The organism is Paraburkholderia sp. UCT31, assembly GCF_014397655.1.
GTDB lineage: Bacteria > Pseudomonadota > Gammaproteobacteria > Burkholderiales > Burkholderiaceae > Paraburkholderia > Paraburkholderia tuberum.
The window spans coordinates 1-56075 of sequence record NZ_VZQP01000050.1 but is presented as its reverse complement, the minus strand read 5'-3'; the positions used below and the strand labels follow the sequence as shown (position 1 = coordinate 56075).

51 protein-coding genes and 4 pseudogenes (1 of these 55 running past the window's edge) are annotated in these 56075 nt (G+C 64.8%); 15 read left to right on the top strand and 40 right to left on the bottom strand.

The features are described from left to right. The 3 genes in view from F6X40_RS31880 to F6X40_RS31870 are tightly spaced (at most 33 nt apart) and all read right to left on the bottom strand, a layout consistent with a single transcriptional unit that may run on beyond the window. Positions 1-294, bottom strand: the 5' portion of a protein-coding gene (locus tag F6X40_RS31880) for an SDR family oxidoreductase (RefSeq protein WP_018424084.1). It extends 450 nt beyond the left edge of the window; only the first 294 of its 744 coding nucleotides appear in the window; the start codon lies at positions 292-294; its stop codon lies off the left edge, out of view. Between the two features lie 33 nt (positions 295-327). Further along, a complete protein-coding gene (locus F6X40_RS31875; protein WP_187630554.1) occupies positions 328-1158 on the bottom strand; it encodes an amidohydrolase family protein in 831 nt (276 codons plus the stop codon). Between the two features lie 7 nt (positions 1159-1165). Then, a complete protein-coding gene (locus tag F6X40_RS31870; RefSeq protein WP_187630553.1) occupies positions 1166-2206 on the bottom strand; it encodes an aldo/keto reductase in 1041 nt (346 codons plus the stop codon). Positions 2207-2466: 260 nt separating this feature from the next. On the opposite strand from F6X40_RS31870, the gene F6X40_RS31865 reads away from it, so the two are divergent. Further along, positions 2467-3252, top strand: a complete 786-nt coding sequence (locus F6X40_RS31865; protein WP_187630552.1) for an IclR family transcriptional regulator — start codon at positions 2467-2469, stop codon at positions 3250-3252. A gap of 114 nt (positions 3253-3366) precedes the next feature. Beyond that, complete coding sequence (locus F6X40_RS31860; protein WP_184004394.1) at positions 3367-3912, top strand: hypothetical protein; 546 nt, start codon at positions 3367-3369, stop codon at positions 3910-3912. A 42-nt stretch (positions 3913-3954) separates the two neighbouring features. Here F6X40_RS31860 and F6X40_RS31855 read toward each other — a convergent pair whose 3' ends face one another. From F6X40_RS31855 to F6X40_RS31825, 7 genes are all read right to left on the bottom strand, one after another. Beyond that, positions 3955-6405, bottom strand: coding sequence for a GNAT family N-acetyltransferase (locus F6X40_RS31855; RefSeq protein ID WP_187630551.1), 2451 nt, complete (start codon positions 6403-6405; stop codon positions 3955-3957). Positions 6406-6576: 171 nt separating this feature from the next. After that, positions 6577-8178: a peptide chain release factor 3 gene (locus F6X40_RS31850; RefSeq protein WP_184037933.1), complete on the bottom strand. Its 1602-nt coding sequence runs from the start codon at positions 8176-8178 to the stop codon at positions 6577-6579. A gap of 752 nt (positions 8179-8930) precedes the next feature. Then, a complete protein-coding gene (locus F6X40_RS31845; protein WP_018424077.1) occupies positions 8931-9230 on the bottom strand; it encodes an H-NS family nucleoid-associated regulatory protein in 300 nt (99 codons plus the stop codon). 124 nt (positions 9231-9354) lie between these two features. Then, a complete protein-coding gene (locus F6X40_RS31840) occupies positions 9355-10554 on the bottom strand; it encodes a serine hydrolase domain-containing protein (protein WP_187630550.1) in 1200 nt (399 codons plus the stop codon). Positions 10555-10698: 144 nt separating this feature from the next. Continuing rightward, positions 10699-10902, bottom strand: a complete 204-nt coding sequence (locus F6X40_RS31835) for a hypothetical protein (protein WP_090808221.1) — start codon at positions 10900-10902, stop codon at positions 10699-10701. A gap of 541 nt (positions 10903-11443) precedes the next feature. Next, entirely contained in the window at positions 11444-11707 is a 264-nt protein-coding gene (locus tag F6X40_RS31830) for a hypothetical protein (RefSeq protein ID WP_184037925.1), read from the bottom strand. 99 nt (positions 11708-11806) lie between these two features. Continuing rightward, entirely contained in the window at positions 11807-13273 is a 1467-nt protein-coding gene (locus F6X40_RS31825; RefSeq protein ID WP_187630549.1) for a sigma-54 interaction domain-containing protein, read from the bottom strand. A gap of 322 nt (positions 13274-13595) precedes the next feature. Here F6X40_RS31825 and F6X40_RS31820 point away from each other — a divergent pair, with 322 nt between their 5' ends. From F6X40_RS31820 to F6X40_RS31805, 4 genes are all read left to right on the top strand, one after another. Continuing rightward, a complete protein-coding gene (locus F6X40_RS31820; RefSeq protein ID WP_187630548.1) occupies positions 13596-14996 on the top strand; it encodes a GntP family permease in 1401 nt (466 codons plus the stop codon). 457 nt (positions 14997-15453) lie between these two features. Then, entirely contained in the window at positions 15454-15705 is a 252-nt protein-coding gene (locus F6X40_RS31815; protein WP_008921056.1) for a hypothetical protein, read from the top strand. A gap of 406 nt (positions 15706-16111) precedes the next feature. Then, positions 16112-17104 (top strand): DedA family protein/thiosulfate sulfurtransferase GlpE, encoded by a 993-nt coding sequence (locus F6X40_RS31810; protein ID WP_184073079.1) that lies wholly within the window; start codon positions 16112-16114, stop codon positions 17102-17104. Positions 17105-17221: 117 nt separating this feature from the next. Continuing rightward, the gene (locus F6X40_RS31805; protein WP_187630547.1) at positions 17222-18952 is read left to right on the top strand and encodes an FAD-dependent oxidoreductase; all 1731 of its coding nucleotides are present in this window, start codon (positions 17222-17224) and stop codon (positions 18950-18952) included. Between the two features lie 95 nt (positions 18953-19047). Here the strand turns inward: F6X40_RS31805 and F6X40_RS31800 are convergent, their stop codons facing one another. The 3 genes from F6X40_RS31800 to F6X40_RS31790 form a co-directional block, all read right to left on the bottom strand. Further along, positions 19048-19305, bottom strand: a complete 258-nt coding sequence (locus F6X40_RS31800) for a hypothetical protein (protein ID WP_018424067.1) — start codon at positions 19303-19305, stop codon at positions 19048-19050. A 94-nt stretch (positions 19306-19399) separates the two neighbouring features. Next, on the bottom strand, positions 19400-21583 hold the full coding sequence (locus F6X40_RS31795) for a hypothetical protein (RefSeq protein ID WP_187630546.1): 2184 nt from the start codon (positions 21581-21583) through the stop codon (positions 19400-19402). Positions 21584-21845: 262 nt separating this feature from the next. Further along, positions 21846-22748, bottom strand: a complete 903-nt coding sequence (locus F6X40_RS31790) for a DMT family transporter (RefSeq protein WP_184037909.1) — start codon at positions 22746-22748, stop codon at positions 21846-21848. Between the two features lie 235 nt (positions 22749-22983). On the opposite strand from F6X40_RS31790, the gene F6X40_RS31785 reads away from it, so the two are divergent. Further along, positions 22984-23859, top strand: a complete 876-nt coding sequence (locus F6X40_RS31785; protein ID WP_090808206.1) for a helix-turn-helix domain-containing protein — start codon at positions 22984-22986, stop codon at positions 23857-23859. Positions 23860-23897: 38 nt separating this feature from the next. On the opposite strand, the gene F6X40_RS31780 is transcribed toward F6X40_RS31785, so the two are convergent. From F6X40_RS31780 to F6X40_RS31765, 4 genes are all read right to left on the bottom strand, one after another. Further along, a complete protein-coding gene (locus F6X40_RS31780; protein WP_187630545.1) occupies positions 23898-26930 on the bottom strand; it encodes an FAD-binding and (Fe-S)-binding domain-containing protein in 3033 nt (1010 codons plus the stop codon). 47 nt (positions 26931-26977) lie between these two features. After that, on the bottom strand, positions 26978-27727 hold the full coding sequence (locus F6X40_RS31775; protein ID WP_187630544.1) for a 2-keto-4-pentenoate hydratase: 750 nt from the start codon (positions 27725-27727) through the stop codon (positions 26978-26980). Positions 27728-27730: 3 nt separating this feature from the next. Continuing rightward, the gene (locus tag F6X40_RS31770) at positions 27731-29017 is read right to left on the bottom strand and encodes an MFS transporter (protein ID WP_187630543.1); all 1287 of its coding nucleotides are present in this window, start codon (positions 29015-29017) and stop codon (positions 27731-27733) included. A gap of 154 nt (positions 29018-29171) precedes the next feature. Then, complete coding sequence (locus F6X40_RS31765; protein ID WP_184073061.1) at positions 29172-30392, bottom strand: pyridoxal-phosphate-dependent aminotransferase family protein; 1221 nt, start codon at positions 30390-30392, stop codon at positions 29172-29174. A 170-nt stretch (positions 30393-30562) separates the two neighbouring features. Here F6X40_RS31765 and F6X40_RS31760 point away from each other — a divergent pair, with 170 nt between their 5' ends. Continuing rightward, positions 30563-31294, top strand: a complete 732-nt coding sequence (locus F6X40_RS31760) for a GntR family transcriptional regulator (protein ID WP_187630542.1) — start codon at positions 30563-30565, stop codon at positions 31292-31294. 393 nt (positions 31295-31687) lie between these two features. Here F6X40_RS31760 and F6X40_RS31755 read toward each other — a convergent pair. Continuing rightward, a pseudogene (locus F6X40_RS31755) lies at positions 31688-32029 on the bottom strand (MFS transporter); the annotation flags it as partial. Here F6X40_RS31755 and F6X40_RS31750 point away from each other — a divergent pair. Continuing rightward, positions 31995-32132 (top strand): annotated as a pseudogene (locus F6X40_RS31750) (AraC family transcriptional regulator); the annotation flags it as partial. The pseudogenes F6X40_RS31755 and F6X40_RS31750 sit on opposite strands and share 35 nt — an antisense overlap. 53 nt (positions 32133-32185) lie before the next feature. Further along, positions 32186-32944: an SDR family oxidoreductase gene (locus tag F6X40_RS31745; RefSeq protein WP_184037889.1), complete on the top strand. Its 759-nt coding sequence runs from the start codon at positions 32186-32188 to the stop codon at positions 32942-32944. Positions 32945-33487: 543 nt separating this feature from the next. Here the strand turns inward: F6X40_RS31745 and F6X40_RS31740 are convergent. After that, entirely contained in the window at positions 33488-33760 is a 273-nt protein-coding gene (locus F6X40_RS31740) for a hypothetical protein (protein WP_262421613.1), read from the bottom strand. Positions 33761-34112: 352 nt separating this feature from the next. Between F6X40_RS31740 and F6X40_RS31735 the strand changes: the two genes are divergently transcribed. From F6X40_RS31735 to F6X40_RS31730, 3 genes are all read left to right on the top strand, one after another. Continuing rightward, complete coding sequence (locus tag F6X40_RS31735; RefSeq protein ID WP_090808180.1) at positions 34113-34493, top strand: BON domain-containing protein; 381 nt, start codon at positions 34113-34115, stop codon at positions 34491-34493. Between the two features lie 705 nt (positions 34494-35198). Beyond that, entirely contained in the window at positions 35199-35333 is a 135-nt protein-coding gene (locus F6X40_RS42775; RefSeq protein WP_018424053.1) for a hypothetical protein, read from the top strand. Positions 35334-35375: 42 nt separating this feature from the next. Then, entirely contained in the window at positions 35376-37022 is a 1647-nt protein-coding gene (locus tag F6X40_RS31730) for an NRAMP family divalent metal transporter (RefSeq protein ID WP_187630541.1), read from the top strand. Positions 37023-37141: 119 nt separating this feature from the next. Here the strand turns inward: F6X40_RS31730 and F6X40_RS43655 are convergent, their stop codons facing one another. The 9 genes and pseudogenes from F6X40_RS43655 to F6X40_RS31685 all read right to left on the bottom strand — a co-directional run bounded on the left by F6X40_RS43655 (position 37142) and on the right by F6X40_RS31685 (position 42667). Next, complete coding sequence (locus F6X40_RS43655; protein WP_262421612.1) at positions 37142-37423, bottom strand: flavin reductase; 282 nt, start codon at positions 37421-37423, stop codon at positions 37142-37144. Continuing rightward, the gene (locus F6X40_RS31720; RefSeq protein ID WP_187630540.1) at positions 37380-38123 is read right to left on the bottom strand and encodes an SDR family NAD(P)-dependent oxidoreductase; all 744 of its coding nucleotides are present in this window, start codon (positions 38121-38123) and stop codon (positions 37380-37382) included. Before F6X40_RS31720 ends, F6X40_RS43655 begins: the two co-directional genes overlap by 44 nt. Before the next feature lie 22 nt (positions 38124-38145). Next, positions 38146-39288: an amidase gene (locus F6X40_RS31715; RefSeq protein ID WP_187630539.1), complete on the bottom strand. Its 1143-nt coding sequence runs from the start codon at positions 39286-39288 to the stop codon at positions 38146-38148. Then, the gene (locus tag F6X40_RS31710) at positions 39285-39815 is read right to left on the bottom strand and encodes a nuclear transport factor 2 family protein (protein WP_187630538.1); all 531 of its coding nucleotides are present in this window, start codon (positions 39813-39815) and stop codon (positions 39285-39287) included. The genes F6X40_RS31715 and F6X40_RS31710 overlap by 4 nt, the downstream gene beginning before the upstream one ends. Then, positions 39808-40185 carry a hypothetical protein gene (locus F6X40_RS31705; RefSeq protein ID WP_184073051.1) on the bottom strand — a complete coding sequence of 126 codons (378 nt, stop codon included), beginning with the start codon at positions 40183-40185 and terminating at the stop codon, positions 39808-39810. Before F6X40_RS31705 ends, F6X40_RS31710 begins: the two co-directional genes overlap by 8 nt. Positions 40186-40220: 35 nt before the next feature. Continuing rightward, positions 40221-40448, bottom strand: a pseudogene (locus F6X40_RS31700) (flavin-dependent monooxygenase); the annotation flags it as partial. Positions 40449-40503: 55 nt separating this feature from the next. Beyond that, positions 40504-40878: a tautomerase family protein gene (locus tag F6X40_RS31695; protein WP_187630537.1), complete on the bottom strand. Its 375-nt coding sequence runs from the start codon at positions 40876-40878 to the stop codon at positions 40504-40506. A gap of 8 nt (positions 40879-40886) precedes the next feature. Then, positions 40887-41387 (bottom strand): aromatic-ring-hydroxylating dioxygenase subunit beta, encoded by a 501-nt coding sequence (locus F6X40_RS31690; protein WP_187630536.1) that lies wholly within the window; start codon positions 41385-41387, stop codon positions 40887-40889. After that, positions 41384-42667, bottom strand: coding sequence for an aromatic ring-hydroxylating oxygenase subunit alpha (locus tag F6X40_RS31685; RefSeq protein ID WP_184037866.1), 1284 nt, complete (start codon positions 42665-42667; stop codon positions 41384-41386). The genes F6X40_RS31690 and F6X40_RS31685 overlap by 4 nt, the downstream gene beginning before the upstream one ends. A 175-nt stretch (positions 42668-42842) precedes the next feature. Between F6X40_RS31685 and F6X40_RS31680 the strand changes: the two genes are divergently transcribed. Next, positions 42843-43763, top strand: coding sequence for a LysR family transcriptional regulator (locus F6X40_RS31680; RefSeq protein ID WP_187630535.1), 921 nt, complete (start codon positions 42843-42845; stop codon positions 43761-43763). 15 nt (positions 43764-43778) lie between these two features. On the opposite strand, the gene F6X40_RS31675 is transcribed toward F6X40_RS31680, so the two are convergent. From F6X40_RS31675 to F6X40_RS31625, 12 genes and pseudogenes are all read right to left on the bottom strand, one after another. Then, positions 43779-44747 carry a PDR/VanB family oxidoreductase gene (locus F6X40_RS31675; RefSeq protein WP_187630534.1) on the bottom strand — a complete coding sequence of 323 codons (969 nt, stop codon included), beginning with the start codon at positions 44745-44747 and terminating at the stop codon, positions 43779-43781. Between the two features lie 74 nt (positions 44748-44821). Then, entirely contained in the window at positions 44822-45001 is a 180-nt protein-coding gene (locus tag F6X40_RS42765; protein WP_262421611.1) for a hypothetical protein, read from the bottom strand. Between the two features lie 125 nt (positions 45002-45126). Further along, positions 45127-45426 (bottom strand): annotated as a pseudogene (locus F6X40_RS42760) (MFS transporter); the annotation flags it as partial. A gap of 8 nt (positions 45427-45434) precedes the next feature. Beyond that, positions 45435-46211: an enoyl-CoA hydratase gene (locus F6X40_RS31665; RefSeq protein ID WP_184004534.1), complete on the bottom strand. Its 777-nt coding sequence runs from the start codon at positions 46209-46211 to the stop codon at positions 45435-45437. Further along, entirely contained in the window at positions 46208-47416 is a 1209-nt protein-coding gene (locus F6X40_RS31660) for a CaiB/BaiF CoA transferase family protein (protein ID WP_184073037.1), read from the bottom strand. Before F6X40_RS31660 ends, F6X40_RS31665 begins: the two co-directional genes overlap by 4 nt. A gap of 206 nt (positions 47417-47622) precedes the next feature. After that, positions 47623-48525 carry a LysR family transcriptional regulator gene (locus F6X40_RS31655; RefSeq protein ID WP_090808166.1) on the bottom strand — a complete coding sequence of 301 codons (903 nt, stop codon included), beginning with the start codon at positions 48523-48525 and terminating at the stop codon, positions 47623-47625. A gap of 137 nt (positions 48526-48662) precedes the next feature. Then, the gene (locus F6X40_RS31650; protein WP_187630533.1) at positions 48663-49970 is read right to left on the bottom strand and encodes an MFS transporter; all 1308 of its coding nucleotides are present in this window, start codon (positions 49968-49970) and stop codon (positions 48663-48665) included. 171 nt (positions 49971-50141) lie between these two features. Next, positions 50142-51062, bottom strand: coding sequence for a LysR family transcriptional regulator (locus F6X40_RS31645; RefSeq protein ID WP_187630532.1), 921 nt, complete (start codon positions 51060-51062; stop codon positions 50142-50144). Positions 51063-51111: 49 nt separating this feature from the next. Then, positions 51112-51816: an EthD family reductase gene (locus F6X40_RS31640; protein ID WP_187630560.1), complete on the bottom strand. Its 705-nt coding sequence runs from the start codon at positions 51814-51816 to the stop codon at positions 51112-51114. Positions 51817-51818: 2 nt separating this feature from the next. Next, positions 51819-52340: a 4-hydroxyphenylacetate 3-monooxygenase, reductase component gene (hpaC, locus tag F6X40_RS31635; RefSeq protein ID WP_187630531.1), complete on the bottom strand. Its 522-nt coding sequence runs from the start codon at positions 52338-52340 to the stop codon at positions 51819-51821. A gap of 20 nt (positions 52341-52360) precedes the next feature. Next, positions 52361-53578 (bottom strand): acyl-CoA dehydrogenase family protein, encoded by a 1218-nt coding sequence (locus tag F6X40_RS31630; RefSeq protein ID WP_187630530.1) that lies wholly within the window; start codon positions 53576-53578, stop codon positions 52361-52363. A 35-nt stretch (positions 53579-53613) separates the two neighbouring features. Next, the gene (locus F6X40_RS31625) at positions 53614-54969 is read right to left on the bottom strand and encodes an MFS transporter (protein ID WP_187630529.1); all 1356 of its coding nucleotides are present in this window, start codon (positions 54967-54969) and stop codon (positions 53614-53616) included. 875 nt (positions 54970-55844) lie between these two features. On the opposite strand from F6X40_RS31625, the gene F6X40_RS31620 reads away from it, so the two are divergent. Continuing rightward, positions 55845-56075 (top strand): NAD(P)-binding protein (locus F6X40_RS31620; RefSeq protein WP_187630559.1); only part of this gene is annotated, 231 nt, incomplete at its 3' end.

Here is a 56075-nt window from a genome sequence, read left to right as displayed (position 1 = left end):
CGCGAAATCCCAGTCCTCCTCGCTGCATTCGAGGATATTGCCCGAGTGTACGAAGCCCGCGCAGTTGAACAGCACGTCGATCGTGCCGACTTCCGCGGCGAGCGCCTTGATCGCCGCGCCATCGAGCACGTCGAGCTTGCGCGCCTCGACCGGCTTGCCGGCGAGTCCGTCGATGCGGATATCGGTGGCGATCACGCGCGCGCCTTCGCGCGCGAACAGTTCGGCGGTGGCGAGACCGATACCTTGTCCCGCCGCGGTGATCAGGGCCGTTTTGCCGGCCAGTCTTTGTGTCATCTACGACTCCAGTTGAATGGGCTGCTAACGAAATCAAAGCCGATAAAACGCGGCGGCGTTCTCGCCGAACACGGCGTCGCGCTCGGCGTCGCTCAACGACGCGACGAGCGTGGTCGCCACCGAATGCCACAGCAGATAGTCGCCGTTCAGTTCGAGCACCGGCCAGTCGCTGCCCCACATCAGCCGCGCGGGACCGAACGTGTTCAGCAGATGCTCGACGTAGGGCCGCAGCGTGTCCTCGGTCCAGCCGGGCGAGGCCTCGGTCGCGAGACCCGACAGCTTGCAATGCACCTGCGGCAGCGCGGCGAGCCGCGTGATCGCGTCGCGCCATACCGGGTAGCCCGCCTGGCCGTAGCGGATCGGCGGCTTCGCGCCATGATCGACCACCATGCGCAGCGCCGGAAAACGCTGCACGAAGACCTCGACGTATTGCACGTGACGCGCGTAGATCAGCGCATCGAACGCGAGATCGTGCGCGATCAGCGCCTCGATCGCCGGCGCGAGATCGGGGTTCGCGATCCAGCCGTCGTCGGGCAGATCCTGAAGCATCGGCCGCACGCCCTTGAACTTCGGCTCGCGCGCGAGCACCTCGATCAGATCGGGCGCGTTCGGCAACAACAGCGGCACCCAGCCGACCACGCCCGCGATCGACGGCTCGTGACGCGCGATGTCGAGCAGGTAGCGGGTTTCGTCGAGCGTCGGCGCGGCCTGCACGACCACGGTCCGCTCGATGCCGGCCTGTTCGCGCAACGGCTTCAGATCATCAGGCCCGAACGGCCGGTAGAGGATTTTCAGCTCCGGCGTCAGCCACTCGTAGTCACCCCGCGCGGGGTCCCAGTAGTGCTGGTGAGCGTCGATCGGCATGGTCGGGTCAGTCCTCGGGCGCGGGCGCACGGGGGTCGAGCAGGCCCGCGTCGCGCAATGCGGACCACAAGGCCGCGGGGATCGGCAGCTCGAACGACGCGACGTTCTCGCGCAATTCGTCGGCGCTACGCGCGCCGGTCAGCACGGTGGCGACCGCCGGGTGTGCATACGGAAACTGCAACGCGGCGGCGGCGAGCGGCACGTCATGCGCGCGGCATACCGCCTCCAGACGCGCGACGCGCTCGATCACCTCGGGCGGCGCGGCGCCGTAATTGAACTTCAGATCGCCTTCGACGCCCCGCGCCAGAATGCCCGAATTGAACGCGCCGCCGAGCAGGATGCTGACGCCGCGCGCCTCGCAGGCGGGCAGCAGGTCGTCGAGGGTGGTCTGCTCGAGCAGCGTATAGCGGCCCGCGAGCAACGCGCAATCGATATTGCACTCGGCCATCGCATCGAGGATCACCGCGCCCTCGTTGACGCCGAGGCCGAGCGCCTTGATTGCGCCCGTCGAGCGCAGGCGCTCGAGCGCACGGAAGCCGCCCCCTTCAGTCAGTTGCCGCCAGTAGTGCGGATGCTGGTCGCCGTGCGTGACGCGACCGATGTCATGCACGAGCAGGACGTCGATATCGATGATGCCGAGGCGCTGCTGGCTGTCCTCGAACGAACGCAGAATGCCGTCGTGCGTGTAGTCGTAGATCGCTTCGAACGGCAGCGGATTCTGCCAGCCTTCGCGGTCGTCGAATGGCGACGTGCGCGGCACGAAGCGGCGGCCGACCTTGGTCGACAGCACATACTCGCCGCGCGGATAGTGGCGCAGCGCGGCGCCGAGCCGATGCTCGGCCTTGGTGTTGCCGTAGTGCGGCGCGGTGTCGAAGTAGCGCACACCCGCGTCCCAGGCGGCGGCGATCGTCGCTTGGGCCTCCTCGTCGGACAAGTCGCGGTACAGGCCGCCGAGCGGCGCCGTGCCGAGCCCCAGTCCGCTCACCTGCAACGAGCCGCGGCCGATACGGCGCCGCTGCCCGATTTTCGATCCGATCGATGCCGACATGAGCGTGTCTCCAGATTTGTGGTCTTTTTACCATGCGGCGGCGAGGGTGCGGCGGTCACACTCCGCGCACCGCTTGGGAAGTGCATTCATTCACCAATGAACGTATTATTCATATTCGAATTTTTCCAAGTCAAGAAAACTACGCGGCGCGGATGCCTGGGTTTTCCCTGGACATAGGCCATCCAGTTCGCGAAATGCTACGCACTCGCCCGCGCACACCAGATAATAAGAACTCCACACCGAATTCTCCGACCCTCACGATGGACGCCGAAGACAAGGACGACGACCGCTATCGCGCCCCCGCGCTGGATAAAGGCCTCGACATTCTCGAGCTACTGTCCGCGCAGAAGGAAGGACTCACGCGCGCCGAAATCACGCGGCAGCTGGGCCGCAACGCGAGCGAGATGTACCGGATGCTCGAACGCCTCGTCGCGCGCCAATACGTGGTGCGCTCGGCGGCTGGCGACCGCTACTCGCTGAGCCTGAAGCTGTTCGCGCTCGCGCACCGTCATCCGCCAATGAACCGGCTGATCGCAGAAGCGCTGCCGCTGATGCAGCGTTTCGCCGATGCGGCCGAGCAGTCTTGCCACCTCGTCGTCTACGACCGCGGCAACCTGCTGGTGATCGCGCAAGTCGACGGACCGGGCACATGGGGCATGTCAGTGCGGCTCGGTTCGCGGGTCGGCCTGATCGACACCGGTTCGGGGCGCGTGATGCTCGCGTTCCAGAGCGTCGAGCAGCGCCAGCAGATGCTGGCGGAGCACACGAAGGTGAAGGGCGAAGTGACGCTCGATCGCGACGCGCTGGAGGAGGCCTGCGAGCGCATCCGCGCGGCGGGCTTCTGGCAGAAGGACAGCCAGCAGACCTTCGGCGTCACCGACGTGACGTTCCCGATACTCGCGCCGTCGGGACAGGCGATCGCGGTGCTGACCTGCCCGTATCTGCGGCGGATCGACGAATACGTCGCGCCGACGCTCGAAGCGGCCACCACGCTGCTGCGCGACACGGTGCAGGCGCTGTCGATGTTCCGCGAGCTGGCGGCGTGATCGGTAAGTTGCGCGGTAAGTTGCGCGGCGGCGCGCACGCGCACATGGTTTAGAATGGCGGCCCTTCCAAAATAACGCCGCATGACGGGCTCATGCGCGCGCATCGATTGAGCAATGGCCAAACTTCTGACCGATTCCGAATTCCAGCGTTTTTCCGAACTCCAGCAGAAGCAGTCGAGCTTCACGATCACCGCCGAAGAAGCCGACGAACTGCGCGACATCGTCGCCCACGCGCAGAAGCGCCGCGACGACCGCGCCGCCGCGATGCAAAGCATCGAGACCTTCATCCAGCAGTTCCACATCACGCCCGACGAGCTGTTTTCGCCCGAGCAGATCGGCGAAGCGGCGCGCACCTACGGCCTGATTCCGGCCGCGCGCAAGGAGCGCGTGCTGCCGCCGTCGCTGACGTTCAACGGCAAGCCGTACCAATGGACCACCCGTGCACTGCCCGACGAAATTCGCGTGCCGCTGTTCGACGCGTTCAAGGGCGGTGAGTCGGTGAAAGCGTTCATTTCGACGCTGAAGGACGCGAACCGCTGCGCCGCGACGATCGCGCGGCTCGAACGCGAAACCGGCGCCGTGTATGCGCAGGCATGGCTCGACGAGCTGTCGGTCACGCGCGCGCAGGTCGATGAGGCGGCTCAGAAGCTGGCGGCGTGAGGCGGTGAAGCCATGCGTTGAGCGGCTCGCGACGTCGGCCGCTCAACGCGCCGGCTGGTTCTGCGCGGCGGACTTCGGGTCCGCCCCCGCCGTTTCGTCGAGCGCCATCCGGAAGCCGACCACACCGGGGTCATCGGTCCGCGTGATCGTGAAGCCGCTGGCCTTCGCGAGCGCGATCATCGCGGTGTTCTCGCGCAACGCTTCACCGATCAGCCAGTGCGTGCCGCGCGCCCGCGCGTACGCGATGATCCGCTGCATCAGCAACTGGCCGAGGCGCCGCCCTTTCTGATCCGAGCGCACGGTCACCGCGAATTCGGCCGTCTCGTTGTCGGGATCGGCCACCGCACGCACCACGCCGAGCGTCTGCGCGACGCCGTCTTCGTGGTCGACCGTCGCGATCAGCGCCATTTCCCGGTCATAGTCGATCTGCGTCATGCGCGCGAGTTGAGAGTGGTCGAACGCGCCGACTGAAGCGAAAAAACGCAGCCGCAAATCTTCCGGCGTCATCGCCTGCACGAACTCGCGATGCGCGTTTTCGTCTTCGGGGCGAATCGGTCGCACCGTTACACGCATCCCACGCCAGTCGATCGTTTCCTCGAAGCGGCGCGGATACGGCACGATCGCGAGACGGCTGCGCTGCGCGCCGAGCCGCAACACGGGATCGACCACCGTCACGCGGTCCCGGTAGACCCTGAGCTTCAACCACAGGCCGACGATCTCGCGCACGTCGCAAACCGCTTGCGACACCGCCGTCAACGCCGCGAGCGTCGGCTCCGGCGCGACCAGCCTCGCGTAGTGCGAACGCGTGACGATATCGCGCGCGAGCATCGGATTGAGCGGCGGCAGGCCGTACACGTGCAACCCACTGGAAACGCCGTCGATCGGCGGTGCGGCGAAGCGGAACACGGGGCCGAAGTTGTCGTCGTCGTGCAGTTCGACGGCGACGTCGACGATGGGTTTTGCGGCGCCGTCGACATCGGCGCCCGACGCATCGGCGCCCGACGCGTGGGCGCCCCCTCCTTGCGCACCCTCCACCCGCAACCCGAACCGCGACAGAAACCGCGCCGCCGCCGCCCCGGCCAGCTCGCTCGCGCCCGCCGCCAACGCTTCGCGAGCCTGCGCCTGGGCGGCGTCGATCGACTCGGGAATCTGCGCAGGCAGGCCTTCCGGCGTTTGCATCAGCAGTTCGCGGCCCAGCCGGTAATCGACCAGACGGGCGAAGGCGCGCGCGAGCCGCTGCGGCGTCGTGTGCACCGGGATGCCCTGCGCATGCAGCGCGTCGCGCCTCGTCGCATCGACACCGCCGAAAAAGCACGCGAGCAGCCCGCGATACGCAAAGCGCTGATGCTCGATCAACGCCTGCGCGACGTCGTCGACGGGCGCGCCATGCGTCGATGCGTGCACCACGACGGCGGTGCCGGTCTCGCGATACTCGCCGAGCAGCTTCAGCGCGGTGCCGAAGTGCTCAGGACGCGCGCCGTCGCCGAGCAGCAGCGGATTGCCGCCGACCGCGAGCGGCAGCGCCTCGCGCAGCGCGTCCGACGCCGCGGCCGGCCACGGCGCCAGCAGGCCGCCGGCGGCGGTGAACGCGTCGCGCGCGAGCGTCGCGAGACCGCGGTCGCTAGTGATCAGCGTGGCGGTGGCGCCCGCCGCCACGCGGCCGACGCCGAGCGTTTCGATTTCGTCGAGCAGATCGTCGAGCGCGTCGACGCGCACGAGGCCCGCGCGCCGGAACGCCGCTGTGTAGAGACCGTCGGCGGGATCGTCGCGACCGGAGCGCAGCGCGAGCACCGGCTTGTTGCGCGCCGCCGCGCGCGCGGCCGACATGAACTTGCGCGCCGCCCGCACGCTGTCGAGTTCGAGCAGGATCGCGCGGGTGCCGGGGTCGCTCGCGAGGTAATCGAGCACGTCGCCGGCATCGACGTCGGCCTCCGCTCCAAGCGCCACCGCGTGCGAAAAACCGAGCCCGCGCGCTCGTGCCCAGCCGAGCACTGCGTTGGTCAGCGCATTCGACTGCGACACCCACGCGACGCCGCCCGCCTTGACCATGCACGACGGCGCGCCCAGATGCGCGCCGAGCGCCGGCGACACCACGCCGAGACTGCCGGGTCCGACGATGCGCAACAGATGCGGCCGCGCCGCCGACAGCGCGTGCCGCAGCTCGAGCCGGTCTTCATCGCTGCGCACCTCGCCGACGATGATTACGGCGCGCGTGCCCATGCCACCGAGCTTATGGATCAGCGAGGGCCACGTCGCGGGCGGCGTGCAGATCACCGCGACGGTGGGCGCCTGCGGCAGATCGCCGACGTCGGGAATCACCGGGTGGACGCCGAGCGTCGCGTGCTTCGGATTGACCGGCCACAGCGGGCCGTCGAAGCCGCCTTCCAGCACACGCGCCCAGACCATCGCGCCGGTGCTGCCCGGCCGCTCGGACGCGCCGATCACGGCGACGGATTTCGGGCGAAACAAGGCGTCGAGGTTGCGAACGGTCACGGGCGCTCCATGCGGTTGGACAGGAATTGGAGCCGGCTTCGCGGCGAGGCGGGTGGTTCCGTCAGCATAGGCGAAGTCGCGCGCTGGCGCGGGACGTTGTTGCGGCGGAAAAGTAAAAAGCCGCGTCGAACGACGCGGCTTTTTTGCTTCGAAACCAGCGGACTCGCGGTTTTACATCGCCTTTCTGAACGGCGCCCCCGAGTGCTCGCGCAACTCGTTGAACACGATCTTCGGCCACGCCTTCTGGGCGACTTCGATCTCCGATACGTGCGAGGCCAGATAGGTCGGCGCATCGGACGCATCGAGCGCGATCCGCGCCGAGTACGAGTCGGTGAAGCGGCGCAGTTCGGCCGCATCGTCGCAGGTCACCCAGCGCGACAGCCGGTAACGCGCCGGCGCCATGCGCACGTCGACCTTGTATTCCGTCGACAGACGGTGCGACACCACTTCGAACTGCAGCTGCCCGACCGCGCCGAGAATCATCAGACCGCCGGCTTCGGGACGGAACACCTGGATCGCGCCTTCCTCGCCGAGCTGCTTCAGCGCTTCGCCGAGCTGCTTCGCGCGCATCGGATCGACCACTTCGACGGTCTGGAAAATTTCCGGCGCGAAGAACGGCAGGCCGACGAACTGCAGCTGCTCGCCTTCGGTCAGCGTATCGCCGAGACTCAGCGTGCCATGGTTCGGAATACCGATGATGTCGCCCGGATACGCCTCGCTCACCGTCTCGCGACGCTGCGACAGGAACGTGACCACGTTGTTTGCGCGGAACGTCTTGTTCGAGCGCGTGACCTTCACCGCCATGCCGCGCTCGAAACGTCCCGAGCACACGCGGATGAACGCGACGCGGTCGCGGTGCGCGAGGTCCATGTTCGCCTGCACCTTGAACACGACGCCGGTGAACTTCGACTCTTCCGGCTGCACCGGACGCTGCACGGTCATGCGCATCGACGGCGGCGGCGCGAGGTCGACCAGCGCGTCGAGAATCTCCTTCACGCCGAAGTTGTTGATCGCCGAACCGAACAGCACCGGCGACTGCTGGCCGGCGAGGAACTGCTCACGGTCGAACTCGGGCGTCGCGCCGGTGATCAGATCGATTTCTTCCTTCGCACGCACCCACGCGTGGCCGAAACGACGCTCGCCTTCCTCGTTGCTCAGCGCCTGCAACGTTTCGACCGCGCCGCCGGCCGTGTCCTGACCGGCGCGGAACACGCGCACCTGATCGCGCTGGACATCGTAGACGCCCTGGAAATCCTTGCCCATGCCGATCGGCCATGTGAAAGGCACCGCCGCCACGCCGAGGTGCTGCTCGATCTCATCGAGAAGTTCGAGCGGCTCGCGCACTTCGCGGTCGAGCTTGTTGATGAACGTGACGATCGGCGTCTTGCGGCTGCGGCAGACTTCCAGCAGCTTCAGCGTCTGCGCTTCGACGCCGTTCGCGCCGTCGATCACCATCACGGCGGCGTCGACCGCGGTCAGCACACGGTAGGTGTCCTCGGAGAAGTCTTCGTGGCCCGGCGTGTCGAGCAGGTTGATCACGCAATCGCCGTACTCGAACTGCATCACCGAGCTCGCGACCGAAATGCCGCGTTGCTTTTCGATTTCCATCCAGTCGGACGTCGCGTAGCGGTTGCTCTTGCGGCCCTTCACGGTACCGGCGATCTGGATCGCGCCCGAGAACAGCAGCAGTTTTTCGGTGAGCGTGGTTTTACCCGCGTCCGGGTGGGAAATGACCGCGAACGTGCGGCGGCGTTTGAGTTCGGAGACTGACATCGGGTCTGGCGGTCACGGAAAGGGGTTCAGGCGATTCCCGGCGGCCGTGGGCGGCCGGTATGCCGCGCGTGGCGCGGCGGCGTCGAGCTGCGAGAATCGGGCGCGGGCCCGGATCGGCCGGCGCTCGCGCCGCGTCCGAAAACGGGTGGCGAACGGGTTACGACCCAGCGTTCGACAATGCGGGAATCGCTGGCGCAAAACGGCGCAAGGTGCGAATGATACACGTCTGGCGCGACGGCCGGGGGAAAGGGCCCCGGCGCCGGACGGGGCGACGGCGCAAGCGCCGGCGCGCCGCGCATGCTTGTGGCAAAGGTGAGCGTTTTCGGGACTTGCGGCGGCGAATATCGATTTGCGGTCAAAGGTGAGGATCGCGAAGCGCATGCACGCACCTGCCAGGTCGCGGGCGCCACCAACCCGATGCGCGGGAAAACGGCGATAAAGCTTCGCACCGCTATGAACGGGTTCCGGCTCGACGCCTGGAAACGCCCGCCAGCAAAGGCTGTCGCGGGTTTGCGGCGAGCGGCGCGGGGCGGTGCGGCACGATGGCGATTCGCACCCGCGGAGGTGCGTCGCGCGACAAAGCCTGGCTCACCGAAGCATCCCGCGAGGTTCGAATGCATCGGTAAATATCGCCGTGTACGTTCGGGCGTCACGCAAAGGTGAGCGTTTTCGGGACCTTTGCAACGGTGCGGAACGGATCAAACCACATATCACTTCAGAGAACACGGACGCGTCGGCGCCCACGACGAAGCTCAACCTTCGATCAGAAACCGCTCGCGATTTTTGCCGACGAGCCAGGCCGGCGAGCGCCCACGGCCGCTCCAGGTTTCGCCGGTCTTCGGATTGCGGTACTTGGCGACCGACGTCGTCGACGACTTGCGGCGCGGCTTCGGCGAGGCGCTCGTCAAGCCGAGTTCTTCGGCGGTCAGGTCGTATTCGGCAATCTTCTGCTTGATATCGGCGATAGCTTGCGAAACTTCTTTTTCGCGCGCGGCTGCGACTTCCTTGTGGAGTTTTTCGAGTTGCGCAGTCAGCTGTTTGTAAGAGGCCATGCCGTTGTTCCCCCTCGGTTGGACGCACTGCGATGAATCGCGATGAATGGTTGGCGGACACTATCAGACGAATAAATCACAGGATAGTGAATCGCGCGGCCGAGCGCATGCGCGGCGGCTGCACTCAATCGTCGATCGCATCGTAGATGCGGCGTTCGAAGTCGATGGCCATCGGGAAGGGGTCGATCGAGCGGCGCTGGATCAGCATCAGGCCGATCATGTTCTCGACCGGATCGGCGAACCAACTCGTGCCGTACGCGCCGGGCCAACCGAACGAGCCGAGCGAGCGGTAGCCGAGCGGCAATTGCTGCGCCGGATCATCGACGATCGACAGGCCGAGGCCGAAGCCTTGCCCCGCCCAGATCACGTGACCGAAGGTAGGCAGGCGGCGCTGGTCGCGGCTCAGGAAATTGCTGCGCATCAGGTCGACCGAGCGATGCGACAGCAGCCGCGTGTCGCCGACGCGGCCGCGCCCGAGCAGCAGTTGCGCGAATCGCAGATAATCCTCGGCGGTCGAGACCAACCCGCCGCCGCCGCTCTGAAAGCGTCGTGGATTGGCCCAGCGGCTCGCCGCCGCATGATCCTCGACCACACGACGCCGCGTGCCGGGATCGATGTTGTACGCGGTGGCGAGGCGCGCAAGCTGTGCGTCGGGCACCCAGAACGCGGTGTCGCGCATGCCGAGAGGCGCGAAAATGCGCGTGCGGAAAAACTCCCCAAGAGTCATGCCGCTCACCCGTTCTATCAGCACGCCGAGCACGTCGGTCGCCACGCCGTAGTGCCAGCGCGAGCCGGGCTGGAACATCAGCGGCAACGCGGCGATGCGCGCGAGCCAGGCGCTGTTGCCGCCGCTCGCCTCGAAGCCGCTGAACGCGGCTGCGTAGGCTTCGCCAAGCGGACCCGTCGCCGTGAAGTGATACGCGAAGCCCGCGCGATGCGTGAGCAGGTCGAGCACCGTAATCGGCGCGCGTACCGGATCGGTCTGGTCGAGCGGGCCGGTCGGGTCACGCAGCACGCGCGGCGCGGCAAGCTCGGGCAGCCACCGCGAGATGGGCGCATCGAGCGCGAGGCGGTCTTCCTCGATCAGCATCATGATCGCGGCGCTCGTCACCGGCTTCGTCATCGACGCGATGCGAAACAGCGTGTCGCGCTCCATCGGCAATTGCGTGGCTTCGTCGCGTAGGCCTGCCGGTTCGAAGTAGCCGATTTCGCCGCGCCGCCATATGAGCGACACCACCCCCGCCACTTCGCCCCGCTCCACGTAGCCCTGCATCGCGTTGGTCAGCGTCGCGAGGCGGGTCGCGGCAAGTCCTGCTATCTGCATGTACATCCTGTGTCGGTCAAAGAAAACGTGCGCGCGCCCAGGTCGCTTTGGGCGATCAAACCGAAAGATAAACCCTGTCCGGCGAAAGCGCACACGACGGCTTTCCTAATTGCCGAACCCGATTGGCGGACACAATGACGACCCTCAGGCTTTCTGCCGTTTTTCCAATGCGCAAAGCGCGGCATCGAGGCGTTTGACGCGGGTTGCCTGCGCCGGCACGAGAACCGCGCCGGAAACGTGCTGAAGGCGGTTACGCCAGTAAGACAAAGGAATACGGTCTTCTGCGGAAATATGGGAAATTATCTGCTCGAGATGCTCGATGTCTTTTTCGAGTTGCTGATGATTCATTGCTTTCCCCGGATTCTATTGAATTAGTGTTGAAGCAAAAAAATCGAAAGCATGAAGCCGCGTTGGCCCGCGCGGCCCAAGGTAATGCCTGCCAGTAGCGGAAAAACCTTCCTGAACTTCTTCTGCGTCGGAAAAAACCGGCAATTTCTGCTCGCCGGGTTAAATCCTAACGGTTTAAAAAAGAATACTGCCGTCAAATTTCACGTTCCGTTGCCTGCCGCACTGACTGCGTTCGACGTCCCGAGGGTAAAGATAAATCATGGTCCGGGCGCAAAGGATAATCGGTGCGCGGTGACTCAACGTTGTAAAAATGCCGCATGCGGCTTACTTATCCAATTCGCATGCAAACCGCTTATCGGACACACATTAGGCGCATGAATTTATGACGGCCATGTGGTAACCGGAATGACACGAGCGTGTCAGCGAGCGTATCGGGAATTGCCAGGGAATAACTGCGAACAGGTGAAAAAAACCGAAGGCCGCCAGCGGATCGGCCAGCCGCGCGCGCCGGCATTGCACCGGCACGGCATCAATCAGGTACTTACTTCGCGGTCGCGCGGCAGGCGTAGATCAGGCTCAACGTACCGCCCTCGCTCGACTGGCGCACGACGTCGAACGCGCCATTGCAACTGGCGGCCGCCTGTTGCGAGCACAAGTCGGAACCGACCGGGCATTGCACGAGCGTGGTCGCACGGCCGTCCGGCAGGAACAGCGGCGCGCTGCTGCTGCAACCGCCAAGCGCGACGATCGCGGCGACGGCCAGTATGCCGCGCGAGCGGCGCGCGAAGAAGGAATGGCATTTCATGGAGACCCCGGTCACGTCTTGTTTTTCGATCTCGCGATTGTGCCACGCTGCTCTCGTGCTGCGTCAGTTGGCGTGGTGCGGCTGGCCGGGCGCGGCGAGTCAAACGTCGATGCCGTGCGCGGCGATCTTCTTGTACAGCGTCGCGCGGCCCATGCCGATCTGTTTCGCAGTGTCAATGACGCGGCCGCCGTTCGCGCGCAACGCGTCGCAGAGAAAGCGCTTTTCGAACGCGGCCATCGCGTCGCTCCACGAGGTGGGTTCGGCGATGGCGGCCACGTCCGCGCTGGCGGCCGCGACAGACGGGGTCCGCGCCGGTGCCACCGCACCGCCCTGCCCCGAGCCGATGAACGGCGCGAGCACACGCGCATCGATGCGCTCGCTGTCGGACAGCATCACGGCGCGCTCCAATGTGTTGCGCAGTTCGCGCACGTTGCCGGGCCAGTCGTACGCGCACAGCAGGCGCAACGCGTCGTCGTGCAATTCGAAGTGGCTGCCGCCGCCTGCCTGCGCGGCCAGTTCCTCGAGCATCGCGTAGGCAAGCGCCTCGATGTCGGACGGACGCTCGCGCAGCGCCGGCGCATGGATCGTCAGCACGTTGAGCCGGTAGAACAGGTCCGCGCGAAAACGCCCGGCCGCGACGAGCGCCGGCAGATCGGCCGATGTCGCCGCGATGATCCGCACATCCGCGCGCACGATCCGATTCGAGCCGAGCGGCTCGAATTCCTTGTCCTGCAGCACGCGCAGCAGCTTGCCCTGCAACGGCAGCGGCATGTCGCCGATCTCGTCGAGAAACAGCGTGCCGCCGTTGGCGAGCTCGAACTTGCCGACCCGCCCCCTGCGATCCGCGCCGGTGTACGCGCCGGGTGCGGCGCCGAAGAACTCGACTTCGAGCAGCGTGTCGGGAATCGCCGCGACGTTGACGCTGACGAGCGGCTTGTGCGCGCGCGCCGAGCCGCCGTGAATCGCATGCGCGAGCAGCTCCTTGCCGGTGCCGGTTTCACCCAGCAGCAGCACCGGCGCTTCGAGTTGCGCCGCGCGCCGCGCCTGGCGCTTCACTTCGAGCGACGCCGCGCTCGTGCCGACGAAGCTGCCGAACGTATAGCGCGCGCGGCGCGCCTGCGCAAGCGACTGACGCGTCGCGATCAGCTCCTGCTGCAACCGCGAGTACTGCGAAAAGAGGGGCGACAGCGCTTTCAGCTCGTCGAACAGCGCGAAGCCGACCGCGCCGATCGTCACGCCGGCATCGTCCTTGAGTGGCAGGCGCGTGACGACGAGCGGCTCGCGATCGGTCTCCATGATGTCGAGCAGGATCGGCTTGCCGGTGTTGACGACCTCGCGCATCAGACTGTTTGGAATCACCGCTTCGCAATCCCGGCCGATCGCCTGCTGCGGGTCAGCAAAGCCGAAGCGCGCCGCATACCGCTTGTTGATCCAGACGACGCGCGCCTGCCCATCGACGATGAAGGTGCCTTCGCTGAAGTTTTCGAACGTGCGAAACAGCGAATCCATCGCCCGACGAAGCACCTCGTCATAGGTGGCGGGCAGGCCCGTCCAGTCGGTCAACATGCTGTCTCCGCTTATCGTTTTTGATTGCATCAATCTCAATCAGTGGACGAATTTATCTCCAAATTGAGACACACGATAGGCCTTATGCATCATGACTTACCCTGGTTTCAGGTGTTCTTCACCGGATGGAAGTCCCGTTTCGGAGACACTTGGGTACAATCCGCCCACGATGCCTCGGCCCGCCGCCGCGCGGCCGCGCCATGCGCCACGGCGGGCCGGCAGCAAAACGGCAGGCATGGCATGGAACCTGCGTTCCGAGCGCGCCGCGCCGTCGCTCGATCGGGACGGCAAACATGTAGAACAACCGGGCTATGGAGACTCAATGACCTTTCTCATCGTTATCGCCGCGCTGGCGTTTCTGATGTTCGCTGCGTATCGCGGCTACAGCGTGATCCTGTTCGCGCCGATCGCGGCGCTCGCCGCCGTCCTGCTCACCGAGCCCGCCGCCGTCGCGCCGGTTTTCACGAGCATCTTCATGGACAAGATGGTCGGCTTCGTGAAGCTGTACTTCCCGGTGTTTCTGCTCGGCGCCGTATTCGGCAAGGTGATCGAGCTGTCGGGCTTCTCGGAGTCCATCGTCGCGGCCGCGATCCGCTATATCGGCCGCTCGCGCGCTAACGCGGTGATCGTCGCGGTGTGCGCGCTGCTCACCTACGGCGGCGTGTCGCTGTTCGTCGTCGTGTTCGCGGTCTATCCGTTCGCGGCCGAGCTGTATCGTCAGAGCAACATTCCGAAGCGGCTGATGCCCGGCGCGATCGCGCTCGGCGCGTTCTCGTTCACGATGGACTCGCTGCCCGGCACGCCGCAGATCCAGAACATCATCCCGACGACGTTCTTCAAGACCACCTCGTGGGCCGCGCCGACGCTCGGCGTGCTCGGCTCGCTGTTCATCATCGTGGTCGGTCTGTCGTATCTGGAATGGCGCCGCCGCGCCGCGATGGCGACCGGCGAGGGTTACGGCACCGACCTCGTCAACGAGCCGGAGCGCGTCGAGTCGAAGCAGCTGCCGCATCCGCTGCTGGCGCTCGCGCCGCTCGTCATGGTCGGCGTCGCGAACTTCCTGCTGACGCGCTGGATTCCGACCTGGTACGGTCCGTCCTTCACGGTCACCCCGGACATCCTGCCGGGGCTGCATGCGCCGGTCGAAACGAGCGTCAAGGCTCTCGTGGGGATTTGGGCCGTGCTGGGCGCGCTGCTGCTCGGCATCGTGATGGTCGTCGTGACGGCGTTCAGTCGCGTCAGCCAGCGCTTCGCGGTGGGCACCAAGGCGGCAGTGGCGGGCGCGCTGCTGGCGTCGCTCAACACCGCGTCGGAATATGGCTTCGGCGGTGTGATCGCGGCGCTGCCGGGCTTTCTCGTCGTCAGCAGCGCGCTGAAAAGCATTCCGAATCCGCTCGTCAACGCCGCGGTGTCGGTCAGCACGCTGGCGGGCATCACGGGTTCGGCATCGGGCGGCATGAGCATTGCGCTCGCCGCGATGTCGGATACGTTCATCAAGGGTGCGGAAGCCGCGCATATTCCGCTCGAAGTACTGCATCGCGTGGTCGCGATGGCGAGCGGTGGCATGGATACGCTACCGCACAACGGCGCGGTGATTACGCTGCTCGCCGTGACGGGTCTCACGCACCGGCAGTCGTATCGCGACATCTTCGCGGTCACCGTGATCAAGACGCTCGCGGTGTTCTTCGTGATCGCGGTGTATTACACGACCGGCCTCGTGTGAACGCCGAACCGGAAAACAGTACTTTGATCTGATAGATCCGCATTACTCCCACCTCGACAGCCGGCCAACGAAGCACGAGGATGGAGCCGTCAGCGCCCAATGTTGCAAGGGCAGGCTGACCCGAGTAACAACGGCGTTTAACGGCCCGTCCCTGTCCGGACGGGCTATTTTTTTGCGCGCGCCCAACGCTTCCTAGCCCGCCCCCGCGTCACCCGCATGACAAAACCCGAACGCACGACGCGCCACCGCGGGGCATGAAAAATGCGTCCGTCGCGACGAGGAGTCGCGTTAAACTGGTTGCTCGCTCCGCAACCGCGAATCCGCTAGCGGCAGCGTCACACTCGACTAAAACCCCGGCGAGACAGAGGCAGACGCGACACGGCACGACGACGCGGCAGACGGCACGCCGTCCGCCCCGTACAATGGTTCCATCACCAACGCAACAAGGACAACTTCGATGCGCATCACCGGGTCCTCCGGGTCAATGGCCCTGCTCACCGAATACGACGACGCAACGGCGCGCGAACTTCGCTCGCTGCGCCTCGAATCGACCGAAGACGGCAAAGGCATCCTGCTGATCGAGGTCGATGAGCGCAAGCCGGGCATCCATCGCGAAGTGCGCTACGAAATCACGCCCGCGGAGCTGATCGCCGCGATCCGCGCGCATGGCGCCGAGTTGCCGGGCGAGCAGCACAATCATCGTCAGTGAAGCAGGCGCGCGGCGGGTGTGACCGTCGCGTGACTCGGCAGCCTCTCGCGCCGGTTGCGTCGCGCTTCGACGCGCCAGTGCGGGATTATTCGCATTGGGCGCGCCTGCGCTCGTCGCCGTGCTTCCGTTTGTTCCGTTCACGCCGCCAATCCCCGCTTTCCTACGGGTTTTTGCAAGCGCCTTCGCGTCTCGTCGAGCGCGCTTACCCGGCCTTCAGCAACTTGTCACAAGCGGTTGCCACGCTTGTGTATCGAGGCATGCGGCGACATAGGGCGACCTGATCGCAGCCAGAAGACGGGCCAATTTCCGGGCCGGTTGCACGTCTCGAAAATACGTCCATAATCCTTGCATTCCCCTTTGCATTCCTTACCGCGCTGCGCCCGCAAGGGCCGCGGATGTTAAACCGATGCTACATGACCTCGTCGCGCAATATGGACCGGCGCTCGTCTTCCTCAATGTGCTGGCCGCCGCGCTCGGGCTGCCGGTGCCGGCCATGCCCTCGCTCGTGCTGTTCGGCGCGATGGCCGCGATGCACCCCGGCTCGGTCGGCACGCAACTGCTGCCGGTCCTCGTGCTGTCGATCTTCGCGACGCTGATCGGCGACAGCGCGTGGTACGTCGCGGGCCGCATCTACGGCGGCAATACGCTGAAGACGATCTGCCGGCTGTCGCTGTCGCGTGACACCTGCGTGAAAAAGACCGAGCGCTTCTTCGGCCGCTGGGGCGTGCGCGTGCTCGCGGTCGCGAAGTTCGTGCCGGGGCTGTCGATCGTGTCGATCCCGATGGCCGGCGCGATGGGCACGCGCTATCGCACCTTCCTCAGCTATGACGGCGTTGGTGCCGCGCTGTGGTCCGGCACCGGGCTGATCATCGGCGCGCTGTTCGCGCGGCAGATCGACATGCTGTTCGCGATTGCCGGGCGGCTCGGGCGCACGGCGGCGCTCGTCGTCGTCGCGTTGCTGGTGCTGTACGCGGTGTACCGGTGGATCCGGCGCCGTCAGTTGATCGCGAAGCTCGCGTCCGCGCGCATCGAGGTCGACGAACTCGCGAAGCTGTTCGCGGCTGACCGGGCGCCGGTCGTGTTCGACATCCGTTCGGAGGAGAAGCGCAAGCTCGATCCGTTCGTGATCCCCGGCGCGCAATTCGCCGATGAACGGCAACTCGACGACATCGTCGCCACCTACGCGCACGATCAGAAGCTCGTGATCTACTGCTCCTGCCCGAACGAGATTTCCGCGGCATGGATGGCCAAGCAGCTCAACGAAGCCGGCTTCTCCGACGTGCTGCCGCTGCGCGGCGGCATGGAAGCCTGGCGCGATTCGGGCAAGCCGGTCGACTCGCTGCCCGCGATGCCGCCGCCGGAAGTCGCGGTCGACGACATCGCGCCCAAAGCCGTTTAGCCGTAATCAGCGGCGGCATCGTCCGCCTGACGCGCGCGGCACGGCTCGTCCGGCGTGCGAACGCGGATCGCGTTGCCTCGCGTTCAATCGTGCAATGAATATCGAAGGAGCGGTTCAATGCTTTCGACTCAGGACGTTTCGACTCAAGAGGTGGAAGGACAGCAGGGGGTCGTCGCCGACGCGCCGTTTTCGTCGCTATCGACGCGCATGCACCAGATGTTTCCGGAGCTCAGTTGCGCCGAGATCGACCGGCTCCGCCGCTTCGGCGAGGTCGGTCACTGGAAGTCCGGCGAGCTGCTGTTCGAGACCGGTCACACCGGCCCCGGCATGTTCGTGCTGCTCGAAGGGCGCGTGAAGGTCTATCAGCGTGACGGCATCGGCCGCGAAGTCTTGATCGGCGAGAAGGGCGCCGGACATTTTCTGGCCGAGGTTGGGCAACTGTCGGGCAAGCCCGCGCTCGTGAACGGCCTCGCGATCGGCCCCGTCGAAGCGCTGCTGATTTCGCCCGAGCGCCTTCGCGCGCTGATCGTCGCCGAAGCGGAACTCGGCGAGCGCATCATGCGCGCGCTGATTCTGCGGCGCGTGTCGCTGATCGAAAAGGGCGCGGGCGGGCCAATCCTGATCGGCAATAGCAGCGACGCACGGCTCGTGACGCTGCAAGGCTTCCTGTCGCGCAACGGCCATCCGCATTCCGTGATCGACGAACGCGACGAAGACGCGCTGCGTCTGATCGAGCAGTTCGCCGCGCAGCGCGAGGACCTGCCGCTCGTGATCTGCCCGGACGGCTCGGTGCTGCGTCATCCGAGCATGCCGGAGCTTGCCACTCGCTTAGGTATGCTGCCCGATCTCGACGACACGTACGTGTACGACGTCGCGATCGTCGGCGCGGGGCCGGCGGGACTTGCCGCCGCGGTGTACGCGGCCTCCGAAGGACTTTCGGTGATCGTGCTCGACAGCCGCGCACCGGGCGGCCAGGCGGGCGCGAGTTCGCGCATCGAAAACTACCTCGGCTTTCCGACCGGCATCTCGGGCCAGGCGCTCGCCGGCCGCGCGTTCGTGCAGGCGCAGAAGTTCGGCGCGCACGTTGCGATCCCAGTCAACGTGAAAGCGCTGCATTGCGGGCAGTCGCCGTATCGGCTCGAGCTGAAATGCGGCGGCCACATCAGCGCGCAGGCGATCGTGATCGCGAGCGGCGCCGTGTACCGGCGCCCGGCGCTCGACGGGCTCGAGCGCTTCGACGGACGCGGCGTCTACTACTGGGCGTCGCCGGTCGAGGCGAAGCTGTGCAAGCGCCAGGAGGTCGTGCTGGTTGGCGGCGGCAATTCGGCCGGCCAGGCGATCGTCTATCTGGCGACGCACGCGGCCAAGGTTCACGTACTGATCCGCCGCAGCGGTTTCGAGGCGACCATGTCGCGCTATCTGATCGACCGCATCCGCTCGCTGCCGAACGTGTTCGTGCATCCGAATTCGGAAGTCGGCCGGCTCGAGGGCGATGAGGACGGGCTCGTGTCGGTCGCGCTGAAGCGGCCGCTGCCCGGCGGCGTCGATCACTTCGACACCCGGCATCTGTTTCTGTTCACCGGCGCGGACCCGAACACCGAATGGCTGCGTACCTGCGGCGTGCAGCTCGACGCGAAAGGCTTCGTGCTGACCGGCATCGGCGCGGATGGCTCGGCCACCGCGTGCGATCTCGGGACCACGGTCGAAGGCGTCTATGCGATCGGCGATGCGCGTGCCGGCTCGACGAAACGCGTGGCCGCGGCGGTCGGCGAAGGCGCGGCCGTGGTCGCGCAGATTCACCAGTTGCTGGCGCAGACGAGCGGTGAAGAGGTGGCGCTCGGGGCGTGAGCCTCAGAGAGCATGAAAAAAGCGCACGGTGAGTTACACAGTGCGCTTTTGTATAACAGACGGCACGACGGTTGCGCCGGAGCGGACCCGCGTGTTCAGCGGTCCAACTTCGCGCGCAACTCGCGCGCGGCCTCCAGCAGTCCTTCGTAACCCGAACGCGCGTGCTCCGGCAGATCGGGATCGCCGACCAGTGCGCCGAGCGTTTCGATCAGACTGTACACAATGCCTTTCGCGGCGCCCGATGCAATGCCGCCAGACGACACCTGCTGATCGACGTGACTGAGCGCCGCGTCGAGCTGCTCGATCTCGGGACGATCGTCGGAGGGCGGCTTGGGAGAAACGTCTTGCGTCATGATCGAACATCGCTCCATTGAGTGCATCGGTAAAGTTGTTATATACCGATCGTGCGCCGCCGTCTATTCGTGTTCGGCGCGACAGCGATCCACGTCAAGGCGTCCAGCGATACATCAGCAGCTTCGCGCGCGCGTCGTCTTCGACCAGCACCACGTACTCGCCGTTATCGCGCTGCACCGCGCTGATGCCGAGATACACGTCGACCCAGCCGCTCGTGCCGCCGACGCTCGCGCCCGGCGTCATGTAACCGACCGCCGCGCCGTTGCGCGCGTCGTAGACGTCGATGCGATCGGTGTAGAGCTCCGCAACGAAGATATAGTTGCCCGCCACCGCGACGCCGACCGTGGTGGTCTGCGGATCGCTTTGCGTGTTCCACGGCAGCGAGACCGTGTATGTCAGCGTCGGGTTGCCGCTGCTCCAGTTGTCGTAGCGGGCCAGCACCGGACCCGCTTCCTTCCAGTGCGTCGGGTCCCACGGAATCGCACTCGTGAAACCGGACAGATACATCGTGTCGGTCGCTGCGACGTAGACGAGTCGCGCGAGCCGCGTGAATGGCGCGGGCATCGCGAACATCTTCGCACTCGCGTACGTGTAGATCGGATTGCCGGCGGAGTCGAGACCTTGCAGCGGCATCTCGCGCACGCCGCTCAAGGGCGTGGCAAGCCACACGTTGCCGGGTTCGTCGACCCACCAGAAGCCGTCGCCGACCGTGCTGCCGGTCGACGGATTGCCGCTGATCTCGCTCGCGTCGACGGCGCCATTGCCATTGCTGTCGCGCCACAGCCATTCGCCGTACGTCGGTTGCGCGGCGGGCCATGCGCCGGGCAGCGGATTCTGCGCGAACATCCCCGACGGTATCGCGATCTCGCCATGCGCGGCATCGAAGCGATAGACGTTCAGATAGTGCGCGCCCGGATCGAGCGTATAGAGAAAGCGCTGGCCATCGAATCTGCGCACCATCGGTTCGCCACGCACGCCGCGCGGCTCGTGAAACGCGGGATCGTCGGGGTAATCGAAGCGATCGAGCGTGAACGCCGCATATGACCATTCGTGGCCGACCGGCTGCCTGTAATCGAGCGTGAAGCGCTTCGAGCCCGTGTAGATGGAAGCGGGCGGGGCCGGGTCGAACGCGCCGCTATCGACGAAGCTCAGACCGTAGAGCCGCCAGTTGAGCACGCGCGTGCCGTACACGTAGCTCTCCAGCACTGCGCCCTGCCCTACGGATGCCGAGCCGAGCGCGCGCGGTCCCTCGCCGTTTTGCGCGACGTACAGATTGCCGGCCGCGTCGACGCCGATGCCGGTGATGCCGTTGAAACGCGTATCGCCGGGCACGCCGCGCACCGGGTGGAAAATGCCGTTGCGCGTGCCGGTCGACGCGCCCGCCTGCATCTGGCCGCCAGCGCCCTTGTTGAACACGAGGATCTGCTGCGAAACGCCGTTGTCGGCGACCAGCAGTTGGCCGGATGGCGTCACTGTGAGGTCGCTCGGCACGGTGCCGGCGGGCAGCGTCAATGGACCGGCGAGCGCGGTGCCGTCGGCGCGGTAGTGCAGGATGCTCAGATTGGCTGTGCCGAAGCCGCTGATGATCCACAACGTCGAGTCGGTGTCGATCGCGATGCGGGCCGGCGACGCGACGCTCCACGAACGCAGCGGCTGCATGGACTGCGCGTCGTACACGGCGATCCGGTTGCCGTACGTGTCGGCCACGTAGAGCTCGCTGTCGGTTGCGGCGAGGCCGCGAATGCTCGCGTCGGTGCCGGTCTTCACCGTATCGACCGCGACGAAACTGTTCTTCGTCGCATTCGCGCTATTGCCGATGCCGCCGGAAAACGGCGCGCCGGTCGCGAGATTCGCAAGCGTGCGTCGCGTGATGCCGTACCAGGTCTGATTGGCCGGCGGATAGTCGGCGCCGACCAGCGCATTGTTCTCGTTGCCGATCGACATCGCCGCATAGAGGTACGTCTGGTTGACGGCCACCGCGTCGCCGCCGGCCGCGCCCCAGCCATGCGTCGAGCCGGCCACCGCGAGCTTGTCGCCCGCGCGATAGGCGGCGATTTCACTGCCGCTTTCGTCCCACGGCGCATTCGTATAAACGGTGCCATTGGCGCCGACGCTAATGGCCTGAATATCCTGCTGCATCCATTTGCCGTCGCCGAATCCGAAACTATTACCGATCCATGAGGTCGTGTAATTCAATTGGGATTGCGCGGAAACATTCGGCGAGATCAGGCTGTGGATTAACACCACGACCAAGCCAAGGCGGGAGAAAGGCTTCACGGCGGTCTGTCCTTGCGAGGCGCGAGACGCGCACATCAGATTTGGCGTTTTATCCTCTCATATAAAAATAGTAAATTTATTGATGAAAAAATTATTATTGAATGCCGATTCATCCAATTCATTCCATTTGCATCGAATCAGGTTTCCGACACAATCTTTCCTTCACGAAACCGGTAAAAACCGGTTCCCGTAAAGCCTCACCGATCAGCGATTCAGTCGCTTTTTCTGCTCCTGTAAATCCTCACCTTGAGCGAGACGCTCATCATGTCCGCGCCGCCCGGCGACGCTCGAAAATCCGCCGCGTCAGATCGAACGCCACCAGATTGCCGGCCACCACGAGCATTAGACCGACCACCGCGAGCGCTGACCACCGATAGCCCTCGAACAGCGTCGAAGCCGCGAGCGCGACGATCGGAAACAGCACCGTGCAATAGGCGGCCCGCTCCGGGCCCATACGGCCGACGAGCATCAAGTACGCCGTAAAGCCGATCACCGAGCCGAACACCACGAGATACGCGAGCGCACCGAGATAGCGCGCCGACGGTTCCACCGCGAACGAATAGCCGGCGAACAGACTACCGAGCGTCAGGACGGCAGCACCGATCAGCATCGCCCAGCTGTTGGTCGCGAACGGATGCAGGCCCATCGACTGCATGCGGCTCGACAGCAGGTTGCCGGCCGAGAAGCACAGCGTGCCGAGAAACGCGACGCCGAGCCCGAGCCATGCGGTGTGATCGCCGAGATGCCCGGCCATCTGCTGCACGAACAGACAGACGATGCCGACGAGCCCGAGCAACGCACCCGCAATCGCGCTCGGCTGCAGAGGCCGGCCCATGAACAGCCGCCCGTTGATCGAGTTCAGCAGCGGCGCGGTCGAGAACACCACCGCGACGAGCCCGCTCGGCACGAGCTGTTCGGCGTAGTAGAAGCACAGGAAATTCAGGCAGAACAGCGCGAGACCCTGCGCGGCGAGGTAGCGCCAGGCGTCGCGCGGCGGCCAGATCGGGCGGCGCATGATGCGCGCCAGTGCGAACATCAGCAGCGCGGCGATCCAGAAACGCCACGCAATCGATACCGGTGGCGGCACCGCGCCGAGTTGCCATTTGATTGCGATCCACGTGGTGCCCCAGATCAGCACGGTGATGGCATAAAGGAGGAGATTCATGGTCGGGCCTCAGACTGCAATGACGGACTGCGATGACGCGCAGCATGGAAGAAAGCCCGACTATGGAACCGCGCCGCCGCCCGCAATTGTCCAAAATTGCGCACTTTTTCGCGCCGATGCGCAGGCTGACGGGACGCGCCGTATACTGGCCGCTCAACCACCACCGTACACCGGAAAACCTCCGCGCGCCGCCGTGAACCCCACCCCGTCCGTCCCCGTGATATCCACCGCCGGCATGCCTTTTGGCCTGCAGTCGGTCTGTCACACGCTCGCCAGTGCGAACGCGCATCTGGACCGCTTCGCGTGGCTCGGCGACGGACTCGCGATCGCGCTATGGACTCGCGACACGAAGGAGGACGAGACCGTCTACGAACGGCCCGGCCATCACACGCTGTCGTGCTATCTGGACGGCGGCTATCGCACCGAGCGCCAGAAAATGCCGGGCCACTACGGCGCGCCGTCGCGGCTGTGCGCACTGCCCGGCGATCACGAATCGCGCTGGTGGGTGCGCGGCCACATGCACTTCATGCATCTGTACTTCCTGCCCGAGCACTTCACGCGACGCGCGGTGCAGGAACTCGACCGCGAACCGCGCGAACTGACGCTCGCCGATCGCACCTATTTCGAGGACCCGCGCATTGCGAGTCTGTGTCAGTCGCTCGTCAACGAGGAGTGGGAAAGTCCCGACGGTCTGCTGCGCACCAACGAGACCGCGCACGAAGTGCTGAGCCTGCTATTGCGCGGCCAAGGCGTACGGCGCGCGAACGTGGCGCTGAAAGGCGGGCTGTCGGCCGCGACGCGGCGCCGCCTGCGCGACTATATCGACATTCATCTTGCGCAGCCGTTGACGCTCGGGGAGCTGTCGGGTGTCGCGGCGCTGTCGGAGTTTCATCTTGCGCGGATGTTTCGCGAGTCGTTCGGGTTGCCGCCCGCCGCCTGGATCGCGCGGCAGCGGCTCGATCGCGCGCGCACGCTGCTGCGCACGACGACGTTGCCGCTCGCGCAGATCGCCGGGCAGTGTGGCTATGCGAACGCGAGTCACTTTAGTCACCGGTTTCGCGAGGCTGTCGGGGTGACGCCGAGTGGGTTCCGGCAGGCTATCGGTGTTTGAGATTCGCGTTTGAGTTTCGCTTTGCAGTTAGCTCCGCGTCATCGCAGCGCCATCGCCAGCACGCGCGCGACGTGGATCGCGTCGACGCCCGCGCCGTCGTGAATCTGATGCCGGCAGCTAGTGCCGTCGGCGACCATCAGCGTGGCCGCGTCCAGCTTGCGCACCGCGGGTAGCAGCGACAGCTCGGCCATCGCCTGCGAGCTCGCGTAGTGCTCCGCTTCATAGCCGAAGCTGCCGGCCATGCCGCAGCACGACGATTCGATCGTCGATACCTTCAACTCGGGAATCCACTTCAGCACGGTCTGCACCGGCGTGAATGCGTCGAACGCCTTCTGATGGCAGTGGCCGTGCACGAGTGCCTGCTGCATCGGCAGCGGCTTCAATTCGAGCTGCAATCGTCCGGCCTTTTCTTCGCGCACGAGGAATTCCTCGAATAGAAACGCGTGCTGCGCGAGGCGCTGCGCCTCTTCGCCGAAGCCGTACTGCAGGAATTCATCGCGCAACGACAGCAGACACGATGGCTCCAACCCCACCACCGGCACGCCACGTTCGACGAACGGCCTGAACAGCTCGAGCATGCGCCGCGCTTCCTCTTTCGCTTCGTCGACGAGACCCGCCGCGAGAAACGTGCGGCCGCAACACACCGGACGCTCTCCCGGGCGTGCATTGAAGTGGACCGTGTAGCCCGCCGCTTCGAGCACCTGTTGCGCGGCGCGCGCGTTATCGGGCTCGAGGTGATTGTTGAAGGTATCGACGAACAGCAGGACTTCTTTCAGCGCGCACGCCTGCGCAGCGTTGCGTGCAGGCTTCGCGGACACCGCATCGGCCAGAAACGCCTTCTTGAACCGCGGCAAACTCCGCTCGGTCGCGAATCCGACCGAGCGCTTGAACCACGCCGACAGCACCGGCACGTTGTCGGCGAGCGCCAGCAGCCTCGGCATGCGGCTCGCCGCGCCCGCATAGCGCGGCATGAACGCGACGAGCCTGTCGCGCAGCCGCACCCCATGCGTCTTGACACGCGCCGCCCGCGCCTCGATCTTGAACTTCGCCATATCGACGCCGGTCGGGCAATCGCGCTTGCAGCCCTTGCACGATACGCACAGGTCGAGCGTTTCCTTCACGTCATCGCTCGCGAGCCCGCTTTCGCCGAGCTGCCCCGAAATCGCGAGCCGCAACGTGTTGGCCCGCCCGCGCGTCAAATGTTGCTCGTCCTTCGTCACGCGATAGCTCGGGCACATCGTGCCCGCGTCGAACTTGCGACAGTGGCCGTTGTTGTTGCACATCTCGACCGCTTTCGCGAGGCCGCCGCTCAGATCGTCGCCGCTGCCGGGCGCGCTTTCTTCTCCCGTCAGCGGGTCGCGCTTCACGTTCCACGTCGACCAGTCGAGCGCCGTTTCGATGCGCTGTTCGCGATAGCCCGGCGCAAAGCGGAAATTGCGCGCGTCGTCCATCTTCGGCGGACGCACGATCCTGTCGGGATTGAAGCGGTTGTCCGGATCGAACAACGCCTTGATCTCGCTGAACGCCTGGTTGAGCCGCGGCCCGTATTGCCATGCGACCCATTCGCCACGGCATAGCCCATCGCCATGCTCGCCGGAATACGCGCCCTTGTACTCGCGCACGAGCGCGGCCGCTTCCTCGGCGATCGCGCGCATTTTTGTCGCGCCGTCGCGGCGCATGTCGAGAATCGGCCGCACGTGCAGCGTACCGACGCTCGCATGCGCGTACCACGTGCCTTCGGTGCCGTGGCGATGAAACACGTCGGTCAGCCGGCTCGTGTAGTCGGCCAGATGTTCGAGCGGCACCGCGCAATCTTCGATGAAAGACACCGGCTTGCCGTCGCCCTTCATGCTCATCATGATGTTGAGACCAGCCTTGCGCACTTCCCACAGCGCTTTTTGCGCATTTGCGTCCGGCATCTCGACGACCGCATCGGGCAGGCCCAACTCGCCCATCAACTCCGTGAGCTGCTTCAGCGACGCGAGCTGCGCGTCGCGATCCTCGCCCGCGAATTCGACGAGCAGAATCGCCTGCGGCTCGCCGACCAGCGCCTTCTCGATCACCGGACGAAACGCGGGATTGCTCAACGCGAGATCGATCATCGTGCGATCGACGAGTTCGACAGCGACCGGCTTCAGCTTGACGATGTGCTGCGTGAGCGCCATCGACTGCCGGAAGGTCGGAAAGTTGACCACGCCAAGCGCCTTGTGCGCGGGCAGCGGCGCGAGCTTCAACGTGATCTGCCGGCTGAATGCGAGCGTGCCTTCCGAGCCGACCAGCAGATGCGCGAGGTTCGCGCTGCCGTCATCGGTATAGGCGCGCGGATTCTGGCAATCGAACAGATCGATGTTGTAGCCCGCGACGCGGCGCAGCACCTTCGGCACGCGCGCGATGATTTCGTCACGCTCGCGCTGCGCGATCCGCGTGACGCCCGCAACGATCTGCTGCAAGCGCTCACCTTGCGGCGGCTCGCGCAGCGACGCGAAGCGCGCTTCGCTGCCGTCGGCGAGAATCGCGTCGATCGCGTCGACGTTGTGCACCATGTTGCCGTACTCGATCGAGCGCGAGCCGCACGAGTTGTTGCCGGCCATGCCGCCGATCGTGCACTGGGCAGCCGTCGATACATCGACCGGGAACCACAGTCCATGCGGCTTCAGCCACGCGTTCAGATGATCGAGCACGACGCCGGGCTCGACCGTCACGGTGCGCGCGTCGGCATCGAACGCGACGATGTTGTTGAGCCACTTGCTCGTATCGACCACCAGCGCTTCGCCGACCGTCTGCCCACACTGGCTCGTGCCCGCGCCGCGCGCGAGCAGCGGTACTTTCTCGCTGCGCGCGATCTCGAGCGCGATGCGCAGATCGTCCTGATCGCGCGGCACCACGACGCCGACCGGCGTGATCTGATAGATCGACGCATCGGTCGCGTAGCGGCCGCGGCTGGCGAGATCGAACAGCACGTCGCCGCGCAGCGCTTTGCGCAGATGCTGCGCGAGCGGACTCGTTGCGCGCGCGGCGGACGGGACCAGATGGATCGGCTTGACGAGCAAGCCCGCAGTGGGATTCGTCATTTCGTCGGCCTGTGAGGAGCGCGCCTGAACCGCGCAGCTCGAATTACCTAGTACAGCGTCAGATGCACCGGCGCGAGTCCTTCGATATGCCCGCTCACGTCGCCCGCCTCGCGCGGAAAGAACATGCCGGTGTACGAACCGGCGGTGATCACCATCTCCGGCGTCACCGCAATGCCGCGCGAACTCGCGTGATTGACGAGCCACGTCAACAGCCGCCGCGGATCGCCGGCCGGATTCGCGGGCGTCGTTTCGACGACATTGCCTCCGTTGAACGCGAAACGCAGCGACGGCGCGACGAACGGAAAATCCTCGCGATACCGTGTGAATTCACCGACGATCAGCGCGCCGTGATTTTGCAGGTCCGCGAGCTGCGCGAGTTTGTCGATGGCGGGCCACGCGGCATGGCGGCTCGCGACGATCTCGATGGTCGCGCCGATCGAGCCGATGCCCGCGAGCACTTCGTCCTCGCGGTACGGTTTCGTGGACGGCTCGAAACGCCGGCCGAAACGGAACGCGACTTCGAGTTCGAGCCCGAGCGGCGCGAAGCCTTCGCGCGACAGACGCGCGCCGTCGGCGTGCAGATCGGTGTCGGGTAATGGCGCGCCTTGAATCGGTCCGCTCGCCGATTTCGCGCCGATCTTCCAGCCGCCGATTCGCGCGCCGCATGCGCTCAAGATTTCGTGCTGGATTGCGTAGGCCGCGTCGGCATCGGAAGGAAGCTGCTCCGGCGGCAACGTATCGAGCACCGTACGACTGCGACGCGCATCGGCAAGCAGCTGACTCAATGATGAAGTCATGTTTTACACGCCCATCCGTGTGGAAACGTGCGCCTTCTCCGACGCGCCAACTTCGAAGCGGCTCTCCGGCTGCATGCGGAACGCGAGCACGACGCCGATGCCCATCAGCAACATGCTGCCCACGAACGGCAGATCCCAGTTGCCAAAGCGGTCGATCAGAAAGCCGCCCATCACCGGCGAGATGATCGCGGCGAGCGCCGAGCCCGTGTTCATCATGCCGCTCGCGGTGCCGGCGAAGTCCGGCGCGATATCCATCGGGATCGCCCACATCGGGCCGATCGTCATCTCGGCGAAGAAGAAGCCCGACGCGAGACAGGCAATCGACAGCGTCAGGTCATGCGTGAACATCAGAGGAATCAGCGACAGCAGGCAGAACAGCATGCACACCGACACCATCCAGCTGCGCGCGCGTTTGAGGCTGCCGGTGTGCTTGAAAATCGCATCGGTGACGATGCCGCCGAGCGTGTCGCCGATCACGCCCGCGAAGAACACGACCGACGCGAAGATCGCCGACTTCTGCAATTGCAGATGATGGTTATGCAGGAAGTACAGCGGAATCCAGCTCAGGAACAGCCACAGCGTCCAGCCGTAGCAGAAGTAGACGATCGTGACCGGCGTCATGCGGCGAAACAGCTTGCCCCACGGCAGGCCGGAGACTTTCGGCTTCGGCGTGGGCAGCACCGCGAGTTCCTCGGGCGTGATGCGCGGATGATCTTTCGGATGCTCGGTGAATGTGAGCGCCCACATGACCACCCACACCAGACTCAGCGCGCCGCAGATAAAGAACGATTCGCGCCAGCCCCAGTTGGTCATCACGATCACGATGAGCGCCGGCGCGACCGCGTTGCCGACTCGCGACGCCGCGTGCGTGATGCCCTGCGCGAAGCCGCGCTTTTCTTTCGCGACCCAGCGCGACATCGCCGACGTTGCAGCCGGGAACGTCGCGCCTTCACCGAAACCGAGCACGAGCCGCGCGGCGAGCAACGAAGCGAGCCCGCCCGCGAAGCCCGTGAACACCGTCGCGAGACCCCAGATGGCGCCACAGAACAGCAGCGTGCGTCGCGCGCCGAAGCGATCGCTTACCCAGCCGCCGATCACCTGAAACAGCAGATACGGATACGCGAAGGCCGAGAACACGAGCCCGACCTGCGTATGCGTGAGATTGAATTCCTTGCCGAAACCCGCCGCCGCGGTGCTGACGTTTACGCGATCGAGGTACGTGATGAAGTACATGATGCAGAGCATCACTAGAACGATACTGGTCGCACTGGTCAAACGAAACCGCTTCATCGTCTCTCTCCATGGCATGTGTCGACGGCGCGTCTGAAGTGGCGCGCTGCGTCGTCGCCCGTCGGCCGCGAGAGCCGCTATGGACGCATTGCATGTTGTTCTGGCCGCGTTCTGCGCGCGGCTCGATGAGGGAAGCGCTCCCTGCGCCCGACAATCAGGCCGCGGCCTTCAACCCCGGCGTCTTCGGTGCCTGGCTCAGCCACTCCATCGCGGCCGGCATGCCGCTTTCCTTGAGCGGCACGCCAGCAAGCCGCAGACCCATTTCGCAGCCAGCCAGTGTCGCGAGCAGCATCAGATCGTTGCAATCGCCAAGATGGCCGATGCGGAACATGCGGCCTTTCATTTTGCCGAGGCCCGTGCCGAGCGACATGTCGAAGCGTTCGTAGATCAGCTTGCGCACCGCGTCGGCATCGACGCCGTCGGGCATCATCACGCCCGTCAGCACCGGGCTATAGACGGCGGGATCGGCACACTGGATGTCGAGCCCCCACGCGCGCACCGCGCGGCGCGTCGCTTCGGCGAGCCGCTCGTGGCGCGCGAACACGTTGTCGAGCCCTTCGCCGAGAATCATTTCGATCGCTTCATGCAGCCCGTACAGCAGGTTCGTGTTCGGCGTGTACGGCCAGTAGCCGGATTTGTTCATCTCGACGATTTCCGTCCAGTCCCAGAAGCTGCGCGGCAGCTTCGCGTGCTGGCTGGCGGCCATCGCCTTCGGCGAGATCGCGTTGAAGCTGATGCCCGGCGGCAGCATCAAGCCCTTTTGCGAGCCCGACACGGTCACGTCGACACCCCACTCGTCATGACGATAATCAGCGCACGCGAGACCGGAGATCGTGTCGACGAGCAGCAGCGCCGGATGGCCCGCGGCGTCGATCGCGCGACGCACGGCGGCGATGTCGGATGTGACGCCGGTCGAGGTTTCGTTGTGCACGACGCAGACCGCCTTGATCGCATGCTGCGTGTCGGCGCGCAGACGCTCTTCGATCATCTGCGGCTGCACGCCGCGCCGCCAGCCTTCGATACCTGGCAGCCCCAGGAATTCGGGCTTCAGGCCAAGCTGCACGGCCATTTTTTTCCACAACGTCGCGAAGTGGCCGGTCTCGAACATCAGCACGTGATCGCCGGGGCTCAGCGTATTCGACAATGCGGCTTCCCATGCGCCCGTGCCGGACGCCGGATAGATGACGACCGGCTGCTGCGTCTTGAAAATCTTCTTGATGCCGTCGAGCACCTTGAGACCCAGCTCGCCGAATTCGGGTCCGCGATGGTCGATGGTCGGATAGCTCATCGCGCGAAGGATGCGATCCGGCACCGGACTCGGCCCCGGAATCTGCAGGAAGTGACGACCAGCGGGATGAAAATCTAGCTTCAGCATCGAACTCCTCCAATTGAATTTTGCATGCAAAAAACTATATCAGAGGAACCGCGATGCTCCCAAGACGAAAATTGGCCTCTAAGGCCCGTGTTTACCCGCGTGTGCGCATGGATTAACTAATCGATATGGTTCCGATAAAATCTTATTCATATGAAGCTGAGGGTTTTTGTATGCAAAATTCGCATCTCGACGCGGGTCTGACCGCTGCCCCGCTGATGCCGAAGGTCGAGCGTCAGCGCCTGCACGACACGGTGGTGGAGCACATCCGCCGCTTTATCGTCGAGGGAGCGCTGGAGCCCGGCAAGAAACTGAACGAGCGGGAGTTGTGCGAAACGCTCGGCATTTCGCGCACGCCGCTGCGCGAGGCGCTGAAGGTGCTGGCTGCCGAAGGTCTGATCGAGATTTCGCCGAACCGGGGCGCGTCGGTATCGAAGATGTCGGAAGCGGAGGTGCGCGAAACCTTCGAATTGATGAGCGGCCTCGAAGCGTTTTCCGGCGAACTCGCGGCCGAGCGCATCACCGCGGCCGAACTCGCAGAGATCAAGGCGCTGCATTACGCGATGCTGGCGTGCCGCGCGCAGAACGATCTGCCGGGCTACTACAGTCGCAACCAGGCGATCCACGACAAGATCAACGAAGCGGCGAGAAATTCGGCGCTGCGGCAGACGTATGTGTCGGTCAACCGGCGGCTGCAGGCGCTGCGCTTTCGCTCGAACTATCAAACGCCGAAGTGGGACCGCGCGATTCACGATCACGATGAAATGCTGAAGGCGCTCGAGGCTCGCGACGGCAAGAAGCTCAGCGCGATTTTGCGGCAGCATCTGCTCGATAAGCGGGATGCGGTTTTGCAGGTGCAGGTGCAGGAGGAGGTGGTCGCTTCGGCCTCCGGGTTGAAGGCGTGATGCGGACAACTGATGCCGAATCCCGCTCCTCGCCACTCCGTCGGCAACAAAACTTGTCCACCTAAATTGTTGGCAAGCCTGTGGACAACCTTCGCACAGCGAGCTTAAGTGCTTGAAGCATGAGAACTATCTGCGCGCGGTGCACGCGTAGGCAGTGAGCGTCGCTGTGGAGTCCGTGATACTGGCGAGTGGGCTTCGCAAGGATGCCGTTTCACTCGCGCCGACCTCGAAGTCCAGTTGTCCACATAATTTGGGAACAAGCTTGTGGACAACCTGCGCACAGGCCTGCCAAGTGTTTGATACGGCAGGCCTATCGTGCGCGGATGCGGGAGCGGGCAGCGGCGCGGCACCTCACGCGATGCAAGCCAACGGCCGCGCCCTCCACCCTCGATTTCACTGCGTCGTTTCACGACTGCGCAACGACTCCGGCAACCCATACAGCACGATCAGCGCGCACACCACGCTCATCGCGCCGATCACATACAGCGCCGGCGTCGTGCTGCCGGTCAGATCCTTCACACGTCCGACCATCACCGGGCTCACGATCCCGCCGAGTTGCCCGAGCGTGTTGATCAACGCGATACCGCCCGCGGCGCCCGCGCCCGTCAGCAGCTTTGGCGGCAGCGCCCAGAATGCCGGGATCGACGCGACCACGCCCGCGCCCATCACGGCAAGCGCGACCACCAGCAAGGTGGTCTGCTTGTCGAAGAATCCCGCGGCGCTGAAGACGATCGCCTACGATTGCGGCTTCGGCACCGCCGACCGCATGCGCATCGTGTTTACGAAGCGGCTTGGCGTGACGCCGATGCGGTATCGCGAGCGCTTTCGCCCGGTGTGAATACGGCGTGAGAAAATCGTCGACTCTGCACGTCAACGATCACCAGGAACGACATGACCTCCTCTTCTCCGATTCGCGCGATCGTCACCGGCCATACGCGCGGCCTGGGCGCGGCGCTCGCCGAACAACTGCTCGCGCGCAACGTCACGGTGCTGGGTCTGTCGCGCTCGCGGCATGCCGCGCTGAAGGCGCGCTTTGCCGCGCGGCTCGAAGAGATCGAGCTGCCGCTGGCCGAGCCCGCACGCGTCGCGCAATGGATCGCCACCGACGCACTGAGCAACTTCGTGCGCGGCGCGCAGACGGTGCTGCTGATCAACAACGCGGGCATGATGCAGCCGATCGGGCCCATCGAAGGACAGGACGCCGCGAGCGTCGCGGACGCGGTGAGCCTGAACGTCGCGACGCCGCTGATGCTCGCGAGCGCGCTCGCCGCCACGGCCGTCGACGCAACCGACCGCCGCATCGTGCACATTTCGAGCGGCGCGGCGCGCAACGCGTATCCGGGCTGGAGCATCTACTGCGCGACCAAGGCCGCGCTCGATCATCACGCGCGCGCCGTCGCGCTCGACGCGAATCGCGCGCTGCGCATCTGCAGCCTCGCGCCGGGTGTGATCGATACGGACATGCAGGCGCAAATTCGCGGTAGCGGCGAAGAGCAGTTCCCGATGCGCCAGCGCTTCGACGACCTGAAGCGCAACGGCCAACTGTCGACGCCCGAGCAATGCGCGGCGCAGCTGATCGACTATGCGCTCAGCGATGCGTTCGGGCAGACGCCGGTCGCGGACATTCGCGAGATCGCGAAATCGGCCTGAACGGGCTATTGCTGCAGGGTATTTGCGCTCCCGAAAAGCCTCACCTCAAGCACGGAGCAGTGGCGGATCGGCGCCTGCTACCGTCGTCGTTTCTCCCGAAAAGCCTCACCTTTGAGGTGAAAAGAGGACTCGAGGAGGCATTTCAGCGAGCGCATTGCGGCGCTCACACACCGCTCCCGAAATCCCTCACCTTTGATCGAACGCAGCCGGATCGCTTCGCCGATGCCGGCCGCGTACGCGGCAGATCGCCTGGACATTCAACGACTTACGTTACACAGCCGGCGCACGGTCACCGCGACGGATGCCATGATTGGCGACTGCATGAAGCGCGTTTTGTGCGTCGCACGACGGGCCGTCGCCCGATACAGCATCGACGGCTCCCGAATATCCTCACCTATGGCTGACCGGCATAAATGCGCGCATTCCCGCGAGCCTCTTGCCGCGCGGTTTGTGCCGTTCCTGGCCCGGCCGGTTAGTTGCAAAAGAACCGCCCGCGCGCGACTCCCGAAAGTCCTCACCTTTGACGCGATCCACGCGCCACGTTCATTCGATCGGCACGTTCTTCAGCCCACGCACCGCGACGACGTTCTTCATCGCGTCGACGAGCGCCGTTCTAAGCTGCGCGGGCAGATGGCCGCAAAATTCGTCGTCGTTCTGATCGTCCAATTGCGCGAGTTCGGGGACGAGCGCCTGTGCGGCATCGCTTAACGCGATCAGATGATTGCGACGGTCTTCGTCGACCGTCTCGCGTTCGAGCAGCGCCTTCTCTTGTGCGCGCCGCCTTCGCCGGCTTCCGGCTAGACGGTCTGACCGCATGACGCCTCTGACGGAAACGTTGCATCGACGTGGGCGAACCTGACGAAAAGGAAGCAAGGTTGGGAATGCGATATTAGTTTCTCAGGAAAGCATTCGCAATTTGTAGCGCCGTCCGGGCGACTCCCGAATTCCCTCACCTTCAATTTTGAAGTGCGCGTACAGGTGCGCATATTCTCACCTCGGCGGCTCCCGAATCTTCTCACCTATCAGTATCGGCGCGTGCGCCGCAGAATATAATCGGGTCCGACGGTCGATGACTCGTCGCGAGGCGGTAGTGCGTTGCGCCGCCTCTTCCCCGCTGGCAGCACGCGGCTCGAACGGCAGTTCCTGACAAACCGGCAAAGGAGGAAGAATGAAAACAAACGGCGCGAGCAGAATCCTCGGTGCACTGTTCGCGGTGGCCATCGCGACTTGCGCGACCTATGCAAACGCACAGACGCGCGAGATGCCGAACGATGCGTCGATGCAAAGCCAGTCGGTCCCAGCGGCTTCGAACCGGAACAACAACCGGTCCGACAGCGCAATCGTCCGCGACGTCCGCCGCGCTTTCACGCGCACCACGAACCTCAATTCGGCGAACATCCGTGTCGAAGCGCGTCACGGCATCGTTACGCTGACCGGCACCGTGCCGCGGCAATCGCAAATCGCGCGAGCCGGCAACGCCGCGCGATCGGTTCGCGGCGTCAGAAGCGTGCATAACCGGCTGACCGAGCGACGGCGCGCCAATCAGTGAGCACGGCGTGGTGGCATCGGCCGGACGGATCGGTGCCGCCTGTTCGACCTCCCCCTATATCGGCCTCGACCCGCATGTCATTCAAAGTGCCCACCGTCGCGCGCCGCACATTTTTTCTGCTCTGCTTAAGAAACAGGTTGACCTCGGCGGAAGGCGAACCCTAGAATTCAAAAATCATCACCAATGGGGCTCATGCCTTGGACACCTGCAGTAGCCGACTTTCGAACAGATTAGCTGCCTGACCGGCAGGACGTCCGCGCTCTCTTCATCAGCCGCCGTCTTGCCAGTTGGCAGACGGTGCGCGCCGCAGTTTCTTCCCGTGCACCTAAAGCAACGTCGTATCCGCATGACAGGAACGCCGCATTCACGCGCGTTCCCGCGCCGATACGGCGTCGCATCGCGAGCCTTGCGCTTGCGGTCGCGTTTGCGCGCGCGTTGTCAGTCAACGCAATGCGCGCGAACGCGTGGATAAACACGTGCGTAGCGAACGTGCGTAGCGAACGCTTCACACGCTCGAACGCAGTCCCCGCTACACACCGACAAGGAGCCGCCATGCCCGACAGTGACAGTTATCCCTTATGCCGCTTCCCCGTTCTATCAACCGAGGAAAGCGAGTAGACCTCCACCGCCGCGCCCGGACATACGCGGCCTCCGTGTCTGCTGGCTTTCCACCAGCGCGTCGAAACCGGCGCACGGAGATCCCTCATGCAATTCGGCCTCCTTCTTTCGCAGTTCCCGCGTGTGCAGGAATCGCGCGCCCATTACGACGGCATGCTCGTGCTGCACGCACCGCATCCGTTCATCGCCTTCTGCCGTCGCGTGATGTCGCGCGTGGCATAGCGTTTCGCGATCCTTCGACAAATACAACCAGGAGAGAACGACATGTCTACTCCGACGAACATTTCCTCCGCGCGCAGCGCCGTGCTCGATTCGGCACACGTCGGCGATATCAAGGGCGCGCTCGGCACGATCGCTCACCATGACATCGCGCCACGCACGAGCTGGTGGGCGCGCCTGCGCACGCTGCTCGCGATCCTCGGCCCCGGTCTGATCGTGATGGTCGGCGACAACGACGCGGGCGCATTCGGCATCTACACGCAGGCCGGCCAGAACTACGGCACTACGTTGCTGTGGACCATGCTGTTGCTGGTGCCGGTGCTGTTCGTCAATCAGGAGATGGTGTTGCGGCTCGGTGCGGTCACGGGCGTGGGCCACGCGCGGCTTATTTTCGAGCGCTTCGGCAAGTTCTGGGGCGCGTTCAGCGTCGTCGATCTGTTCCTGCTGAACGCGCTAACCATCGTGACGGAATTCATCGGCATCACGTTCGTGCTCGACTTCTTCGGCGTCTCGAAGATCGCGGGCGTGTGCATCGCCGCGGCGCTGACGATGGCCGCCGTCAGCACCGGCGACTTCCGCCGCTTCGAGCGTTTCGCGGTCGCGCTGTGCGTGTTGAGCCTGCTGCTCGTGCCGGTGCTCGTGTCGATTCATCCGCCGGTCGGCCAGATCGCGCGCGACTTCTTCATTCCGAACTGGCCCGCGCACTCGAAGCTGTCCGACGTGATGTTGCTCGTAATCGGCATCGTCGGTACGACGGTTGCTCCGTGGCAGCTGTTCTTCCAGCAGAGCTATGTGGTCGACAAGCGCATCACGCCGCGCTTCATGAACTACGAAAAAGCCGACCTGTGGATCGGCATCGTGTTCGTACTGATCGGCGCGGTCGCGATGATCTCGTTCAGCGCGGCGCTGTTCGACGGACGGCCCGGGTTCGGCAACTTCACGGACGCGGGCGGTGTGATCGCCGGTCTCGAGAGATACGCGGGACGTACCTCGGCCGTGCTGTTCGCGATCGCACTGTTCGACGCGTGCGTGATCGGCGCGGCGGCTGTGTCGCTATCGACCGCCTATGCGATCGGCGACGTGTTCAAGATCCGCCATTCGCTGCACCGTAGCGTGTCGGATGCGAAGGGCTTCTACGTCGTGTACTTCGCGATCGTCGCGGCCGCCGCGGCATTGGTGCTGATTCCAGGCAGCCCGCTCGGTCTGTTGACCGAAGCGGTGCAGACGCTCGCCGGCGTACTGCTGCCGAGCGCGACCGTGTTCCTGCTGCTGCTGTGCAACGATCGCGCGGTGCTCGGTCCGTGGGCCAATTCGAAGAAGCTCAATCTGTTTACCGGCGCGGTGATCTGGGTGCTCGTGATGCTGTCGATCATCCTGACCGCGTCGGTGATCTATCCGGACATCGCGGCGGAAACGATCATCGAAGTCCTGGCGGGCGGCACGTTGCTCGCGGTCGTCGGGTATGTGGCGAGCTTCGGGATGCGCAAGCTGCGCGGCGAGTCCGCGGCCGAGCCGGCTCCGGTCTATGCGAAGGACGCCCGCAACACGTGGCGCATGCCGCCGCTCGACGAACTGCCGCCGCCGCGTCTGACGCTCGCCAAACGCGTCTGGATGGGCGTGCTGCGCGGCTATCTGCTGCTCGCGATCGCGCTCGTGATCGTCAAGGTGGTGCAGATGGCGTTGCCGAAGTAGTGCGAATGGTGAGGAGTTCCAGGAGGTCCGGGCAATGGTGAGGTTTTACGGGAGCCATGTCGGGAGCGACAACGCAAGCGCTGCCGGAGCCTGAGCTGGCCGGCAGCGCTTCAAATGACTCATTGCCCCTTCCACGCGCGCGGCACCCGGTGAAAATTCCGGTCGAAGTAAATCAGGCTGTCGCCGTCGGCGCGCACGCGAATCTGCGTGGTCTCCACGAACATGACCGAGTGCGAGCCGACTTCCTTCGCTTCCACGATCTTCCCCTGCAAGCTCGCAAGCGTGGCGTGCTCGAAGTATGGAGCCCGTCGGACGAGCGGCCGGAATGACCCGGCCGCCTCGGCCCTTGCAGACGCATCAGCGCATGTACAGGCCTCCGTTGACGTCCCAGCACGCGCCATTGGCGAAATAAGCGTCGCCGGAAGCGAGCATCACGGCGACATCGGCAACATACGACGCGGCCCCGAGCTTGCCGACCGGTATCGCTTCGATCACTTTTGCCAGCTTGTCCGCCGCCACGCACTCGTGAACGATCGGCAAATCGAGCGGCCCCGGCGAGATCGCGTTGACTGTCACACCGCGCGCGGCGAGATCGCGCGCGAAGACCTTGGTCAGCGTCAGTACGCCGCCCTTCGCGGCCGCATAGTGCGCGCCCGTTGCCGAGCCGCCATTCTGCCCCGCCAGCGACGCGATATTGACGATGCGGCCCACGCCGCGCTGCGCGAAGTACTGCCCGAATACCTGGCCGCCGAACAGCACGCTGCGCAGATTCACGTTGATGACCTGATCGAACTGCTCGGCGGTAATGTCCATCACGGGCACGACCTTCGAGGCGCCCGCATTGTTGACGAGCGCGTCCACGCCACCCCAACGTTCGAGCAACGCGTCGCGCGCCGCTTCGAAGTCCGCCTTGCGCGTGACGTCGAGCCGGATTGCGCAGGCGCTCGAACCGTCGCTGCTGAGTTCATGCGCGAGCGCTTGCGCGGGTTCGATCGCAATATCGGCCAGCGCGACCCTGTAGCCTGCTTCGTGAAAACGACGCGCGACAACGGCGCCAAGTCCGCGCGCGGCGCCCGTCACGAGCGCGATTCTGTTCGACATGTTGCTGACTCCTTGATTGCGTTCAGGCGGATTGCGCGAGGCGCGCTTCGAGGTGCGCGGCGACCGCGCACACCGTTTCGTCGTCGTTCTTGCGACCGATGATTTGCAGGCCCGCCTTCAGCGTCGAGCCTTCGATCGGAACGGGCAGGCTCAGCGCCGGATGCCCGCTCAGGTTGAACGGCCGGATCAACGACGACATGCCGATTACCGACGTGCCGGCGCGTGCTGCTTCGAGCGTGATCGGCAATGCAGGCAGCGTGGGCAGCACGAGTACGTCGACCCGGTCGAGCGCGCGGTCCACTTCGTCGGTGAAGGTGCGGCGCACGCGTTCCGCCCCGTCGAGATCGGCGGCGCTCGTGGCCGCGGCCGCGCGCAGGCGCGCTTCGATATCGGCGCCGAGCTTGCCGCTTGCCACCAGATGGCCGAATGCGCGCGATGTTTCCGCGTTGATCACCGCGAGGCCGGCCGTGAATGCGTCCTTCAGCGACGCGAGTTCGATCGCTTGCGTGGCGAGTTCGGACTTTCCGACAGCGTCGGCGATTGCTTTGGCGATGTCGTCATCCGCGTCGACTGCGACCATGCCAATGCGCAACTGCGAAACGTCTCGACGCGCATCGTCAGCGCGAAACGAAGGATCGATCGCCGTCATCACGCGAATCAGCGTGTCCGTCTCGCGCGTAAACGGTCCAACGCAGTCGAGTGTCGTGACGTGCGGTGCCACGCCGTGCCGCGACACGCGGCCGAACGTCGGCTTCAGGCCGATAACGCCGCAGCATGCGGCCGGGCCGCGGACCGAGCCACCGGTGTCGGTACCGAGCGCGGCGTCCACGAACTTCTGCCCGACCGCCGACGCGGACCCGCTCGACGATCCGCCCGGAATGCGTGCCGCGTCCTGCGGATTGACCGGCGTGCCGGAAAAGTCGTTGATGCCGGTCATGCCGAACGCGAGTTCGTGCATGTTGGTTTTGCCAGTGACGCGCCAGCCGGCGTCGAGCAAACGCCGCACGACTTCGGCGTGCTCCGATGCAAGCGGTGCGTCGGCAAGCGCGCGGCTTGCCGCTGTCGTCGCGTAGCCGGCGACGTCGATGCTGTCTTTGATCGCGATCGTCGGCGCGTCGGCGCTGTCCGTCGCGCTCAGATCGAATGTCTGCAGAAATGCGCTCATGCCGAAACTCCCTGGGCCGGGTTGACTTGCCACGGTGCATCGAAAAGACGCTCGGTACGGAAATGGCGGATCAGCCATGTCGCGCCCGCATCGTGAGTGGCGGGCACGAAGTCGACTTCGAGGCGCGCCGCGATCAGTTCCGCTTTCGCATCGACATAACCCGAAGCCTGCAACATGATCCAGCGACCCTTCGCCGTGTCGCCGTTCACCTCGATATGCTCCGCAGTCAGAAAGTGCACATTGGTCGCGAAGTGCGGCGTGGGCGGCAGATAACGCTGCAGCATCGCGACGATCTGCGCCGGCCCTTCGAGACGCCCGAACTTGTTCGCGTACTGCGGGCCGATGCCTTCCCAGATCGCGTCTTCGGCGAACAGCGCGGCGAGCGCCTCGCCTTCGAGCGCGCGCATGGGCACATCGCACAGCGCCATGTAGCGCGCGATCGTCTTACGCACCGCGTTCTGTGCTTCTAGCGCTTTGACGCGCGCGAGCAGCGCGTCGATAGCCGGATCGATCATAGCGTCACGCATGGTTGGCGACCGCTGGCGGCACCGTCAGCGCACGGCCCACGCGCGCCTCGATCTTGCCGTAGCGCCACAGGTTGTAGTCGCCGACCGGCGTCGTCCGATACAGATTGCACACGGCCACCGCGGTATCGAAGTCGGCGACGTCGGCCATGATGTAGAACGTCCACGGCGCGCCATCGGCGTTGCCGACCACGAGCCGATCGTCGTCCATCACGCCCAGCACGCGCACGTTTTCCATCGCTTCGATCGCGTTCAGCATCTTGCCGTACGCTTGCCACACTTCGCCGATCTGTTCGCGCGGCAAGTCGAAGAAGTTCTGCGAGACGCCGCAGCAGAACAGCACACGCAAAGGCAGGTTTCGGTTGTCGCTCATGGGAACGTTCCTTGGTTCGATTGATTGAAGAGAGCTCACAGGTAGCCGGGAATCGGCTGCACGCCGACGAACACGGCGCCGGCTCCGTCGTAATTGCCTTCGCCGAGGAAGGCGTGTTGCGTGACGACCATCGCATCGCGCGCGAGACGTTGCAGCGGATGGTTGCGATAGATCGCCATCGTGCCGCCCAGCCGATACGCGCGGTTCACGACGTCGGCGCCTTCCCGCACGATCTGCGTGAGCGCCGCGCGCGCGAGGCCCAGATTGACGACCGCCAGCACTTGCGCCTGCAGTCCCAAGCCTGAGCGCATCGCGAAGCTAGCGGCCCAGCGCCCGCGCGGTCTTGCCGCCGATGCCGAAGTCCGTGTTGGGAATGTCTTTGATCATCACGCGCGTGGAAGGCAGCGGCAGGTCGAGGATCGCGGCGATCGTTTCGGATAGCTGGGCAATCAACGCGACTTTCTGCGCGTCGGTGCGACCCGCTATCAGGATTGCGATGATGACCGGCAACGCGGCAGGCGTGAGCTTGCCGCCAAGACCGGCGTTCGTTGCCGCCAGCTCCGATAGCAGAATGCGCACGGACTCCGCGGGCGCGGCGATTGCCTCGACGGTCGCATCGGTCAACCCTTGAATCAGTTTCGCCTTGCGTTCGTCTGGATGGCCTTGCGGCAAATAGACTTCGAGTGTTGGCATGATGACCGTCAGAGCAGGAAGCCGATCGCGCTCAGCGCATCGGTGGAATCGATCAGGCGGATCACTTTCTCGACGAGACGCGGCTCGCCGCTCGCCATGCTGATCTTGTGCGTCAGATCGGCCGCGAAGATCGTCGACGTGCCGCGCTTGTACGCAATGATGATCTGCGACGACTTCACTTCGACCACGTCCGCGCTATCGCTCGCGAGCGTGAAGCGCGACACCGTGCGCACCGTGCGCGCGGCATCCGACGCGGATGCCGAATAGCCCGACGTCATGCGCTGCACGCGCAGCTCGCGCATGTGCCGATCGTCGTACGCGTAGTTCAGCGTTGCCGCGTAATCGGTCGCCTTCGGATCGATCGGCACCACGTAGTGGCCCGCCGGGTCCCACAACTCGAGCCACTCACGATAGTCGCGTCGATCGAGCAATTCGGCTTCGCGCCAGATGAACTCGATCGCGCGCGCAAAGGTCTGGTGGGAAAAGAGTGCGTTTCTGTCGTCCATCATGCCTGCTCCATCATTGCGCGCCATTGCTTGTAGGCTTCGCGCATGCCGGTTTCATCGGTTGCGTGAGCGGTTTTCTCGCCGTTCGCGGCGGTCGTTTCGCGATTCAGACCGCGATTGACGAGGATCGGTACGTCCGGTCCCGCATGCGAGCCGCGCTGCACGCGCTCCCACGCTTCGGCGTCGTCGGGACTGCCGAAGCCGAAGGGGCCCTGGAAGTGCTCGTGAATGCGCAGGCGCACGCGGTTCGCTTCTTCAGGACCGCCGTCCATCGCGAGCGCGACGTGGCGAATCTCCGTTTCCTCGGCGGAAATCGGCCGCAGCACGCGGAAGAACGCCATCGACAGCGCGAGATTCGGGAACAGGTTCAGGTTGAAGCCGACGCCCATCAGCGAGCGCACGATGCGGCGCACTTCTTCCGGCGGGTGCTTTTGCGCGAGTTGCGCGGCGAGTTCGCTGAAGCGCTCGGGCAGCGGCGCGCCATCGTCGCGGTCCAGATCGACGATCTCGGGCATCAGCACCGCGAGGCTGTGACCGTTGCCGAGCGAGCGGCAGAACGCCTGGTCGCTCGTCATGAAGCTGGTGATCGCGGCGGCGGTTTCGTCGTCGATGGACTTCATCCACGACTTGTGCACGACCGGGAAGTGGTACAGATCCGTCGTGTTTTCGAGCTGGATCTTCCAGTTGCCCTTGAACTTGAACTTGTGCTCGCCGTTGGCCTTGATCGGATAGCCCGCGCCCTGCTTCATGAACAGGTCGATCCACGGCTTCGCGCCGCCGAGGAAGTCTTCGAGCGGTTCGATCGTTTCGTTGAAGCTCGCGAAAATGAGACCCTGATAGACGCCCACGCGCAGCTTCTTGAGCGGCAGATCGCCCTTTTCGCATACGCCTTCGTAACCGTCGCCGTACGGCAGAGCGCGCAGCGTGCCGTCGAGCGCATAAGACCAGCTGTGATACGGGCACGTGAAGCCCTTCGCATTGCCCTTGTGCTCTTCGCACACGGTCGCGCCGCGATGCCGGCAGCGGTTTTGCAGTACGTTGACCGCGCCGCTCTTGTCGCGCACGACGATCACCGGCTGCCGGCCGATCGTCGTCGTGATGAAATCGCCGGGCTTCGGCAGCTCGCTGTCATGCGCGACCCAGATCCACGTCTTGTAGAAAATGCGCTCCAGTTCGACTTCGAACAGCTCGGGATCGTAGTAGAGGGAAGGCGCGATGCGATCGGCCTCGGCGCGCCTGGCTAAAGCGCTGGTGTCGATGGTTTGATAGGTCGGCGTACTCATCGTATGCGGGGGACAGTTGCGTGGTTGGAATGAAGACGCACATCGACGCGACGAGTCGCGTGCCACACATCAGCGCATCCTCTCGTTGACATCAGTCTCGCTTTGCGACGATCATGCGTCAAATCGATTAAAAACAGGTTGCCGAATAAGTTCGGCTGATATCACAAGAGACCCCATGACCTCCATCGACCACGTCGATCTCAATCTGCTGAGGGTGTTTCAGGCGATCGTCGAGGAGCGCAGCCTGACGAAAGCGGGCGAACGCCTCGCGCTGTCGCAGCCCGCGGTCAGCTACTCGCTCGGCCGTCTGCGCACGATGTTCGACGATCCGCTCTTTATCCGCACGCGCGCGGGTATGCAGCCGACCCCCGTCGCGCTCGAGCTCGCGGAAATCGTCGGCCACGCGCTCGACACCGTGCGTCAGGCGCTGCGTTACGCGGAACGTTTCGATCCGGCGACGAGCACGCGCACGTTTCGTCTGTCGCTATCGGATGCGGGCGAAATGGCCTATCTGCCCGCGCTGTGCGCGGCGCTGCAGAAGTCCGCGCCGCGCGCGAAGCTGGTCGTCGAGCCGTTGCCGGTGGAGGAGATCGAGGAGGCGCTGCGCTCGAGCCGGTTGGACTTCGCGATCGGCAATCTGCCGTCGCTGCTGCCGCGCACGCGGCATAGCCTGCTGTTCGAGGAATCGTATGTGTGCATGACGCGCAAGCGCCGCGACCTACCGAGCGGTGACACGCTGAAGCTCGAACGGTTTGTGGCCGCGTCGCACATCCAGGTGCGCTCGCTCGAACACAGTCACCATGCGCTCGACGACGCGCTGCGCGCGCAAGGCGTCGGCCGCAATATCGCGTTCGCGTTGCCGCACTTCGTCGCGGTGCCTGGCGTGCTGGCCGCGACGGATCTGTTCGCGACGCTGCCCGAACGGCTCGCGCATATCCTCAATCGCGGCGAAGCGTTCCGGATCTATGCACTGCCCGTGCCGCTGCCGAAGGCCGCCGTGACGATGCACTGGCACGAGCACTTCCACGAAGACGAAGGCATCGCGTGGATGCGCGGCCTCATCACCGAGATCCTCGCGGGATTCGAGAAAATGTGATTGCGCGCAGGTGAATCAGAGGTCGAGCACGAGCACGGGGGTTCGCGAGCGCGACACGCAGCAGCAGATCACGCTATTGCTTGCGCGCTCGGCCTTGCTCAGACAGTGATCGCGATGCTCGGGCTCGCCGCTGACCACATCGACCATGCAGGTACCGCACACGCCTTCGCCGCATGACGTGTCCACTTCGATACCGATCGACGCGAGCGCATCGACGATCGACGTGTTCGCATCGACTCGCACCGTCTGACCGCTGCTCGCCAATTGCACGTCGAAGCTGTCGAGCGATGCTTCGGCCACGGGAGCCGGCTCCGCCTTGAAACGTTCGAGATGAATCGCCTCTGCGGGCAAGCGTTGCTGGGCGCTCGCTACGACAAAATCCATGAACGGCGAGGGACCGCACGTGTAGACATGCGCGTTCGCGCCTGCATCGAGCAGGCACGCATCGAGCGCGGGTTTCAGCTCCTCGGGCTGCACGCCGAAATGCAGCTTCGCGTGCCGTGCGAACGGCTCGCGCGTGAGCAGCGTCATGAAGGCCGCGTGCGCCTCGCTGCGGGCGAAATAGTGCAGCGTGAAGCGCGCGTGCCGCGCGGCGAGCCGATAAGCCATCGACAGCAACGGCGTAATGCCGATGCCCGCGCCGATCAGGATGTGCTCGTCCGCGCTTTCTTCGAGACGAAAAAGGTTGCGCGGCGCGCCGACCGACAGCTCGGTGCCGACGCTCACCTCTTCATGGAGCGAGCGCGAGCCGCCGCGCGATTGCTCCTCCTTCTTCACCGCGAAAATCTGCGACTCGATACACTCCGGGTCGCCGCACAACGAGTATTGCCGCGTGACGCCCGAAGGACTCGTGACGTCGATATGGGCGCCGGGTTCGTAGCGCTCGAACGGCAGCCCATCGAGCCGCGAAATGCTGAACGAGCGGACCCCGTGCGCTTCTTCGCACAAGGCGTCGACCCGAACCTTCAGGGTTTGCGCTTGCATGATTGCCTTCCGATGTATTCCTGGGGGGGACGATATGCCAAGATTAGCGCGCCGCATCGAATAAGCAAAATAGATTAAAAAACCGCGCTTGCATCAATGCGATTTATTTTATGCTGAAGTGTCAAGCGCCCGATGCCGAAGAGCATCACGCCGATCGACAGTACGAACGTCAGATCCCAGCTGTGCAACCGGTCGGCGACCAACCCGGCTATGACTGGGCTCACGATCGCCGCAGTGAAGCCGGTGCCGCTCATGATGCCGCTGGCCGCCGGAGCGGTCGTAGGCGACGTCCATCGGAATCGCCCACATCGGGCCGACGTTCATTTCGTTGAAGAACATCGCCGCGGCAAGGAAGATCAGCGAAATCATCGGATCGTGCAGCCATCGCGCTGGTCGAGGCCGGAAACGTCGCGCCTTCGCCGAGACCCAGCAGCAGGCGCGCCGCGATCAGCGAAGCGAAACCGCCCGCCATGCCGGTCAGCGCGGTCGCCACAGCCCAGATTGCCGCACATGCAAGCAGCGTGCGGCGCGCGCCGAAGCAGTCGCTGCCCCATCCGCCGACAAACTGGAAGATCACGTGCGGATACGCGAATGCCGAAAAAATGATGCCGAGCTGCGTATTGCTGAGGCCGAGCTCGCTCTTGAACTGCCCCGCTGCCGTACTGATGTTGACGCGATCCGGGACGCTCAGCCTTTCGGCGTTCCCGAGCCGAAGGCCGCGACGGCGTCGCGGAACCGCTGGCTGCCGTACACCTGCTCGACGAGATCCTCGTCTGCGAGGCTTTGATCGATCACGATGCGCCGCAAGCTCTCCTTGACCGCATGCTGCGTCACGGGCGATAGCGCAACGAGCCGCTCGGCGAGCGCGCACGCCGCGTTGCCGACCTGTTCCTTCGCCGTGACGTCATACACATAGCCGCACGCGTGCGCTTCGGCGGCGCTGAGGAAATCGGAGAGCAGCAGCATCTTCTTCACGCGCGGCACGCCGAATGCCGCCACGAGCCTCGCGAGATTGCGTGACGACAGCGTGTTCGATAACGTCTTTGCGATCGGCGCGCCGAAGCGCGAGCCCTCCGCACAGATGCGGAAGTCACACGCGGTAGCGATGGCGAGTCCGCCACCCACGGCCCAACCGTCGATCGCGGCGACGGTGGGCACCGCAATGCGTTCGACCGCGTCGATCACCTGTTCGACGAGCGCTTCGTATTCGACGCCCTGCGAGCCTGCCGTAAAGTCGCGGAAGTAGTCGATGTCGGTGCCCGAGATAAAGGACTTGCCGCCCGCGCCGCGCAGAACGATGCAACCTACGGTTTCGTCCGCGCGGCATTGGTCGATCAATGCCAGCAAGGTCTCGTACATCGGAATCGACATCGCGTTGTGCCGCTCGGGGCGGTCGATCACGATCTGCGCGACCGACTCCGTCAGACGTTCGAGCCTGACTTTCTCACTCGTCGCTTCGCTCATTTCGCGGCCCCGTTGATCTCTGCGTAAAGCTCGTCGTTGTGCTCGCCCAGCCGCGGCGGATGGCGTCGCACGCGCTGCGGCGTACCGAGCATCTTGACCGGAAAGCCGATGTTCTTGACCTTGCCTTCAACCGGATGGTCGATTTCCATGCACATGCGGCGATACTGCGCATGTTCGCTGCTGAAGGCTTGCGGATACGACAGGATCGGTCCGGCGGGAATGCCCGCGGCCAGCATCGTCTCGATCCATGCCTCGCAGTCGCGCTGGCCGAACGACTTCTCGAGCGATTCGATCAGCGCTTCGCGGTTCTTCAGGCGCAGGGAAACGGTCTCGAACTCGGGATTCGTCAGCAGATCGGTCCGCTCCAGCAGTTCGCAAAGACGCGACCACAGCTTCTGGTTGGTTGCGCCCATCACGAAGTAACCGTCGCGCGCCTTCACGGCCTGATACGGCGCGCTCATCTTGTTGCTTGTGCCAAGCGGCGTCGGCTCGACACCCGTTCCCCAGTAATCCGACATGTCCCAGATCGAGAAGGCCATCGCCGAATCGAACAGAGACGCGTCGATGTGTTGCCCCTGCCCGGTCTTCTGCGCGCCGATATAAGCGGAAAGCACGCCGTACACGGCGAACAGCGCACAGCCGATGTCCGCCACCGGCACGCCGGCCTTGACGGGCTTGCCGCCTTTGTAGCCCGTCACGCTCATGACGCCTGACATGGCCTGCGCCATCAGGTCGAAGCCGGGGCGCTGCGACCACGGGCCGCTTTGACCGAAGCCCGAGATGCTCGCGTAGACGATCTTCGGGTTGATTTCACGGATCGTCTCGTAATCGATCCGCAGCCGCTGAACCACGCCGGGCCGATAGTTCTCGACGATCACGTCGGCGGTCCTGGCCAGCTTGTAGAAAAACTCGCGCCCTTCGTCGGTCTTCAGGTCCAGCGCGACCGAGCGCTTGTTGCGGTTCATGTTCAGAAAGCCCATGCTGTCCGGGCCTTTCATCTTGAAGCCCATGGCGCCGCGCGTCTGGTCGCCTTCGAGGGGTTCGACCTTGATGACGTCCGCGCCGAGATCGGCGAGCATCATGCAGGCGAACGGGCCGGCCATCACCTGGCTGACGTCGAGCACACGGATGCCCTGCAGCGGCAACGGCCGGTTGTCCGTATCCGCGTCGTCGCTGGATGGTGTTTGTGCGTGGCTTTGCGTCATGTCGTCTCCTGTTTTTCCTGCCGGGCCGCTGTCGCGCGAAGCGCGTCGCGCGGCCGGCCGTTGCAGCACCGTGTTGGCGTGCGTCAACTGTCGCGCACGCGAGGGTGCCGCCGCAAGAATGCGACGGTCATACCTGGTTTCGCAAAAGACGAAGGGGGTGCTTTGCAGTCGAGGGTGTCGAGCGCAGGAACTGCTGCGCCCGCGCTTCAGCGGCCGGCCACGCGCCGTCCGGCCGTGAGCGCGGCTTCGACGTTGCGCAGCGTCTGCGCCTGCGCATGTCCTTCCACACAAGACAGTACGTAGCTACGTTGATGCCAGTCACCCGCGAGCTCGACGACGCCGAGGCCGTCCTCGGGATGGAAGCTGCGCAGCACGTCGGGCGGCATCAGACCCACGCCGAGCCCGTGGCGCACGACGGCGAGCATCGTGTCGAAACCATTGACCAGATAGTCGCAATCGAAGCGGCGGCCGCGGCTGTGAAACGCGCGCTGCACGGCGGCAAGGATTGCCGAGCCCTTGCCGAGGCTGACGAGCGGAAGCTCGAGCAAGGCGTCGAGCGTGATCGGCTGCGGATCAAGATGGAAATGTGCGCGGCTATAAACGAGCACCAGCCGGTCCTCGCGATAGCGCATTTGCGGCAGATCGAGAAAGCCGCTCTTCTTTTCGTAGATGCCGATGTCGATCATCTTGTCGCGCAACATCTGCTGCACGATGCGGCTGTTCTCTTCGACGATCTTGAGCGAGATGCCCGGATAGGCATTCCGGATCGCGGCGATATCCGCGGCGAGAAACTCGATGATCACGGCTTTCGGCGCGCCGATCACGATGCGTCCGTCGAACCCGCTCACGAGTGCCTGCGCCTCGCTCGCGAGCCGGTCCACCAGCGTGTCGACCTGCTGCAGATAGCCGAGCAGCTTGCCACCCGACTCGGTCATTTCTACGCCATGCGGTACGCGCCTGAAGAGCTTCGTGCCGAGTTGCTCCTCGAGATCCGACACGCGCCGCGACGCCGCCGCCACCGCGAGCCCCAGCCGGTTGGCCGCCCGCGAGATGCTGCCCTCTTCGACCATCGCGACGACGAGACGAACGGTGGTGGTGTCGACTTTCATGCGCTGACATGAGGACCGGGTCTTTGGGGGAGTGCCATGTTACCGCACTCCTTTACCTCAGACTGCGCGGGCCAAAGCGAAGCCTTCGCGCGATACACGTCACCGCGCGAAGGCTTGCACGCCAGGCAGGCGAAGCATTACGGCTGACGCGTTTCGTGCGTGAACTTCAGCGTGACGACGGTAACGAGACCGAGCAAGATCAGGAACACGGCAACCGGCCAGTAGGCCTGGTAGTGCGCGAGCACCGCGGTCGCGATCAGCGGCGACAGGCCGCCCGCGAAGATCGACGCGACTTCGTGACCGAGCGCCACGCCGGAATAGCGGACTTCGGTGCTGAACAGTTCGCCGACGAGCGCTGGCAGCGTGCCGATCATCGCGCCGTGGCAGACGGCCGTGCCGAGCAAAAGCGCGAGCCAGATCAGCGGCGTGGACTGCGTGTTGAGCAGCCAGAAGAACGGAAACGCCATCACCACGAGCGACACCGCGCCGATCATATACACCGGCTTGCGCCCGATGCGGTCCGACAGCTTGCCCCACGCGAGCATGGCGCCCATTTCGACCACCATCGCGAGCATCACGCCGGTCAGCATCACCGAATTCGAAATGCCGACGAACTTGCCGTACACGAGCGAGAACGCGAGAAAGATATAGGCGCCGCCGTTTTCCGCGACCCGCAGACCCATCGCCATCAGGATCTCTTTCGGGTGACGCTTGATCGCTTCGAGCACCGGCATATGCGCGGTCTTGCCGGCTTTCTCCGCGTTCTCGAAGTCGCGGCTCTCCGGCAGGTTGTGACGGATGTACACGCCGAGCGCGAAAATCACGATGCTCGCGAGAAACGGCAGACGCCATCCCCATGACATGAACTGATCGTGCGGCAGCGCTTGCGCCGCGAGGAACGCGCCCGCCGACAGCACGAAGCCGCCGCCCACGCCGAGCTGACTCCACGCCGCGAAATAGCCGCGTTTTTCGGGCGGAGCGTTCTCGCTGATCATCAGCACGCCGCCGCCCCATTCGCCACCTGATGCGATGCCTTGCAGCAAGCGCAAGCCCACGAGCGCCGCGGGGGCGGCCAGACCGACGTGCTCATAGGTCGGCAACAGCCCGATGCCGAAGGTCGCAAAGCCCATGATCAGCAGCGTCCAGACGAGCGACGCGCGGCGTCCATAGCGGTCGCCGATATGCCCGAACACGATGCCGCCCAGCGGACGCGCGACGAAGCCGATCGCAAACGCGGCAAACGCCCCGATCGTGCCGATCAGCGGGTCCGTGTGGGCGGGAAAGAACAGTTGCCCGAGCACGAGCGCAGCCGCGGTGCCGTACACGAAAAAGTCGTACCACTCCATCGCGTTGCCGGCCACCGACGCAATGATGATTTTCCTGAGTGCGCGATCCGACTCTGCCGTGGCGCGCCCGGCCGCGATCGGGGATTGAACGGAGGACATGTCTGCTCGCATCTGAAGTGGGGGGATGGCGGCCTTTCAGAAAAGGCTTCGCACGATACGCAGTGTCGAGGCGACAGATAGTGGCGTCAAATTAGCCGAAAAGCAGGGCGGGTATCAGTGCAGCTAATATACCCGGCGTGCCCGGGCACCCGCGGGCAAGCTCACGGGCGCTCAGCGTGCCGGCTGATGAAACATCGTATGGATGGTCTCGCGCAGCCACGCGATGCCGGGGTCCGCCGCGAACTGCGAGTGGCAGTGCACCTGAATTTCGATCGGCGGCAGCGGAAACGGCAGCGGCAGAATCCGGAACGCCTTGCCGCGGTTGAAGCGCTTCGCGATGCTTTTCGGAAAGATCACGGCAAGATCGGTATTCATCACGATCTCGGGCGCGACGACGAAATGCGGCAGCCGCAGCACGACCTCGCGCTTCAGGTTCAGCTCGTCGAGCCATTGCTCGACCATCCGATGCCCGGTCGCATTGGTGCTCGCGTACACGTAGCGTAGCGCGCTCAGATCTTCGCGGCTCGGCCTCGTCTTGCGCAGCGGATGACCGGCGCGCACCACGCACACGTGCTCGTCGACGAACAGCGTCCGGCTCACGCAGCCCGCGTCGAGACCCGGCACATAGCCGAGCGCGAGATCGACTTCGCCGGCGCGCATCGCCGCGCTGACCGACTCGACCGGCACATTGGCAACCTCGATGCGGATGCCGCGCGCTTCGCGATCGAGCAGCGCGGCGAGCGGGGGCAAGAAGTAGAACTCCGACATGTCCGACATCGACATGCGAAACACCCGTCGCGCGGTCGACGGCTCGAACTTCGCCAGTTGCTGCACGGCTTCGTTGATGATCGCGAACGCTTGCGCGAGCGGCGGATAGAGGCGGTACGCGGCATCGGTGGGGACCATGCCGTTGGGCGTGCGCGAAAACAGCGGGTCTTCGAACAGAGTGCGCAGACGGCGCAGCGCATGACTGACCGCCGGTTGCGTGAGACCGAGCCGATCGCCGGCCGCCGTCAGACTGCGCAGGTCCCAGATCGCGAGGAACACGCGCAGAAGATTCAGATCGGCGATGCCGGGATTCAGCTTGTTCATGCGCAGCTCTCGCAAACTAAGGCATGTCGCTGGCCGCGCGACGCGCCGGTCAATATGCGGCGAGGTTACCGTAGATGCTGCGCATTGCAAAATGCGGCGTCGCCCCGCTGTACGGCGGCAGCGCCTGGAAGTCGCGGCGCATCGCATCGCGCACCGGCGACGCGAGCGCATCGGTGAGCGCGCTCGCATCGTCGAACACGACCTTGTTGCGTTGCATCGCGCTCGTGCGCGCAAACGGCAAACCGCTGCGGCTGTCGACGCGCGTGTAGATCTCCATTTCGCGCAGCGCCGGCAATTGCAGCATCAACGGCGGATGATGCGCCAGATAGTGCGTAAGCCACGCGTTGAAGTCTTGCGCGACGCCTTCGTATGCGACCAGATAGGTGCAGCGTTGCGCGTTGTCTTCGACCGACGCAGCCTGCGGTGGCGCGAAGATGCGCACGGCCATCACCTGCTGCGAGAAGCTTTGCGGGCTGAATTCGGCGCGCATGGCCGAATGCAACGCGTGCGCGATCGCGCCGTCAGGTTCGAGCGCGGCTTCGAGCGGCTCGAGTTCGTCGAAGTACCACTGCAGCACGCACGACGGCGCATCGGCCGCCGGTGCGATACGCGCATCGACCCGTCCCGCGATCGGCTCGTGTACGATCAGCTTGCGCAGCCCCGCGACTTGCGTGGCGGCCCGCAGCAGCGCGGGCGGGTCCGTGAGCGATTGCCGCGCGTCGCTCGTGCCGATCAGAAAGAGACAGACCTGCATCGTCATGCCGCCTCGCAAGTCGCGACACCGGCACGCGCAAGCCGGTGGAACTGCCTGCCGAAGTAGACGAGTCCATCGCCGTCATCGCGCGCGGCGATCCGTTCGATCCGCACGAACATCACCGAGTGCGAGCCCACCGTCTTGCTGTCGACGATCTGTCCTTCGAGGCTCGCGAGCGCGTCGCCAAGCACCGGAGCGCCGAGCGCTCCCGGCTGCCACGCGCATTGATCGAAACGCGCGTCCATCGAGCAACCCGTCATGCCCGCGAACACGCGCGCCAGGTCCTGGCAGTGCGCGCCAAGGATGTTGATGCACAGGTTCGCGTTTTCGTGCATCACGTCATGCACATAGCTCGATTGATTGATGCACACCAGCATGGTCGGTGGCGTATCGGTCACCGAACAGACCGCGCTCGCGGTGATGCCGCAGCGCCCGCGCGGACCATCGGTCGTGATGATGTTGACGGCCGCGCCGAGGCAAGCCATCGCGTTGCGGAAGTGCGTGCGCGTTTCGTCGTGCGTCATGACAGTCGCTCCTACGTCGCTCAGGGATAGGGCGTGACCGGCGGTATGCCGACGAACAGCGCGCCCGACGCGTCGTAGGTGCCTTCGCCGAGAAACGCGTGCTGTGTGACGACGATCGAATCGCGCACCATCCGCTGCATGCGGCTCTCGCGATAGATCGCGCCGATGCCAGCCATCTTGTACGCCTGCATGACCACCTCGGCGCACGTATGCGCGGCATGCGTCGCGGAGAGCCGCAGCAGATTGGCCTCGCTGGGCGACACGGGGTCGCCCGCCATGACCGTGCGCCACGAAGTTTGCGCCGACTCGAAGAAGAACGCGCGCGCGCTGCGCAGATTCGCTTCCGCCTGCGCGAGACCCGAGCGATAGTACGCGCGGTCGGCAAGACGCGGCGCGCCGGTCGTCGTTCTGGTTACGCCGGACATACCGGCCAGCAGGTCGAGCGCCGCGCGCGCGAGCCCGAGGTTCACAGCCGCGTGCACCTGTGCCTGATATGCGACGGCGGGGTAGCGGTAGAGCGGCTCGTCGATCAGCGGCGCACCGCCCCGCACGAAGGTCCATTGCTCGTCGACGAACTTGTTTTTCAGGCGCAGATCGTGGCTCCCGGTGCCTTGCATGCCGACCACGTTCCAGTTGTCGACGATCTCGACTTCGCTCGCCGGAAACACGGCCGTGAACGGCTTGCCCGCGTTCGCGTCGCCGACCTTGCCCGGCGCGCCACCGATGCCGACGCCGAGCCAGTCCGCGCCCTTGCAGCCGCTCGCGAAACGCCATTGACCCGACACGACGTAGCCGCCGGGCGCACGCTCGGCCGGTTGCAGGGGATACAGGCCGCCCGCGAAAACCTGGTCCGGACCGGACGCGTAGATGCGGGCCTGGGTCTCGACCGGCAGCGACGCGAGATACGTGTTCGCGGAGCCAAAGGCCGCGACCCATGCGGTCGAACCATCGGCGATCGCGATGCGTTCGAGCATCGCCAGAAACTGTGGCGGCGGCAGCGCGTCGCCGCCGAAGCGTTGCGGCGTGCTCGCGCGGAAGATGCCCGCGCGCTTCATCTTCAGGATCATGTCGCGCGGGACGTGTGAAACCGCATCGAACTCGTCGCGGCGACGCTCGACTTCGGTGATCAGGTCATCGAGCGACAGCGGGCCCGTGTATTCGGGGTAGTCCTCCTGCGTGTCGATGATGGGTGCGTCGGCGGTGCAAGCGCGGGCGCTGGCGGTATGAACGGCGTGCATGCGCGTTACCTCTTGATTCGGTGATGTGAACGATGTCATTCGGTTTTCTGATGCGCTTCGATGCGCATCGCTTTCGGATAGGTCTCCCGGGCGAGCAGCGTCGCGATCACGGTGATCAGGCCGAGCACGCCGAGATACAGAGCGACCGGCGTCGCGCTGCGATAGTGCGCGAGCAGCGCCGTGGCGATCATCGGCGACAGGCCGCCGCCGAGCACCGAGGAGATTTCGCGCCCGATGCCAAGCCCCGAGAAGCGCAGATGTACCGGCAACAGTTCGCTGATGAACGCGGGCTGCGCGCCTTCGAGGATGCCGAGCGTGAGGCTGTTCGCCAGCACGAGGGCCGTGATCACTTTCCAGTATTCGCCGGAGCCGAGCAGCGCAAAATACGGCCATGCGACGAGCACCATCGCGATCGCGCCGGCGAGATACACGGGCTTGCGTCCGACCTTGTCGGTCAGGTAGCCGAAGAACAGCGAGAACGGAATCATCAGCAGCATCGAAAGAGTCAGGCCGCCGAGCATCCAGCTCGACTTGATGCCGAGGAACTGGCCATACGCGATCGAGAACGCGAAGAAGATGTACGACGCACCGCCTTCGCCGAAGCGCAAACCGAAGATCGTCAGCACTTCGCGAGGACATTGCCGCAACACTTCGATCACCGGCATGCGGGTGTCGCGACGCGTTGCCTTCGCTCGAGCGAACGCGGCGCTTTCGCCGACCGAGCGGCGCATCCACAAGCCCAGTGCGACGAGTGCGGCGCTGCAGAGGAACGGAATGCGCCAGCCCCAGCTCAGGAAATCGGCAGACGACAGGTTCTGCACCAGCAGGAACGCACCGGTCGACAGCACGAAGCCGAGCGCCGCGCCGCACGGACTCCATGCGGCGAGCGCGCCGCGCTTCGATTGCGGCGCGTTCTCATGGATCAGCAGGATGCTGCCGCTCCATTCGCCGCCCGCGGCGAGCCCCTGCACGATGCGCAGACACACGAGCAGCGCCGGCGCGGCGAGGCCGATCTGCTGGTAGGTGGGCAGCACGCCCATCAACATGGTCGCCGTGCCCATCGCGAACAGCGTCAGCATCGTCACGAGCTTGCGCCCGTAGCGGTCACCGAGATGTCCGCACAGCACACCGCCGATCGGCCGCGCGATGAAGCCGACCGTGAAGCCGCCGAACGCGGCGACGGTGCCGGTGAGCGGATCGCTGCCGACGGGGAAGAACAGCTTGCCGAATACCAGTGCCGCGGCCGTTCCATACAGGAAGAAGTCATACCATTCGAGGATTTGACCCAGCACGGCGGTCGTGACCGCGCGTCGTACGCCGCCCGTCGCGGCGGCGGATCGGCGTGATGCGAGCGGGGCGCTCAGATCGGAATTCACGGCGTCAGAGTTCATGGCTCAGGGAGAACGAAGATTGAGGTTCCCGCATGACGATGGCTCTACGCAGCGGGGCGAATCACATTCGGACGACATGGCTGCACGATATGAGCGGCGATGAACGCGGTCAAATTCGGGCCAAAAATGATCGATATGAATGGCGTGCATGGGCGACGCCCGGATCGAGCGACGCGCGAATGGTGAGGAATTCCAGGAGATGGCGCTACGGTGAGGGTTTACGGGAGCGGTGGTTGCGTCGGAACGGCGATTGGGATGAGGTGCGTCGAAGCGCGCAGCGCGTGCTTCGCTGGCTTCAGCGTTGCGGTGAACGATTGCGTTTCGGACCAGCGAGCGCGGAGCGCGTCGGTGTCCAGTGCGCGAAGAGCACGCTGGAATGCAGGGCTAAAAGTTGAAGCGAGCTGTTGAGGTGAGGTCTTCCAGGATGGTGAGGATTTCCAGGAGTCGAGAGAACGACGCTTTGTGCGCCATGGTGAGGAGTTCCAGGAGGTCGGCCCCGCATTCGAGACCTCGCGCTCGCCGCAATTGCTCAATCCGGGTAGAACGGAAGCCTTTGGCTCCCGAAAAACCTCACCTTGGGGACAATCGCCCACGTTGCTTACGGCTCCTCCCGCTGGCAGTGTCGATTCCTTCCCCGTCGCCGGGGTGAACCGTCAGCGCAACTCGACTTCCAGGCATCAAAGAAAAACGCCGAGGTTGCGGGCTTTGGGCTATGGCCGGCGGCACGCCCGTGGCTGGCCTTCGACTTTCAACGTTGTGATCTTATGATACATGAACCATACAGTTCATTTAACTTGACGCGGACGACCTCTATAACTATACTGCTCAGTATTGAAAAGCGAGCAAGGGAGCAGGGAATCATGCAAGAGAGATATTTGACAACGCGCCAGACCACCCGGATCGTCATCGTCGGCGGCGGCATCGCTGGACTTCTGCTCGCGACCAGGCTGGGCAACACGCTTGGCCGCAGCGGCCGCGCTCAGGTCACGTTGATCGACAAAAGTGCAACCCATATCTGGAAGCCCATGCTGCACACCATCGCGGCAGGCACTCGCGATGTCCAGCAACAGCAGGTCATCTATCTCGCCCACGCCCGCGACCACGGC

Excerpts from the sequence above, each read along its gene's own strand:
- F6X40_RS31875 (WP_187630554.1), bottom strand. The coding sequence starts at position 1,158 with ATGCCGATCGACGCTCACCAGCACTACTGGGACCCCGCGCGGGGTGAC.
- F6X40_RS31870 (WP_187630553.1), bottom strand. The coding sequence starts at position 2,206 with ATGTCGGCATCGATCGGATCGAAAATCGGGCAGCGGCGCCGTATCGGC.
- F6X40_RS31865 (WP_187630552.1), top strand. The coding sequence starts at position 2,467 with ATGGACGCCGAAGACAAGGACGACGACCGCTATCGCGCCCCCGCGCTG.
- F6X40_RS31860 (WP_184004394.1), top strand. The coding sequence starts at position 3,367 with ATGGCCAAACTTCTGACCGATTCCGAATTCCAGCGTTTTTCCGAACTC.
- F6X40_RS31850 (WP_184037933.1), bottom strand. The coding sequence starts at position 8,178 with ATGTCAGTCTCCGAACTCAAACGCCGCCGCACGTTCGCGGTCATTTCC.
- F6X40_RS31845 (WP_018424077.1), bottom strand. The coding sequence starts at position 9,230 with ATGGCCTCTTACAAACAGCTGACTGCGCAACTCGAAAAACTCCACAAG.
- F6X40_RS31840 (WP_187630550.1), bottom strand. The coding sequence starts at position 10,554 with ATGCAGATAGCAGGACTTGCCGCGACCCGCCTCGCGACGCTGACCAAC.
- F6X40_RS31835 (WP_090808221.1), bottom strand. The coding sequence starts at position 10,902 with ATGAATCATCAGCAACTCGAAAAAGACATCGAGCATCTCGAGCAGATA.
- F6X40_RS31830 (WP_184037925.1), bottom strand. The coding sequence starts at position 11,707 with ATGAAATGCCATTCCTTCTTCGCGCGCCGCTCGCGCGGCATACTGGCC.
- F6X40_RS31825 (WP_187630549.1), bottom strand. The coding sequence starts at position 13,273 with ATGTTGACCGACTGGACGGGCCTGCCCGCCACCTATGACGAGGTGCTT.
- F6X40_RS31820 (WP_187630548.1), top strand. The coding sequence starts at position 13,596 with ATGACCTTTCTCATCGTTATCGCCGCGCTGGCGTTTCTGATGTTCGCT.
- F6X40_RS31815 (WP_008921056.1), top strand. The coding sequence starts at position 15,454 with ATGCGCATCACCGGGTCCTCCGGGTCAATGGCCCTGCTCACCGAATAC.
- F6X40_RS31810 (WP_184073079.1), top strand. The coding sequence starts at position 16,112 with ATGCTACATGACCTCGTCGCGCAATATGGACCGGCGCTCGTCTTCCTC.
- F6X40_RS31805 (WP_187630547.1), top strand. The coding sequence starts at position 17,222 with ATGCTTTCGACTCAGGACGTTTCGACTCAAGAGGTGGAAGGACAGCAG.
- F6X40_RS31800 (WP_018424067.1), bottom strand. The coding sequence starts at position 19,305 with ATGACGCAAGACGTTTCTCCCAAGCCGCCCTCCGACGATCGTCCCGAG.
- F6X40_RS31790 (WP_184037909.1), bottom strand. The coding sequence starts at position 22,748 with ATGAATCTCCTCCTTTATGCCATCACCGTGCTGATCTGGGGCACCACG.
- F6X40_RS31785 (WP_090808206.1), top strand. The coding sequence starts at position 22,984 with ATGCCTTTTGGCCTGCAGTCGGTCTGTCACACGCTCGCCAGTGCGAAC.
- F6X40_RS31780 (WP_187630545.1), bottom strand. The coding sequence starts at position 26,930 with ATGACGAATCCCACTGCGGGCTTGCTCGTCAAGCCGATCCATCTGGTC.
- F6X40_RS31775 (WP_187630544.1), bottom strand. The coding sequence starts at position 27,727 with ATGACTTCATCATTGAGTCAGCTGCTTGCCGATGCGCGTCGCAGTCGT.
- F6X40_RS31770 (WP_187630543.1), bottom strand. The coding sequence starts at position 29,017 with ATGAAGCGGTTTCGTTTGACCAGTGCGACCAGTATCGTTCTAGTGATG.
- F6X40_RS31765 (WP_184073061.1), bottom strand. The coding sequence starts at position 30,392 with ATGCTGAAGCTAGATTTTCATCCCGCTGGTCGTCACTTCCTGCAGATT.
- F6X40_RS31760 (WP_187630542.1), top strand. The coding sequence starts at position 30,563 with ATGCAAAATTCGCATCTCGACGCGGGTCTGACCGCTGCCCCGCTGATG.
- F6X40_RS31745 (WP_184037889.1), top strand. The coding sequence starts at position 32,186 with ATGACCTCCTCTTCTCCGATTCGCGCGATCGTCACCGGCCATACGCGC.
- F6X40_RS31740 (WP_262421613.1), bottom strand. The coding sequence starts at position 33,760 with ATGCGGTCAGACCGTCTAGCCGGAAGCCGGCGAAGGCGGCGCGCACAA.
- F6X40_RS31735 (WP_090808180.1), top strand. The coding sequence starts at position 34,113 with ATGAAAACAAACGGCGCGAGCAGAATCCTCGGTGCACTGTTCGCGGTG.
- F6X40_RS42775 (WP_018424053.1), top strand. The coding sequence starts at position 35,199 with ATGCAATTCGGCCTCCTTCTTTCGCAGTTCCCGCGTGTGCAGGAATCG.
- F6X40_RS31730 (WP_187630541.1), top strand. The coding sequence starts at position 35,376 with ATGTCTACTCCGACGAACATTTCCTCCGCGCGCAGCGCCGTGCTCGAT.
- F6X40_RS43655 (WP_262421612.1), bottom strand. The coding sequence starts at position 37,423 with ATGGCGCGTGCTGGGACGTCAACGGAGGCCTGTACATGCGCTGATGCG.
- F6X40_RS31720 (WP_187630540.1), bottom strand. The coding sequence starts at position 38,123 with ATGTCGAACAGAATCGCGCTCGTGACGGGCGCCGCGCGCGGACTTGGC.
- F6X40_RS31715 (WP_187630539.1), bottom strand. The coding sequence starts at position 39,288 with ATGAGCGCATTTCTGCAGACATTCGATCTGAGCGCGACGGACAGCGCC.
- F6X40_RS31710 (WP_187630538.1), bottom strand. The coding sequence starts at position 39,815 with ATGCGTGACGCTATGATCGATCCGGCTATCGACGCGCTGCTCGCGCGC.
- F6X40_RS31705 (WP_184073051.1), bottom strand. The coding sequence starts at position 40,185 with ATGAGCGACAACCGAAACCTGCCTTTGCGTGTGCTGTTCTGCTGCGGC.
- F6X40_RS31695 (WP_187630537.1), bottom strand. The coding sequence starts at position 40,878 with ATGCCAACACTCGAAGTCTATTTGCCGCAAGGCCATCCAGACGAACGC.
- F6X40_RS31690 (WP_187630536.1), bottom strand. The coding sequence starts at position 41,387 with ATGATGGACGACAGAAACGCACTCTTTTCCCACCAGACCTTTGCGCGC.
- F6X40_RS31685 (WP_184037866.1), bottom strand. The coding sequence starts at position 42,667 with ATGAGTACGCCGACCTATCAAACCATCGACACCAGCGCTTTAGCCAGG.
- F6X40_RS31680 (WP_187630535.1), top strand. The coding sequence starts at position 42,843 with ATGACCTCCATCGACCACGTCGATCTCAATCTGCTGAGGGTGTTTCAG.
- F6X40_RS31675 (WP_187630534.1), bottom strand. The coding sequence starts at position 44,747 with ATGCAAGCGCAAACCCTGAAGGTTCGGGTCGACGCCTTGTGCGAAGAA.
- F6X40_RS42765 (WP_262421611.1), bottom strand. The coding sequence starts at position 45,001 with ATGAGCGGCACCGGCTTCACTGCGGCGATCGTGAGCCCAGTCATAGCC.
- F6X40_RS31665 (WP_184004534.1), bottom strand. The coding sequence starts at position 46,211 with ATGAGCGAAGCGACGAGTGAGAAAGTCAGGCTCGAACGTCTGACGGAG.
- F6X40_RS31660 (WP_184073037.1), bottom strand. The coding sequence starts at position 47,416 with ATGACGCAAAGCCACGCACAAACACCATCCAGCGACGACGCGGATACG.
- F6X40_RS31655 (WP_090808166.1), bottom strand. The coding sequence starts at position 48,525 with ATGAAAGTCGACACCACCACCGTTCGTCTCGTCGTCGCGATGGTCGAA.
- F6X40_RS31650 (WP_187630533.1), bottom strand. The coding sequence starts at position 49,970 with ATGTCCTCCGTTCAATCCCCGATCGCGGCCGGGCGCGCCACGGCAGAG.
- F6X40_RS31645 (WP_187630532.1), bottom strand. The coding sequence starts at position 51,062 with ATGAACAAGCTGAATCCCGGCATCGCCGATCTGAATCTTCTGCGCGTG.
- F6X40_RS31640 (WP_187630560.1), bottom strand. The coding sequence starts at position 51,816 with ATGCAGGTCTGTCTCTTTCTGATCGGCACGAGCGACGCGCGGCAATCG.
- hpaC (WP_187630531.1), bottom strand. The coding sequence starts at position 52,340 with ATGACGCACGACGAAACGCGCACGCACTTCCGCAACGCGATGGCTTGC.
- F6X40_RS31630 (WP_187630530.1), bottom strand. The coding sequence starts at position 53,578 with ATGCACGCCGTTCATACCGCCAGCGCCCGCGCTTGCACCGCCGACGCA.
- F6X40_RS31625 (WP_187630529.1), bottom strand. The coding sequence starts at position 54,969 with ATGAACTCTGACGCCGTGAATTCCGATCTGAGCGCCCCGCTCGCATCA.